The following is a 57671-nucleotide window of genomic DNA, read 5'->3' as shown; positions in this document are numbered from 1 at the left end:
AGGAGTATTCACTTCAAAGTTCACAACAATTGAACATCAAAGAAGGTGTTAACAGTGGAGATTGATCAATCACCAACAAAAGGGAACTTAATGAAAATCGAGAAAACCTTAGAACTATCTAGAAGTGGACATAGCCTCATGGATAGAAAGCGACTCATTCTTATGAATGAAATTGTCACTTTGGTTGAAAAAGCCAAGCAAGTTCAAGACGATTTAGTCGATGCTTATGAGGATGCCTATAATCAAATGGCTCTTGCACAAGAAGCTGTAGGGATATTTAACTTACAAGAAATTTCAGAATCGATTGAGGTGGATCGTCACATTCACATTAAAGTACGAAGTCTTATGGGTTCTGAAATCCCTGAAATTGACTACCGAGGGAAAAAGCAAGATACACTCCCTTACTCACTAACCGAGACATCCATTGAGGTGGACCGTACACGCTTAGCTTTTGAAAGAGTAAAAGGACTACAAATACAATTAGCTGAAATTGAAAATACAGCCTATCGTTTAGCCAGTAACATTCAAAAAACGCAAAAAAGAGTGAATGCATTAGAAAATGTGACCATTCCTCAACTCGAAGCGGCTCAAAAACAAATTAATAATGAGCTTGAAGAAAAAGAACGTGAAGAGTTTACCCGAATGAAGGCTGTAAAACGAGTACTCAGTGAGAAAGATCTTACTGAAAATGAACGGATGCAAGACCTTTCTAGTAATGAATAAAAAATAGCTTAGCTTTACGCTAAATCAGTTAGTTATATTAAAGGAAAGACTCAATATGAAACCCCTTATTTTGATGAAGGTTTCCTATTGGGTTTTTATTTAGAAGGTATTCTCTTCATATAAAAACTACCTTTTTTTATAAATCTTTGTTATAATGGGATTCGTTAAAACAAACTGTATAATAAAACTTAAAAATAATGACAGAAAAGAGTATTTTATAAAAAGATTGCAGAGAATAGATACATTAGCTGAAAGTATTTATATTCTTTAATAAGAGAAATTCACTTCTGTTGCTCGAAATAAATTTTTGCTAGATTTATTTATTTCGAATAGTTGGTTTCATCCCGGCTTGCACCGTTATGCAAACTTAAGTGCAAAGAAGGAGTCTATCCTTTTTTGAACTAGGGTGGTACCGCGTTTAACCTCGTCCCTTTTTTGGGATTGGGGTTATTTTTATTTTAGGAGGAAAAAAAATGGAGTTAAAAGAGAAGTTAGAAAAATTAGCAGAATCGTCAAAAGAAAAAATTAATCAGATGACGTCTGAAAAAGCTGTTGAAGAATTAAGAATCCAATTATTAGGGAAAAAAGGACAGCTAACCGAATTACTAAAAATGATGAAAGACTTGGATAAGAAGGAACGCCCGATTATTGGAAAATTAGCCAATGAAATTCGCGACGACTTATCGACTCGTATTTCGGATAAAAAAGAAGAGTTAGCCCACCTTGCTTTAGAAGAGAAATTACGGGAGGAAACAATTGATGTAACACTACCCGGCCGTAAATTTAAAAGGGGACAAACTCATCTTATTCACCAAATCATGGAAGAGATGGAAGATCTCTTTTTAGGGATGGGTTATAACATTGTGGGAGGAACAGAAATTGTTTCGGATTATCTCAACTTTGAGCGTGTGAATGTTCCACAAGATCATCCAGCACGCGATATGCAAGATTCTTTTTATATTAATGACCACTATTTATTAAGAACACAAACATCAGCAGTTCAACCTTTGGTAATTGAAGCCCATGATTTTTCAAAGGGCCCTTTAAAGGTGATTAGTCCTGGGAAAGTTTACCGTCGAGATTCAGACGATGCGACTCATTCTCATCAATTTCATCAAATTGAAGGAATTGTTGTAGATGAAAATATCACCATGTCTGATTTAATGGGAACTTTAGAAGTTATGTCCAAAAAAATATTTGGACCGGACCGAGAAGTCCGTTTCCGCCCAAGTTATTTCCCATTTACGGAACCATCCGTAGAAGTGGATGTTAGCTGCTTTAAATGTGGAGGAGCAGGCTGTAATGTGTGTAAGCAGAGTGGTTGGATTGAAGTATTAGGAGCAGGTATGATCCATCCAAATGTATTAGAAATGAGTCATGTTGATTCTAAAAAATATTCTGGCTTTGCGTTTGGTGTAGGACCGGACCGAATGGCGATGCTGAAATATGGTGTGGATGATATTCGTCATTTTTATTTAAATGATCAACGGTTCCTCAGTCAGTTTCGTGCGAAAGGAGAAGAAGCCTAATGTTAGTTTCTTTTAATTGGTTGAAAGAATATGTCGATTTATCAAATATTACCCCTGAAGAATTGGGCGAAAAATTTACTTTAGGAGGGCTGGAAGTTGAAACAATCCAGAAACTAGGTGAAGGTTTAGAGCATCTAGTCGTTGGAGAAGTTGAAACGTGTGAACCGCTTGAAGGCTCGGACCACTTAAATAAAACAACGGTAAATGTGGGCAACCAAGTTCTCCCTATTGTCTGTGGTGCACCAAATGTTGCTGCTGGACAAAAAGTTGTCGTCGCTAAAGTTGGCGCAATACTTCCAGGAAACTTTGAAATAAAAAAAGCAAAACTTATGGGGGAAGATTCTGAAGGAATGATTGTTTCTTTAGATGAATTAGGCTTTTCAGATTCAATTATTCCAAAAAAAGCTGAAGACGGTATTTATGTTTTAGAGCAAGATGCCAAAGTAGGTGCTGATGCTCGTCCATACCTTGGTTTAGATGACGCTATTATTGAATTTGACTTAACACCTAACCGAGCAGATGCACTGAGTATGCGGGGAGTCGCGTATGAAGTAGGAGCTTTATTGGACCAAGTTCCTAGTTTTGAAGAGGTTAATTTTCAAGAAAATGAGGCAGAAAAAGTAGAAGATTATGTTTCTGTTTCTGTAGAACATACGGAAGATACATTGGATTATCGTATGCGTATTGTTAAAGATGTAAAAATTAGCGAAAGTCCGTTATGGATGCAACATAAATTAATGCACGCGGGTATACGTCCAATTGATTTAATAGTAGATATTACGAACTATGTGATGCTTGAATTTGGACAACCTCTACATGCTTTTGATTATGACAAGTTAGATTCTAAAAAAATACATGTTCGTCGTGCTCACCCTGGAGAAGAGTTCGTGACTTTAGATGGCCGTGATCATGTATTAACACAAGAAAATTTGGTCATAACAAATGGGGAAAAAGCAGTTGCTTTAGCTGGAGTTATGGGAGGCGAAAACTCTCAAATTACGGAAGAAACAAAAACAATTGCGATTGAATCAGCTGTTTTTAATCCAGTATTAACCCGTCGAACAGCTAATCGCTTGAATTTACGAAGTGAATCAAGTAATCGTTTTGAAAAGGGAATCAATATTGCTACCGTCCAAGAAGCTGCTGATTTAGCCGCAAAATTAATGGTTGAACTAGGTGGAGGAACGATGGTTAGCGGAACGGCAGAATCTACTCATACAACAACCAAAGATGTGACGATTGCTACAACAACCCAACGAGTAAATGGTTTAATCGGAAGTGCGTTGACTGCTACTGAAATTTCAAAGATATTGGATCGTTTAGGATTTGAGCATAAGATTGATCAGGATCAATTAGATGTTTCTATTCCGCCACGACGTTGGGATATTGAAATTGCTGAAGATTTGATTGAAGAAATTGCTCGAATCTATGGCTATAATAATATACCCATCACACTTCCAGTGACTGAATCCACTCCAGGAGAATTAACGGATGAGCAAAAAACAACACGACTTATTCGAGAAATTTTAGAAGGAAATGGTCTACAAGAAGCTGTAAGTTATTCATTAACACTTCCAGAAAAAGCACGTCGGTATGCGATCACAAAAGGGGAACTTGTTCATTTACAAAATCCGATGAGTAAAGAACGCGTGAGCCTTAGACAAAATGTTATTAGTGGTTTATTAGATGATGCCACGTACAATATCACCCATCAAGTCTCAGACATTGCGCTTTATGAAATTGGACATGTTTTTTACCAAGAAGGCGAAGATGATATAGTGGAATATAGCAATGTTGCTGGATTACTAACCGGTGAAACCCAAAAAGATTGGTTCGGTAAAAAGACACCAATTGATTTTTATACTGTAAAAGGGTTAGTAGAAAACTTGTTATCTTCCTTTTCATTTAGTGAAGAGATCACTTACCGTTTAGCTACAGAACGTGAGGGAATGCATCCTGGTCGTACAGCAGATATTTATATAGCAGAGCAATTAATCGGTTATGTGGGACAACTCCATCCAACGATTGCTAAACAGAGTGATTTAGCGGATACTTTTGTTTTCGAATTATCGATTGATCAGCTAGTGAATGCTAAGAAAGAAGCGGTCGAATATACCGCGTTAAATCGTTATCCAGGTTCTTCCCGTGATATCGCATTGTTAGTGGAAGAAGATATTACGCATGCTGAATTAGAAGCTGTCATTTCTGAAAATGGTGGAAAATGGCTCCAACGAATCCAATTATTTGATTTATACGAAGGTGACCATATCGAAGCAGGTAAGAAATCAATGGCTTATTCGCTTTATTATGCGAATCCTAAGGCTACTCTAAAAGAAGAAGAAGTGAACAATGACTTTAAACGAGTTCAAGAAGCATTAATTGAGCAATTGAATGTAAAAATTCGTTAAATTTACTCTTCCTAATTCTATCGATTGTGAGTCACTGTCTTTTTTACTTGAGAAAGGGCAGTGACTCATTTTAATATTAAAGGGATGAAAAATCTTGTTATTTTTGTTAGGATAGATAAGTAAATAGTCTAGAGAGGTATGTGTAAATGACAACAGAAAAAAGAAGAGCCAAAGTTATGATTGATGATAAAGAGTATACGATTATAAGTAATAAGTCGACTGCACATATAAAACTAGTGGCTGAAACGATTAATAAGCAATTAATAGAGTTGGATGAACTTTCAAACAATCTCTCAAAAGAAGAGCAAGCAATTTTAGTTGCTGTAAATGCTATTTCTGATCAAATCGATTATCAGAATCAAATGATTCAACTTGAAGAAGAAATGAATGAGTTAAACAAAAATGAAAAACGTAGTTAAGTAGGGGAAAACAATATGATGACATTATTGATTTTATTTATATTATTTATTGGGGCTTATAGCGGGTACAAAAATGGGGTAATTTTACAATTGTTAAAAACAATTGGTTATGTAATTGCACTTATTTTTGCCTTTGATTATTATCGTCCCTTAAGTGAATATTTATTTTTATTAGTTCCTTATCCTACACCTTTTTTACCTGAAGGAAATCCATATTATTTTTATGATGAACGTTTTATATTAACGTTGAGTATGTCTTATTATTATTTGATTTCATTCTTGTTGATTTTTTTCATTGGGTGGTTGGTTGTCCGATTCTTGGCAAAGTTGATTTCATATACAGTGAATCAATTTGAAGCGCCCGAACCATTTAGTGGTATAGGTGGTTCAGTGCTTGGCGCAGTTGTAAATTATGTAGGAATTTTTTATATTCTCTTCTTTTTGTCACTGATTCCCTACGATGTTGTGCAAGAACAAATAGCAGATAGCTTTGTAGCGCGCACGATGCTTACTTCCACGCCCAAATTAACCAATAGCAATTATCAACGATTTATTGTTGAAACGTATGAGGAGGTTGAAGAGGAGCGTTCACCGCTTACGATTGAACCTTTTTTGAAAGAAGAGAACGAAGAAGGAAATGAAGAATAAAACAAAAGGTGTTGCAGCGGATGGAAAAAATGCTTTGCGACACCATTTTTTTGTAAAGATTACGGAGTGAAAAAATGAAACAAATAGACGAAAAATCAATGAAAACTCTCGAATACTATAAAATCATTGACCAATTAAGTGAGTTTACTGTTTCAGAACTAGGAAGAAAAAAAGCTAAAAAAATCCAACCATCTAAAACACGAACAGAAGTAGTGAACTTATTAGAGGAAACAGATGACGCTGTTAATTTATATCGTCTAAAGGGAGGCATTCCTTTAGGGACTTTTTATGATGTGCGTCCTCACTTAAAACGAATGGAAATTGGTGCTGTACTAGCGGGACAAGAAGTTATTCAAATTGGACAGTTGTTAAAAGGCGTTCGTGAAATTTTTGACTTCTTTCAAGATGTTGAAGAAGAAGAAATCAAGTTGAATCACCTGTATGCCATTAAGGATGAGATGATTGTTCTATCTAAGCTAGAACGTAAAATATTTGCTACCTTAACGGACAGTGGAGGAGTAGTGGATGATGCAAGTCCAAAATTAAAATCTATTCGAACCAGTATCCGTCAAACGGAAAGTGGAATTCGTGAGAAACTGAATAATATTGTTCGTGGTAGTCAAGCAAAATATCTGACAGATAATATTATTACTATGCGTAATGATCGCTATGTTATTCCTGCAAAAGCAGATAGTCGTAATGTTTTTGGCGGAGTCGTTCATGCACAAAGTTCCTCTGGACAGACACTCTATGTTGAACCGCAAAGTGTCCTTGATTTAAACAATCGACTTAAGCGACTTCAAAGTGAAGAAAAACACGAAATAGATCGTATTTTAATGGAATTAAGCCAGGAAATTGTGCCTTATTCTGCAGAAATTATTAACAACCTAAAGATCTTAACTAAACTGGATGTTCTGCAAGCAAAAGCACGATATGCGCGAGAAATGAAAGCAACCCGTCCCAAAGTGCATCCAGAAAATGATATTCAACTTTTTAGTGCCAGACATCCGCTTATTCCAGAAGAAGAAGTTGTTGCAAATGATATTCAACTAGGAGATCGCTATAAAACAGTCATTGTAACAGGTCCAAATACCGGAGGAAAAACGGTCATTTTAAAAACACTGGGTTTGCTCCAGTTGATGGGACAAACTGGTTTATATTTGCCGGTCGAAGAAGAAAGTTCAATTGGTGTCTTTCATCATATTTTATCGGATATTGGAGATGAACAATCGATTGAACAAAGTTTGTCTACCTTTTCTTCTCATCTAACAACCATTGTGTCTATATTTGAAGTACTTGATTCAAAGAGTTTAGTGCTTTTAGATGAGGTCGGTGCAGGTACAGACCCACAAGAAGGGGCAGCCTTAGCGATTTCGATATTAGATAAGATAGGTGCTATTGGAAGTTTTGCGATGGTGACTTCTCACTATCCAGAATTAAAACTTTATGGCTACAATCGTCCAGAAACCATGAATGCTAGTATGGAATTTGATATCGAAACCCTAAAACCAACCTACAAATTTAAAATGGGGATTCCTGGTCGAAGTAATGCCTTTGAGATTGCGAATCGACTAGGAATGAACCGAGAAGTCATTGAAAATTCAAGATCACTTATGAGTAGTGAAAGCCAAAACGTTGATCAAATGATTAGTGATTTAGATCAAAAACAAAAAGAGGCCGAACAAACCTCAATCGATTTACGTCGACGCCTAGTAGAAGCTGAAAAACTTCACAGAGAATTAGCTGAAGCTTACCAAACCTATGAACAAGAAAAGGAAAGCTTAAAGAAAAAAGCTCAAGAAGAGGCCAACGAACTTGTCGCAAACACGAAACGTAAAGCAGACAATATTATTGCAGACCTCCGTCAAAGACAATTAGAGTCAGAAAACGCACCCGCCGTTAAAGAACACGAATTTATTGATGCACAGACCCAGTTATCGAGTTTAAGACAAGAAGAAGCCAACTTACAACAAAATAAAGTCTTGCAACGCGAAAAAGAAAAGCAATCCTTAAAAGAAGGGCAGACAGTGACTGTACATTCTCTTGGACAAACGGGTACTTTAGTTGAAAAGATTGATGATGAATGGGTGGTTCAAATGGGTATGCTGAAAATGCGGTTACCTGAGGAAGACTTAGCTGTATCTGCTTCAGAAAATGAAAAAGAACCCACAAAATCCACATATTATGGGTCCACGAGTTCTGTACGACCTGAATTAGATTTAAGAGGAGAACGTGTCGATGCTGCCTTGGCTAAACTAGATCAATACATCGACCAAGCCTTGTTGGCTAATTATAAAAAAGTCACCATTATTCATGGGCATGGAACAGGTGCTGTTCGTTCTGCAGTACAAGATGCATTAAGCAAGTACCCACGAGTGAATAGCTACCAAACGGCTCCCGCCAATCAAGGAGGAACAGGAGCAACGATCGTGTCTTTTAAATAACTTTCGTCTGAAACAGATTGATGGTAATAATAAATATTTCGTGCTACACTATTTGTTGAGTAAAAAAACAATTTAACATATTCTTTTAGGGGGATTTATTATGATGAAAGAAGTTACAGACACAACTTTTGAACAAGAAACAGCTTCAGGTGTTTCAATTACAGATTTTTGGGCAGAATGGTGTGGACCATGTAAAATGCAATCACCTATTCTAGATGAAATGGCTGAAGATTCAGATGGTTCAGTCAACTATTATAAAATTGATGTGGATGCGAACCCTGAAACAGCTAGACAATTTGGAATTATGAGTATTCCTACTTTACTCGTTAAAAAAGATGGGGAAGTTGTCGATACACTAATTGGTTTACATTCAAGAGAACAAATCGAAGAAGTACTAAGCCAATACAATTAATTGAATAGCTATAAAAGACCATGTATGGATATCTTCATATATGGTCTTTCTTTTTGTGAAATGAAGAAATACGATGAAATATTCTTTAAGAGATAGCTAATTTTCAATGAAATTCATGCGAATATTTGTTTAAAAACGCTGGTTCGATTTCTATTTCACTCTATTTTTGGTAAAATAAGACTACATATTTTGATAGATTAGATTATAAAGTGATGGGGTGCAACATGAACAATCAACCAATAGGATTTATTGACTCTGGAGTTGGAGGACTCAGTGTCATTAAAGAAGTGATGAAAGTATTACCAAACGAACAGCTTTACTTCATTGGTGATACCGCAAGAAATCCTTATGGCTCTCGTCCTTTAAATGAAGTAAGGAATTTCAGCCGACAACTAGCCAATTTCTTACAAACAAAAAAGATAAAATTATTAGTCATTGCTTGTAATACTGCAACAGCCGCAGCACTAGATGTATTACAAAATGAATTAGATATTCCCGTGATTGGTGTCATTGAGCCAGGGAGTAAGAGTGCCGTAGAGTCAACGAAAAATAATACAATTGGTGTAATTGGTACAAAAGGCACCATCCATTCCGAAGAATACGAGAATAAAATTAAACAACTTAACCAATCTACTTTAATAAAAAGCGTAGCTTGTCAACCTTTTGTAAAAATTGTAGAAGAAGATAATTTAAATTCAAATGAAATCACTGAAGTCGTTGAAAACTCGTTAAAAGCCTTTAATCGAGTGGATATGGATACTCTTATTTTAGGATGTACTCATTTTCCATTGATAGAGTCTTATATTCGAGATTATTTTGGTGAGCAGGTCACCTTAATTAATCCTGGTGTTGAAACAGCTCTCCTCGTTCAGCAGACTTTAATTAAAGAAAATCTACTAAATGAAGAGGAGAGCCAACCAAAAGAACATATTTTTTATACCACAGGTTTAGCAGAAAAATTTGAAGAAATGGCAAAAAAATGGTTAGACAATAAAAATTTCCGGGTGGAACATTTGCCACTCAAGGAGCTAGTAAATAAATGAATAAAACAATTATTATTGCAACAAACAATATAGGAAAAGCAAAAGAATTTAAAAATTTATTTGATGCGTATGGTTATAAAGTTAAAACACTTCATGATTTTCCAGAAATTGGAGAAATACCAGAAACTGGAAATACATTCGCTGAAAATGCGCTACAAAAAGCTGCAGCTATTTCTGAAGAACTTAATACGATTGTCTTAGCGGATGATTCAGGACTTGAAGTCGAAGCGTTAAATGGAGAACCGGGCATTTATTCTGCACGTTATGCCGGTGAACATGGCAATGACCAAAAAAATAATGAAAAGCTGTTAAAAGAATTAGAAAATATTCCAAAAGAAGAACGAAAAGCCAACTTCCATTGTACGTTAGTATTGGTAGGACCTGACAGAGAACCTTTATTTGTAGAGGGAAATGTAGAAGGTTTTATTTTGTGTGCGCCTAAAGGAGACAATGGCTTTGGTTATGATCCTCTTTTTTATGTTCCAAACTTAGAAAAGTCAATGGGCGAATTAAGTAACGATGAAAAAAATAAAATCAGCCACCGCGCTAAAGCGATTGAGCAATTAGAAGAACATTTAGATGGATGGTTGTAAAGAGAAACTATCTACTGTAAAGGAGATTTTGTTTTGAAAATACTAGTTGTAAGTGACAATCACAGAGATGAAAGTAGTTTAGAGGAATTAATTCATCTATATAAAGATGAAGTCGATTATTGGTTCCATTGTGGAGATTCGGAGTTTAAATCTTCACATCATTTATGGAAAACGTTTAAATCGGTAAATGGAAATATGGATTATCGAAATGAATTTCCAGATTATCGCGTGGAAACCGTTGAAGGTGAAAAATTTATTGTTGTCCATGGGCATCAACATCAAGTGAAATTCTCGTTTGAACCTTTAACTGAATTAGCTAAAGAAAATAATGCACGTATTGTATTTTACGGACATACACACATTGCAAAAGTAGATAAAGAACAGGGTGTCTATTTTATAAATCCTGGAAGTATTACACAACCTAGAGGAGCACTTAGAGAAGGCTCTTATGCAATCTATGAAAAAAATAATGAGGATGAATATATAACTTTTTATGACTGGAATCATAATAAAATTGAAGACCTATTTCAAAAATTAAACTAAATTTTTAGGTATAGGTTTTGAAAGGGAGCAATACAATGATTAGTAAACGAATGGAAAAAATGTTGATTGAAGATATGGATTCGTTAGTCAAACCAGCAAATGAAGTGGCCGTAGTTGGGACGTCTAATACTTTAGATCACGCTTTATTATTAATGACAACTAATAAATATTCAGTAGTTCCCGTGATTGATGAAAAATCTAAAATAAAAGGTCTGATTTCAATGCCTGTTATTATAGAAGCTATAATGGATATTGAAGATGTTCGCTTTGATAAGCTAGGAGAAATAAAAGTAGAAGAAATTATGGATACAGATTTCCCCGTTGTAACCATGGATTTTGAATTGGAAGATATATTGAGAATGTTGGTACATACTGCCTTTATTTCGGTTGTTGATGACGACGAGGTCCTCATTGGAATTATTACTCGTCAAGAAATTTTAACGGGCACCAATCGAATTGTTCATAATTTTGAACGTGTTTATGATGTGAAAGACCGAGAAGCAGAAAGAGTATAGTCGAAGAGAAGATGAAAGAATCCAGCATACAATGATATGCTGGATTCTTTTAGAATTTATTATTGTAAATCGATATCTCCATATGGTAAATCAATGCCGGCATTAGATAATGTATAAACATAGCTTTCATAGAATTTAAACATTACATTATATTGTGCGCCGGGTTTTGTATACATAATGACACGCATTGTTAATTGATTTTTATCGTTAGAAACAAAGAGAATTTCTTTGGGAGGAACTGTAATTTCTGGAAAATCCGCGACTAATTGAGTATTCATATCTTTTACAACTTTTCGTACTTTATTTACATCGGTATCTGGAAAGAGACGAACATCCACCATGGCTCGCATATCTCCTTTTGAGCGATTGCTAATAATGGTAATTTCTCGGTTTGGAATATAATGCATGGTCCCATCAAAATCTTTGACTTGAACATTTCTCAAATCAATATTAATCACGGTTCCCGAGATATCATTAATTTCTACCTCATCCCCAATATTCAATTGTCTTCCGCTTAATATGGTAAAACCATTGACCAAATCAGAAACAAATCCTTGAGCTCCTAAAGATACAGCCAAACCAACAACTCCCGCACTAGCTAGTAAGGTACCTACAGGAAAGTTGAATATTTCTAAAACGGTATAGATCAAAAAGAAATAAAAAACCGTATGGTAAACATTTTTAACGACTCTATAAATCGTTTCATATCGATTAGATCCTTGATGTTCTTTTTTTATGAATCGTTTAAAGCCTTTTTCAATCGCCCATTTTGCGATAAGATTGACGACAAAGAAAACGAATAAAGTAAAAAGTAATCTTACAGAAATTAAAATTCCTTTTCTTACAATATCTTCCCAATCAAATGAAGCAATTAATTTTTCAATAAAGGTCTTATTTGGAACTTCATCTAATTCTTCTAAAGTACTTGCTACATACATCATCTACAACACTCCAATAGTTAACGTTTATAATTGAATCTCTTTATTCATTCTATCAATAATAATCTTTAAATGCAGTAATCTAATTTAGAATTTAAAAAGTTTTGAAATCCTTCTTTAAAGAAATGTTTTTTCACTTCTGATGCTGTATAATTTGCAAAACTCAATTATATAATGGTATGCTAACTGTAGAAATTAATTAAAAGAGAGAGTGATTAGTATGAATTTAACGGGTGGAGAAATTGCTGGATTAATTGCCGCAATCGCATTTGCAATTCTTGCTATTTCCTTAGCAGTAGTTATTTTCAAAGCTGGTAGTGTGATAGGAGAATTGAATACTACGATAGACGAAGTAAACAAAACGATCACCGTACTAACGAAGAATACGGATCATTTATTGATTGAAGTAGAGGGTTTATTGAATAAATCCAATACAACTTTAAATGACGTCAATGGTAAATTGAGTTTAACCGATCCATTGTTTAAAGCAGTAGGTGATTTAGGTTTATCTGTATCTGAACTGAATAATGCAACGAAAAACTTAACAACTCAGTTAAGTGGAAGCGCAAAAAAAGGTTCAACAATCGGTATTTCACGAAAAGTTGGAGAAAAAGTCTCTAGACTTTAAGAGTCATTTTGAAAGAGGAGTGTGCCAAGAATGATTGATAAAATTAGAAATGAAAGCCGAGCAGAAGGCTTTATAATGGGAGCGGTAGTTGGTGCTGCAGCTGCAGCTATTGCATCATTATTATTTGCACCTAAATCCGGAAAAGATCTTCGAAAAGATATTAGCGAAGGAACAAGTAAGACACTTGAACAAGCGGATGATTATTTAGATACGGCAAAGCAAAAAGGTTCGCAGATGGTAGATGATGTAGAAAAATCTGCTTCTGAATATTTCAACTTAGCTGGAGATAAAACCGATGATGTGGTCTCCAAAACAAAGAAATTATTCGAGAAAAAAGCAGACAAAGCAGAAAAAGCAGTTGAAGAAACTACAGATTCCTTAAAAGACAAATATAATGATAAAGGTCAAAAATATAACACTTATCAATATAGAAGCTAAGAAATAAAAGAACTTTGCTAAAAGAGATCGGAGTCAAAATGACTTCGGTCTTTTTTAATGATGACTTGTGCAAGTATTAACAAAGAATGCTTGACAACAAAAAACTATAGGAATAAAATATTTACATACTATAGAATAGAAAGAAGAGAAAATAAAATGGGTGAAGATATTAAAGGTAACAAAGTTGCTTTTGTCACAGGTGCAGGGCAAGGAATTGGAAGAGCGATTGCAGAAAGACTATCCTCTGATGGTTTTAAAGTTTCATGTGCAGATCTTAACTTAGAGACAGCTAAAGAAACAGCGGATAACATCCAAAAACAAGGTGGAGATGCGATTGCTATAAGCGTAGATGTTTCTGATCGAGATCAAGTCTTTTCCGCAGTTGAAGAGACCGTGGAAAAATTAGGAGAATTAGATGTAGTCGTTAACAATGCAGGTATCGGACCTTCTACACCAATTGAAAGCATCACACCTGAAATTTTCCATAAAGTTTTTGATATTAATGTTGGTGGAACACTTTGGGGAATTCAAGCAGCAGTAGCAGCATTTAAAAAACTTGGACATGGCGGTAAAATCATTAATGCTTCTTCTCAAGCTGGTCAAGTTGGTAATCCAGAACTTGCAGTATATGGTGGAAGCAAATTTGCTATTCGTGGAATTACTCAAACAGCTGCAAAAGATTTAGCTGATCTTGGTATTACAGTGAATGCTTTTTGCCCTGGAATTGTTAAAACACCGATGATGAATGGCATTGCTCAAGAAGTAGCTGATGAAGCAGGAGAATCGTTCGAATGGGGAATGAATCAATTTGCTAAAAATATCACTCTAAAACGTCTTTCTGTTCCAGAAGATGTAGCAGCTTGTGTTTCCTACCTAGCCGGATCAGATTCAGACTACATGACCGGCCAATCCTTAGTCATTGACGGCGGTATGGTGTTTAATTAAAATTTTCATTTAATCCTATTATTGAAAGCATCCTAAGAGAAGTTTAAAAAAACTCTTTTAGGGTGTTTTATTTTTTGTCTTTTTTTTGATAAAAGATATTTGGATTATCTCTAACTAAGAGGGTTCTCACGTTAAGATAAATGGATTGTCTTTAATCAAGAAGGCTCTCACGTCAAGATATCTGAAATAACTTTACGCTAGACGGATCTCCCTTCAAGTTAAGTGGATTATCTTTAACTGAGAGTGTTCTCACGTCAAGATATCTGGAATAACTTTACGCTAGATGGGTCTCACGTCAAGTTAAGTGGATTATCTTTAACTAAGAGTGTTCTCACGTTAAGATAAATGAATTGTCTTTAACCAAGAAGATTCTCGCGTCAAGTTATTTGAAATTAAAACTCAAAATAACAAGTTTGCTTTGCTTTAAGACAAGTTTACTTAACATCAAAATAGTGCTTCATTATACTTAATTTGAAAAGCGAAGTTTTATGGAAGAAGAGACCAGAAGAAAAGTAACTGAAATATTATTTGCAAGTTTTATAGGTGCGCTTGCTATATTAGCTGCGCCATTTTTATTTCATATTTTTAATTAGCTAATTCATTTTTTACGAACCTCTTACAATTAAGAAAGCTAATCCATAAATTAAAAAGCACTTCATTTTTCCCAGAGCTTACTCTGCATGATAAATGAAGTGCTTTTTATTCTTCGTTAATTTGAGAAACTAACGGAATGGATAATAAATATAGTAGACTTATTTAACTAATGTATACAATTCTTTATCCATGAGTGTAAATGGCTCGCAACCATCCTCAGTTACATATACACAATCTTCAACGCGAACCCCGACTTCGCCAGGAATATAAATTCCAGGCTCGATGGAGAAGCACATGCCGGGTTCTAATATCGTTTCATTGGAACCATGGATGCTTGGAAATTCATGGGCTGTTTTTCCGATTCCATGGCCTAAGCGATGATTAAAGTATTCACCATATCCTGCATCCTCAATGACTTTACGTGCAATTTGATCAAGATCACCTGCACGCATTCCAGGTTTCACCGCTTCTTGAGCCGTTCTTTGCGCTTCTAAGACGATTTCGTAAACTTCCTTTTCTTTTTCGTTCACTTCACCAAAAGCAATCGTTCGAGTAGCATCACTTGCGTAACCATTATAAATGACCCCTAAATCAAACAAGGCAAATTCATTTTGTTTCAATTTGCGATCGCCAGGATTTCCATGCGGATTCGCTGCATGATCACCAAAGAGGACGAGAGTAGAGAAACTCATTTCTGAAACGCCTCGTTTTTTCATCTCCATATCAATTATTGCGGCAACTTCTTGTTCGGTAATCCCTTCAACTAATGAATCAATTCCGATTTGTAAAGCTTCATCCGCTAATTCACCTGCAGCCATCATTTTATCAATTTCATTGGATGTTTTTACTACACGCATTTGGTCGATGATGGAGCCAATATCTTCAGAAGAGATTGTATGATCTGGTTGTTGAGTATCTAAGAATGCTTGGCTAAGTTTATTGTATCTTTCAACAGTCAATGTTGTTTCATCTATACAAAAGAAGTTAATTTCATTCACTAATTTAGAAGTTTCTTTTGCAATAATCTTCCAAGGATTTTCTTCATCATTGTAAGTATAAATATTTTCTACATTCGACTGACTCTTTGCTTCTTCTTTTTCTAAAGCAGGGACAAATAAAAAGTGATCTTTCTGAGTAACAATATAAGCTACGATTCGTTCATGCGGATTACTTTCAAAATTGGTAAAATAAGCTACCGCATTTGGATTATCTAAATAAACCACATCAATATTCTCTGAAATCATATAATCTTGTAAACTATTTAGTTGTTGCTTCATATTTTCGAACTCCTTCTCTTTTATATTATTCTTATTATAGTTCTAACTTACTAAAAATGAAAGATATTCATCATTTTATGAAAATTCGTACGATTATTTTCATAAAATAGATGAAAGCGATTAATTAAGATTGAAAATCTTTTCATACTTTGTTAAAGTAGAGTCTGTAAATATAATCTAAAAATTTAATAAGAAAAAGAAATGAGGACATGAGATGGCAAAACAAACTGTCACCATATATGATGTTGCTCGTGAAGCGGGCGTTTCTATGGCCACTGTATCCCGAGTCGTTAATGGAAATCCAAATGTAAAACCTTCAACAAGAAAAAAAGTAACAGATGTTATTGATCGATTAAATTATCGACCAAATGCTGTAGCTCGAGGATTAGCTAGTAAGAAAACAACAACCGTTGGGGTAATTATACCTGATGTAACGAATTTATACTTTTCTTCTTTAGCTCGAGGAATAGACGATATTGCATCAATGTATAATTACAATATCATTCAAGCAAACTCAGATGGGGATTCAAAAAAGGAAATAAAAGTGTTAAATACCATTTTAGCTCAACAAGTGGATGGTATAATCTTCATGGGGCATCAGTTAAGTGATGAAGTGGCCAAAGAAATTGATTTGACGGACACACCTGTCGTTTTAGCAGGAACGATTGATGAAACCAATGAACTTCCAAGCATAGTCATTGATTATAAAGAAGCGATTAAAGATTCGACTCAATTGCTTATTGATAATGGCCATGAAAATATTGCTTTACTTGGAATTGATAAGGAGTCTAAAAAGCAAAAAATAAGTGCAGAAGGTTATAAAGAAGCCATTGAAAATGCAGGCTTAAACTACAATGAGTCATTCATTATTCGAACATCAGCCGATTTAAATGTATTGGATGCTGCGGACTTAGTAAATCGTTTAACAGATTTAGGCGTTACAGCTGCAACAGTTGAAGATGATCGGATTGCAATTTCATTGTTGAATGAATTAATCGAACAGGGCATAAAAGTACCAGAAGATTTTGAAATTGTTACTTCAAACAATTCACCATTAGTTGATTTATCAAGACCAAAACTTACAACAGTAACACAACCGTTGTATGACTTGGGAGCTGTAGCGATGCGTTTATTAACAAAATTAATGAATAAAGAAGAGACAGATGAGCTACACATTACCTTACCTTATAAATTAACTGAAAATGGTACGACAAAATAAATAAAATGAATTTAAAAAGAGTAGCACAAATAAGTGTTGCTCTTTTTTTCTTTTGATCGTAATAGGAGAGGGGAAAGTTGAAATTTAAAACAATATATAATAAGGATAAAAAAAGAGGACACATTTTTAATCTGTGTCCTCTTTAATATTTGTTTATGTGTATGAATAGTAAGGTTTATTCATCATCTTCGGAATCTGAGTTATTTTCTTCAGAGTCTCCTTCGTCTTCTTTATCTTCTTTTTCTTCAGAATCATCCGCTTTATCGTCATCATCTGAGTTATTCTTCTCTTCTTTTTCCTTTTCTTTCTCTTCTTTTTTGTCGGTTTCTGACTCTTTCTTTTTTTCTTCTTTTTCTTTCTTTTTCTCGTCTTCTTTTTTGTCTTTTTCTTTTTTCTTCTCTTCTTTTTTATTGCTTTCTTTCTTTTGGCTATTGGAGTGGTTATTCCAAAAACTGTTTAATTCAGAAGATTTAGCACCAATAGAAAAGTCATACGTTGTAGTACCCGGTACATTGTCGCGATCAAAAATTTCAGTTTTTGTACTTCCAGATATTTGCACGGTACGATTATTTGGTAAAGAAACTTTTCCAGACTTCATTCCTGTAGAAGCAAGCACAGACTCACTGACGATGCTGTTATCATCTGGAGGATTCATACGGTCATTTACTTTTAAGAGATCTGGTTTTAAATTGTAAACTACATTCATAATATTCGACCAATTACGAATATTTCTTTGAGCAGGAGTTAGACCACCAAAGTTTTGAAGGCTTAGTTTTTGATTATCGTAACCCATCCAAGTGACTAAGGATACACCAGGAGTAACCCCTGCATACCACACATCGACTGTTTCGTTAGTTGTCCCGGTTTTAGAAGCTAAATCAGCGTTAAAATTCAAGTATTGTGAAGAAGCTCTCCCGGTTCCTTGTGTTGTAACATCTCTTAACATGTCATATAGTAAATAATTTGTTGTTTCCGACCAAACACGAGTTGGATTCGGTTCGTGTTCAAAGACAACTTCGCCTTCTCCATTTTCAATTTTTTCAATGACGTAAGGTTCGTTAAAGACTCCTTTATTTCCAATGGCAGCGTAGGCACCTGCTAATTCTGTTGCAGTAGGTCCTGAGTTAAAACCACCTAATGACGCTGATGGATAAGAGAAATCATCATCACTGATTGCTTCTGGTCCAATACCCATTGCACGAATATATTTTGCTGGGTTTATATTTTTCTCTAACATGCCTAAGTAAATCTTTGTATTAGGAATGTTTTGAGACATTTGCAACCAATATCTTGCATCGCGCCAATCATTGGTTGTCCGACCAACGTTACTTATACTATGCGTTCCTGATGTCCCATCTGGAACAATTAATTCAGTATCCGGAATGACAGTTGCCGGTGTAATAAAATGCTCAGCTAGAGCAGGGCCATAGGTCATTAAAGGTTTAATAACAGAACCTGAACTACGGCGTGAGTTAAAAGCAATATTAAATTCGGAATATTCATAGTCTCGACCACCAACAAAAGCGAGCACTTTCCCTGTTGTGTTTTCAGTAAGGGTTCCAGCTACTTGTGTCGGGTATTCGATGGTTTGTGTTTCGCCATCATCGTCTGTATAAGACATTGTTTGGGTCGAACCAAATTGATCTTGTGTTTCTGTTACACGTTGTTGAATGGCTCGGTGTAGAGTAGGGTCGAGCGTACTATAGATTTTATAGCCATTATTTCTCATTTCAAAGTCTGCTTTTTCAAAGTAATCCTCTTTAAGATCAGGATTATCCGCGAGTTGTTCATTTGTGATTCCATCTTCTTCAAGCATCAAATTGATAAGAATACTTCGTCCTTCACTTTCAACAAGATCATATTCATAAGAATGTGATGGGTTTTTCTCGTCCTCATCGGATTTTTTCAAAAAGTCAGCAACTATATCATAATCACGTGCTGCTTCATAATCTTCTTTATTAATATATCCTTCTTGAAACATACTATAAAGAACTTCATGTTGTCGATTAATTCCAGAAGATAAATCCTCTTTAATGTCACCTTGTTGAGTATAAGGGCTGTATGAAATAGGGCTTTGTGGAAGTCCGGCTAAATAGGCGGCTTGAGGTAAATTAACCTCTGACGCTGAAACTCCAAATAATCCCTGAGCGCCTTCTTCAACACCGGCAATATTTTGCCCTAGATTATTTCTTCCAAAAGGAGAAACATTCATATAAGCTTCTAAAATTTCTTCTTTGTCAAAATTATTTTCTAAATGTAGAGCGTATAAAATTTCGATAGCTTTACGTGAGTGAGTCACTTCGCTACTCAATATTTGTTGTTTAATCAACTGTTGGGTAAGAGTAGAACCTCCTGTGACCGATTGAGCACTTAATAATTCTTGAGCGGCGGCACGTACTAAAGCTTTAGGAACAATCCCTTTATGGATAGAAAAGTTTCTGTCTTCTGTAGCGATAATAGCATCGAGAACTAGAGGGGAAATATTTTCTAATTCAACAGGAGACCGAATTAAATCTGTACGTAAATCACTAATTTTCGAATTATCCACATAAAAGAGTGTGGATTTTCGATTGTAATCATTTATTTGTGTTTCCATTTCTACATGAGTGGGTTCTGAAATATCTTCAACTAAGGAAGCAAAATATCCAAGAGCCGCACCACCACCTAAAAATGCTACTACAATTAAAATCAAAACAATGAATCCAAAGAATGCTTTAAATACTCTATAAATAATATCAAAGTAGTCACTAAATTTCTTACCTAGTTTTTTCAATTTTTTATTATTGAAAAAATTATCTTTTTTATCTGAACTCATCAATGGCACCTCCAGATCAGATTTTTTATATCTTTATCACTATATAATTTATTTTTACCATAATGATTTTTAATTATAGCAAATAGTCATTTTTTTAGCAAAAATGGATGGACCATTGAATATTGGGTCTTAACAAATTTGAATAGGGGATTATTTATCTGGACTTAAAGATCTCATTCATCTCAAACGCATCGTCTTGAGGTTCATAACCTAATTGAACATGGGCTTCTTCATAAGAGAGACGAGGGAAGGAGTTTTTTGAAATGCCGTTTATGATTAGAAATGGTTCTTTAAGTTCTGCTTCTAAACAGCAATCGATCAAATGATTCATATCGCGTTTAGATAAAAACATGGCCATTCCATTTTTGTCTGCATCTTTAGCTAATTCCTCATCACTAGCTTTATAATCAGCAATACGAATACCAATCGATTCCATTCCATGAGTATACGCATAATACGAAGCCAAACCTTCTAGATAAACCTTAGAGACCCCATATAAATCGGCCGGTCGTACAGGATCTGTTGCTTTAACCTGAACATATTCAGGATAAGCATCCACGGCATGGATAGAACTTGCAAAAATGATTCTTTTTAACTTTTTAGATTTTTTAGCTTCTGCATATAAATTATGGGGCAATTTATAATTCAATTCCAATAGATCCCCATAAAATTCAGCTTCCGCATCAGCTTGTCCAGCTAGCTGAATGACATATTCAATATCATCTAAAAGACCGGTCCAATTTTTTTCATCGACTAAATCTTTCTTCTCAATATTTACTTGTTTTTTTAAATCATCAGGGAAATCAGAAAAGTCACGACCAACGACGGTTAACTCATGTTGATGGACCAGATGTTTTGTTAACTCCAAACCGATTGTCCCTGTAGCACCTGTTATAAGTATTTTAGCCATTAAAATGCCTCCTAATTTTGTAAAAGATTCACTTTTAACTAGCCTACTTATTAATACCTAAGAATGCAATTGTTATGCACAAAATAGAACATAGGCTGAGGTTTTATTCATAAAATTGTTAAATGAGAATGTTTAAGAAAAACAAGCGAAATATTACAAGAAAACCTATTTTTTGTAATGTGTATGATACACAGAGATAACATTCAAATGGTATTATACTTTCAGACCTACCGATTAATCGGTAAATATGAAATTGGTGGTACAATTTGGAGGTACTTTTGTGAAGAAAAAATTATTTATATCCTTATTATCAGCTACAGTATTAAGCACTTCACTAATGGGCGCTGCACCAGTTTTTGCAGACGAATTTGACACACAACTCGATGAAGCACAGCAAACTGCTGCACAAAATGAACAAGCAGCGAATGAATTAAATGAAATTATTAGTCAATTAACCAATGAAAAAAATAATACACAAGCCGCTTTAACTAGCTTAGAGAATGAAATTCAAAAAAAAGAGTCACTTTTAACAGAAGCTATGAATAATCTTGAATTATCAAAAACTGAAATGAATCAATTGCAAGAAGAAATTGAAAAATTAGAAGAAAATATAGCTCGTCGTGAAGACAAATTAGAAGAGCAAGCTCGAAAAATTCAAGTGAGTGGAAATTCAGTATCGTATCTTGAGTACATATTAGAATCTGAATCTTTGACAGATATCTTTGCACGAATTGATGTAGTAACTAATATTATTCAATCAAGTAATAATATGATGGAAGACCAAATCAAAGATAAAGAACAAGTGGACCAAAAAACAAAAGAAACAGAACAAAAAATCGTTCAACAAAATGCGATAGCAGGAGAGTTAGAACAAGCATCTGCTCAACTTGAAAGTCAAAAAGCTTCTCAAGAAGCTTTAGTTGTTCAATTAGAAATAGAACGTAGTACCGCTTCTGCAGATAAAGAAAGCTTAATCACAGAAAGAAATGAAGCATTAAAACGAGTAAATAATATTCAAAATGAACGAGAAATTGCTCGTGCTGCAGCCCAAGAAGCAGAAGAAGAGCGTGCTCGTCAAGAAGAAGTAACCGAGGAAGTAGTGGAAGAGACTACAACTACGGAAGTAGCAACTGCCTCTGTAGCACCTGCTTCATCGAACCGTGAAAGTTCAAACGGTGGTTCTACACCGAACAGTCAACCTGCTTCGGAAGAAACATCTACTAATACGAATAATGGTGGCGGAAATACTCAAGGCTCTACAACACCTACACAATCAGCACCAACACAGTCAACACCTAAGCCTGAGTCAAAACCTAAACCAAAACCTAAACCACAGCCAAAACCTGAAACGACACCTCCAGCAGCTTCTGGTAATGTTTTATCGATTGCTGGTAATTATGTGGGAATCCCTTATGTATGGGGTGGGAAAACGCCAAATGGTTTTGATTGTTCTGGTTTTACTAAATATGTCTTTGCACAATCAAATAAATCTATTCCGGCAGGATCTTCAGCACAATACGCTGGGGCAACAAAAGTTTCAAACCCACAACCCGGAGACCTAGTATTCTTTGGAAGAGGTTCCGTTTCACACGTTGGAATTTATGTAGGAAATGGTCGTTTCATAGGAGCACAAACCTCTACAGGAGTTGCTTATACGACTGTAAGTAGCTTTAGTAAATATGGTTCTCCTTTAATTGGATATGGCCGTTATTAATATTTAAATTTAAAAAAGTCTCCCTGTCTGTCAGGAAGACTTTTTCATTTGCAAAAATATAAATATAATCAAGAAGAAAGAGGATACCGAATTTAGACGGTATCCTCTTTCTTCATTTTTTACTAAAAAGTCAATTAAACATATTTTTCTGTAAGCTCTAAAAATTCATCAATATCTTCATGTGTACGATCAATCGCTTCTTGCCAGAAGTCTGATTTTCTTAAATCAACTTGTAAATGTTTTTGGGCAAGATCTTCTGTAGACATGCTAGCTGTATCTCTAAGTAGAGCAATGTATTCCTCTTCAAAAGAACCATCCGTTTCAAGTGCACGTGCATAAATCCCCAAACTAAAGAAGTAACCAAAAGTATAAGGAAAATTGTAGAAAGGAACCCCTGTATTATAAAAATGTAATTTAGCTGCCCAAAACATTGGATGATAAGTCTCTAAGGCATCTTTATAAGCTTCTTTTTGTGCGTCTAGCATAAGTTCAGAAAGTCGTTTTGCAGAGACAATTCCTTTTTGTCTTTCTTCGTGAAAGATTCTTTCAAAAAGATAACGAGCATGAATATTCATCATCATTGTAGCACTACGAGATATTTTTTCATCCAACAAACTAATTTTTTCAGCTTCCGAATTCGCATTTTCAATCGTTGCATCAGAAACAATAAGTTCAGCAAAGGTAGAGGCTGTTTCGGCAACGTTCATCGCATATTTTTGATTTAAGATAGGTAAGTCTCGCAAAACGGAACTATGGAAAGCATGACCCAATTCATGGGCTAGAGTAGAGACGTTATCGGAACTGCCTGAGAAGGTCATGAAAATTCGAGATTGTTTAGATTCAGGAAGATTTGCACAATAGCCTCCAGGTCTTTTTCCAGGACGATCTTCAGCTTCTATCCACTGTTCTTCGAACGCTTGCTCGGCTAATTGAGCCATTTTAGGACTAAATGATTCAAAGTTTTCCATAATAAAATCTGCAGCTTCTGTAAAGGTATATTCTTTTTCTTCAAAGTCTCCAACATTGACAGCAGCTGTTACGTCCAACCAACTTAATTTTTTTAAATCCAATAATTTAGCTTTACGCTCAAAATAATCAACGATTTTTCCTTTATTCGCCGAAATCGTATCCCACATAGCATTTAATGTGTCACTTTCCATTCGGTTATATTCTAAAGGAGGTTCCATATAATCTAAAATTTCATGAGCTTCGTATTTGCTTAAACGAAAACCAGCTAAATGGTTTAAGGTGTTGGCAAAAAGGTCGGCTTTCTCTGCCCAAGCATTTTCCCAAGATTCAAGCATTTCTGAACGTTTTTTGGAATCTTTTTCAGCATTCATTTTGTTTTCTGCTTGTCCGGCTGAATAGCTAGTTATTTCTCCTGCTTCTTCAAAAGGAACTTCAATGGCAGCTACCAACTCATTGTACATAGTTCCCCAGCCTTGAAAACCATCGACGGAAAGATTATTTAGTAATTCTTCTTCTTCCGTAGATAATAGTTTTTGAGCTTGTTCTCTTATTTCATTTAAGGGAAAGGCACTTTGCTTAAAAGTTTTTTGTTCTAGTAAATGTTTAAAAGCTTCATCTGAAATGTCTGTGATTTTCTTTTGAAAAACGACCAGACTGTTTGATAATTTTGTAGATAGTTGGGTTACGATATTTAAGTTTGTACGAGCAGCGGTGTCATTGACATCTGCTGATGATAAACCAGAAATAAAAGTTCGGGTCTCCCCAATTCCTTTTTCTAAAGTTTCGCGTTCAGATAAAATAATTTCTAATTGTTTATAATCTGGAGCATCCTCTTGACTATTCCAATCATTTACTAATCTATCAAATTTTTTTAATTTCTCTTGGAGATTTGAAATCTTTTCATGAAACGCTGGTGAATCGCTTCCTCCAGCGAAGACACTCTCCATATCCCACGTGTTTTTATAATTCATATAATGCTTCCTTTCTTTCATTTTCTTTTAATATTACTTATTCTAACGAAAAAAGATTTAAAATACGAATAATCTCAGTTAAAATAGAAAAGAAACTAAATGAAGTATAGGATGATTAAATGCAAAAGAAATTAACAACAAAAGATCATATTTATTTACTCTTACCCTTTTTCATTATGGGATTATTGTATTGGAGCTCTTCTATGACGGCCGAAACCCAAAGTTTGCAGCCTACATTGGAAGTTTTTATGGGAGGGAAACCTCTGGAAACCTTTCTAACTCGCTTTCAGTTTCAATATGGTGGAAAAGTAATTTCCATTCAGAATTTAGGTTATTTTTCTTTTATTGAATTTTTTATTCGAAAAGGCGCACATTTTTTTAGTTATTTTGCACTAGGATTTTTCTGGGTTTTAGGTTTAAAAAAGAGAATTCGAGAAGAGTGGCTGACGATTCTTCTATCAATATTGCTTTGTATCGGTTATGCTTCCTTTGATGAGTTACGCCAAAGTTTTAATCCAGGACGAACAGGATTAATGGTAGACGTTATTTTAGATACAGCTGGGGCGATCACAGGTGTTGGTATGGCATGGTTTTTAACCAAAAAGAAGATTATTCAATAAAGTTTCAAAGAATATTATTAAGATGTTCATTAAATTTATATATATATTATGAGTTATTCTTGTTAAAATGACTGAAAGAAAAATATAGGAGGGATACTATGGGACCAAAACATGATAAAATCAGACCGAGTATTCAATCAAAATTTCGTACGGAATTAATTTTGACACCAGATGCTATCCGAAGAGCCTCAGGAATTATTATTAACGGAAGGAGATATAAATCTTTCTTATTTTCGTCGGATGTAGCGACCATTATGTATACAGATGCAGATGCGGTTTTAGCCGTCTATCCTTATACACCGCATCCTTCAATTATAAAAGCATTGACATTAGTTTCGCCAGCACCCCTGGCTGCTGGAGTAGGGGGTGGGGTTACACAAGGACCTCGTTCTGGTGTTATTGCCCAATTTGCAGATGCCTATGGTTGTATGGCGGTTGTTTTAAATGCAGCAGCAGGAATAGACACAGTCAAAGCCGTAAATGACGCTATTGATATTCCAATTATTTATACAGTGATTTCTGATTATCAAGACCTCGATGAATATATAGAAGCTGGTGTATCTATTTTAAATATTAGTGGTGCAAAAGATACCACCAAAATTGTAAAACATGTTCGTGCATTGTATCCAGATATCCCAATTATCGCAACTGGCGGAAAAAAAGATGAACACATTATCGCAACGATTGAAGCCGGAGCAAATGCCATAACGTATACTCCTCCTACTACGCAGGCTGTATTCCAAAAAAATATGGATAATTATCGAAAAGACTTGTTAGCCGAACATGAGGAAGAACACCTCGAAGAATTTTAAGTGTATAAAATATCCTTAATGTTCACACCCTATTCAAAAAGTCGTTAAAGTCTGTTATAATAGTATTGTCTGTGAGGATAATTAGATTTAAGGGAAGTGAAAAGATGGCAGGACATTCAAAATGGAATAATATTAAAGAACGAAAAGGCGTACAAGATAAAAAACGTGGAAAAATATTCCAAAAACTTGTAAAAGAAATCTATCAAGCCGCTAAAGATGGTGGACCAGATCCAGAAACCAATTCAGCTTTGCGTTTAGCAATGGATAAAGCGAAAGCAAACAATATGCCAAATGACAACGTAGATCGTGCCATTAAGCGTGCAACAGATCCTAGCGAAAGTGCAAATTATCATGAAATTGTATATGAGGGATATGGCCCCAATGGCGTGGCTGTTTTAGTCGAAACATTAACAGATAATACTAACCGTACAAGTTCAACCGTCCGAGTAGCTTTTGATCGAAATGGTGGATCTCTTGGTGAAAAAGGTTCTGTTAATTATTTATTTAATCGTAAAGGTTATATTGCCATTGAACGTGAAAACTTAGATATTGATGAAGATACCATGTTATTAAGTGCATTAGAAGCTGGAGCAGAAGATCTAGAAACATCGGATGAAGTTTTTGAAATTTATACGGCAGGTTCTGATTTTGCGCAAGTAAGAGATGCCTTAGAAGTTGATTTCGAATTAGCTCAAGCAGAATTAACTATGGTACCTACTATGTTTGTTCCATTAGATGATGAATCAAAAGAAACCTTTTTAGGTCTCATTGATGCTTTAGAAGATAATGATGATGTAAATGATGTTTATCATAATGCAGAAATGTAAATGAAGCCTTACTAAATAAAATAAAAAAGCTGAAATCTGGGATCTTTCCAGGTTTCAGCTTTTTTAATAAACAATTCATTTTAGGTGCTCACGAATTTTATTCTATTTCATGAGCATCTTTTTATATTGAAAGAAGTAAAAAATTAAATCTATTTCAAAATTCTCCCTCAACGGTTTGAAAAACCTGTAAAAAAGGAAAAATACGGTCATTTTAAGAAAAAACGAAGAAAAATGAACTATTTTAAAATAATTTCGAGAAAATCGACTTTTTTGGCTAATTATATATATAGGCCCCTTTTTTAGTGAGCAAATAAATGAATGAGGTGGATAAGATGGTCATTGAAGAATTCACAAAATTTTTAATTCATAATGCAAGAGAATATGGAACTAGTGATATACATATTCTTCCAAACAAAAATATATATGGGATATATTTTCGATTAAATGGAAGAATGGAACGGCAATATTCTATAAGTATAGAAGAAGGAAATCGAATCGTCTCTTATTTTAAGTATTTAGCGAATTTAGATGTGGGAGAACGGAGGAGACCGCAGAGTGGCTCTTTATCTTATGAATTTTCAAAAAATGAATTTCAAGATTTAAGATTATCGACGATTGCTAATTTTCAAGGCCAAGAGTCGTTGGTCATTCGTTTATTAGAAATCCAAACAGAAATGGTTTTAGAAAAGAGCACCTTATTACCCCAAGAGTTGGAGATGATGCAACGACTTATTCAATACAAAAGTGGTTTGATTTTATTTTCTGGACCCGTCAACTCAGGAAAAACAACAACCATGTATGAACTTGTAAGGAATCGAATGAAACAATCGAAAATGCAGGTTATTTCTATAGAGGATCCCGTGGAAATTAAAGAGGATAATTTCTTACAAATTCAAGTGAATGAGAAAGCAGGAAACACCTATGAAAATTCATTGAAAGCAAGTTTGAGGCATCACCCAGATATCATTATCGTTGGTGAAATACGCGATGAAGAGACTGCGCGAATGGCGATACGTGGAGCTTTAACAGGACATTTGATTATTGCCAGCATTCATGCGAAAAATGCGGAAGGAGTTATAGCCCGTATGAATGAATTAGAGGTTTCTTTAGAAATGTTGCAGCAAACAATCCTCGCCATCGTCTTTCAAAAATTAGTGCCGATTTACTGTGGACTATGTGAAGATAATTGCCAAATTTATTGCACACACCATCCAATTAATAGTAAGAGAGCTGCTTTATATGACGTTTTAACGAGTGAAGAATTCCAAAGTCTGCGCATAGATAATGTTAAAGAATTTAAAGTTGAGCGTCCAAGAAGCTTTAATCAATTGTTAAGGAAGGTGTTAGTGTATGGATTTATTTCTGAAGAAACTTATTATCAGTATTACATCCCGTGAAAGGCCGAATGAGAAAGGCGTCTTTTTAAAGCGAATAGGGGCTTTACTTGAAGAGGGCTACTCGATGAAAGATGCACTTGTTTTTTTATCAAAGATTGAAAAAGATATATCTGGAAAATGGGTCGTCTCAATTCAAAAGGGGATGCTTTTAGGGAATTCATTTCATTCAGAATTAGAAAAGTTGGGTTTTCCAACAAAGGTTTGTGCACAGATATATTTTGCTTCCCATTATGGAGATTATGGACAAACGATTAATCGATGTGGCGAACAATTATTAAAAGAGTTGAATCAGAAAAAGAAATTAAAATCTCTATTAACGTATCCTTTACTATTACTTGCTTTTTTATTTGGAATGCTTTTAATGATGCGCTTTTTGATTTTACCTCATATGGAAGTATTATTTATAAGCTTTGATACAACAACAGAGATAGATTCAAATTGGATTGTCCAATTTATTTATTATTCGCCACAAATTATTCTGGGAAGTCTAGGATTATTAGCTTTAGGGGTTTTAGGACTTCATAACAAATTAAAGAAAGGAACGGTGATTGATGGGATTACATTCTTTATAAAACTGCCATTTTTAGGAAGCTATTTAAAAGATTATTGGACGGCTTTCTTTTTTCAAGAATGGGGTGAATTACTTAAAAATGGTTGTAGTTTTCAAGAAGCAATTCTGATTATGCAAAAGGAAGGAGCGTCACGATTATTGCAAGAAACAGGGAGTCTCTTATCGCAACAGATGCAGTTAGGGCAATCAATCAATGAAGCTTTAGCAAGTCTACCTTTCTTTCATGAAGAAGCGATTATGGTTATTACACATGGAGAAAGTTTAGGGAAATTAAGTACAGAAATGTTAGTTTATGCATCCTATTGTGAAAATGAATTAACAAATAAAATGGAAAAATTAATGAGTAAAATACAACCCGTCATTTTCTGCTTTATTGCGCTAATGATTATCGCAATCTATGCATCTTTAATGCTACCTATATTTTCATTAATGGAGGGAATTTAAATTGAGAAAAATAATTAAAAAACTGAAAAATGAATCCGGTTTTACTTTGTTAGAAATGTCTATTGTAATTATGATTATCGCTGCTTTACTCTTATTAATTATTCCAAATGTAAGCAAAGTAAATAAGACAACAGATGAAACAACGAGTAAAGCAGTCGTAAATACAGTGGAAACTCAGATAGAACTTTACAAAATGGAAAATCCGAGTACAGATCTTTCAGGGGATGCTTTATTGGAAGAATTAAAGAATAAACAATGGATAACTGAAAAACAGGTAGATGCTTACAAACGTTCACAGAAGATTGAGTAATGAATGGGAAAAAAATTAAAATAGAAGAGAAGGGTTTTACCTTACTAGAAACTTTACTAGTCTTAATGATTACTTCTTCTTTATTATTATTTTCAGTTTTATCAATTAAGAATGTAACAGAGACCATACAAATTGATTTATTTTTTCGTGAGCTAACTTCAAAAATTACCAACATGCAAACACATGCTATCTTGCATGATCAAACGACAGATATTCAATTTTATCCCCAAAATAACGTGATAAAATTTCGTGTAGTGGATGCCAATGCACAAAATGAATTCCTTAAAGAAACATGGGAACTAGATAATCCCTATTATCGTTTAAGCGGAACGTCGATAAAAGAATTTGCATTTAAAAAAGGGTCAGGAAATATTACAAAATCAGATCGAATTTATATTCATACTACAAAAGGAGAATATGAATTGGTTTATTTAATGGGAAGTGGTCGCTTTGAAATACGAGAAAGAAACTGAACAAGGATTTTTGTTACTAGAAAGCTTAGTTACCTTAGGAATGATCGCCTCAATCAGTCTAATGTTATACCCCATGATTGCCAGATGGATGATTCTTCGACAAGAAGCTAAGGATGAAGTAGAGTTAAACCGAATCTTTTATGAAACGTCGATCGATTGGAAAAGCACACAATCCATGGAAAGAAAACATAAAGGGTACACGATCGAATCAAAGGAAAATAAGTTATCCGTAGAAAAAGGAAATCAAAAGATTGAGGTCTATCTTAATGGCTATGAATTTGAAAAGTGAATCTGGCTTTACTTTGTTGGAAGCCATGGTTGCATTGATGATGACAGCTTCTATTTTATTGTTATTAATGGGTAGTCTCTTACAAGCAGATGCGATAAATCAAAAAATGGTTTCTGATGCGCAATTTTATGAAGAAACACAAGATTCTGTTGTAGGAGATCGGCAAATTGAGTGGCATCTATTTTTAAATCAATTAGAAAATTATTTACAAGGAAGCATAGATCCAGTCGTTGGGGAAAATTATTTAGAAGTTAAGGAAATGGACGAAGAGACGAATCGTTTAACTCCAGTGGTTTATAAACAGCCAGATAGTGGAAGTAAAAGAACTTTCCTTCAATATAAAAATAATGGAAAAATTCGGATGTTAACGGGGGTAGAGAAAGTAGACTTTTCAAGAGAAAACGGCTGGTTAACGTTAAATTTTAAATTTAGAAATAATCAATATTATACGGGCAGAATCTGGGTGGAAAGTTGGATAAAAGAAAAAGAAGAGATAGAAGAGATAGAAGATTAACGGACTTTAAATCAGAAAAAGGTTATTTATTAATCTCCACCTTATTCTTTTTAGTTTTCTCAGGACTCTTTTCCCATTCGATGATTAAGATTTCTGGCAATCAAATTATGCAACTGCGACAATTTTCGATAGCTTATAAAGCGAAAGGTGCTATGAATATGGGGGAAGAGTTATTAAAAACTTATCTCGAAGAAGAGAATGAGCCTCCTGAAAGAGGGCAAATTCGAACTTCGGTTGGTGATATTTTCATTAAAAAGAAATCTGAAGTTAGCTATCAATTGTTGCTTACATTGAATAATGGGGCTAATTTTTCAAGAGAAGTTAAAGTTCAACCGAAAAAAATAGAAGAACCGATTGAAGAAACTGAGATAGAGCCGAATGTGAAAGATGATAATCTAGAAGAAACGGAGAAAACGTTAGAGGAAAACAACAGGGAGATTAATGAATAAAAAATCATAAATAATTATACCAATGGTACTGAGGAGGTGAAAGTTCTTCTTCAGTACCATTTTTCAGTTTACATAATTTATGTCACCAAGGTATATTTCTGTTGTATAGTTTGCTATAATACAGAGTAGCTTAATGAATATTTAATGAAGTTATTGTTAGAAAGGTGAATATTATGAAACGAGTAGACAATGTAAGAGAAAAATTAGAAGAATTGGATTTAGATGCTTTATTAGTAACCAATATGTATAACGTCAGATACCTAGCAAATTTTACGGGGACGACAGGCTTAGTGGTTATCACAAAAGAAGAGGCATACTTTATAACAGATTTTAGATATACAGAACAAGCTGCAGCACAAGCTCAAGGTTTTGAAATTATCAAAAATGAAGGCCTTATTTATGAAGAGGTCGCAAAAATTGTTAAAAAAGATAATATTCAAAATTTAGGGTTTGAAGATACAAATATTACTTACGCTACATTTACTAAAATTAATGAAATTATTGACTGTGAATTAAAGCCAGTGACCGGCTTAGTTGAAAAACTACGTGAAGTAAAAACAGAAGATGAAATTGAAATTATTCAAGAAGCAGTAAATATTGCTGAAAAAGGTTTCGATTATATTTTAGGATTTGTAAAACCAGGAATTACAGAAATAGAAGTAGCTAATGAACTTGATTTTTATATGCGTAAACTTGGTGCAACAGAAGTTTCTTTTGATACAATCGTTGCAAGTGGTATTCGTTCTGCAATGCCTCATGGAGTGGCTAGTGATAAAATTATTGAAAATGGCGATATGGTAACGATTGATTTTGGTTGTTACTATAAAGGCTATGTTTCAGATATGACACGAACATTTGCAGTAGGGGATCCAGGTGAGCAATTAAAAGAAATATATGAAATTGTCTACCAAGCCAATAAAAAGGTAGCAGAAGTAGCTAAAGCGGGTATGACGGGAGCAGAGTTAGATGCAGTCGCTCGGGATTACATTACAGAGCATGGCTATGGAGAATCTTTCGGCCATACGACAGGACATGGGATTGGCTTAGAAATTCATGAAGGACCAGCAATTAGTTTCCGTAATGAAGAAGCACTTGTTGAAAATAATGTCATTACGAATGAACCGGGTATCTATATCCCAGGCCTTGGTGGAGTTCGAATAGAAGATGATTTAGTCATTACAAAAGATGGAAACTATAATTTGATGTCTTCTCCTAAAGAATTAACCATTATAGAGCCAAATATCTAAAGAGAAATAGTTTCTAGTTTATCATTTATCCTTTTAGTAAAAAGAAGAGATTCATGGTAAAATAAAAAACGAATAAATAATTGACGAAAGTGTGATTAAATGATTTCATCGAATGATTTTAAAAGAGGTCAAACGATTCTTTATAATGATAGTATCTGGCGTGTTGTAGAATTCCAACATGTGAAACCGGGTAAAGGACAAGCTTTTGTACGATCTAAATTAAAAAATCTACGTACAGGTGCTAACCAAGATGTTACCTTCCGTGCAGGTGAAAAAGTAGAGACGGCACATATTGATAAAAATACCATGCAATATTTATATGAGAATGATGGAATGCATATGTTTATGGATACAACTTCTTATGAACAAATTGAGATTCCAACTGCACAAATTGAAGATGAATTAAAATTCCTTAAAGATAATATGGTTGTTGATGTAATTACCTATGAAGGAGAAGTCATAGGGGTTCAATTACCAGCCAAAGTGAATTTAGAAGTAGTTGCTACAGAACCTGGTATTCGTGGAGATACGCAAAGTGGTGGCTCAAAGCCAGCAACACTAGAAACGGGCGCAGTAATTACGGTGCCATTGTTTGTAAATAAAGGAGACCTATTGGAAGTTAATACAGAGGACGGCACATATAGCTCACGAGTATAAATGAGTGTTAATGAAGGGGGATATACAATGATTGGGACTTCAAATAGAAATAATCCATTTGGAGAGATTAAAATATCTACTGAAGTTTTAGAAGTTATTGTTGGTTTTGCAACTCTAGAAGTAAACGGTGTTTATGGAATGAGAGCAAATTTAACAAGTGATTTAAAAACGATCTTTGGTCGAAGCGAACATACAAGAGGCGTCTCGCTTCAAGCAGATGAATTTGGTACATCGGTTGATGTTTATTGTTATTTTAATTATGGGGTAAACGTCCCTTACACGGCTCAAAAAATTCAAGAAAATGTTAAAGAGCAAGTATACCATATGACAGAAATCGAATTAGATGAAGTTCATGTTCATATTGTAGGGATTATTCCTGAAGAAACAACCGCAATTGATGTATTAACCACAAATGATTTAGAATTAGGAGAAGAAATCTAGTGATGACCGTAAGACGTACAATTCGAGTAAAAGCTTTTCAAGCTTTATTTCAATTAAATAATAATTTCCGGATGACTACTGATCAAGCCATTAAACATGCACTGACTTACTCTTTAAATAAAGGGGAAGAAAACATTGATGATTTAGAAGCAATTAAACAAATTCTTCCTGTCAAAGCCGTTGATGATCAAATGGCTGAAGAAAATCTAGCTTATTTAACCGACTTAGTGACGGGTGTCCGAGAAAATCAAAAGTTTTTAGATGAGCAACTTGAAAAACGATTAAAAAATTGGTCTATTCAACGTATTGAGATTACAAATCTACTTATTTTACGGCTTGCTGCTTACGAATTGTATTTTCACGAAGAGATTGATCCAAGAATTGTGATAAATGAAGCAATTGAGATCACCAAGTCATTTAATAATGATGATGCGAGTAAATTTGTTAATGGAGTGCTTCAAGGAATTTTAGATACAAAAGAAGTCTAACCATGGCTTCTTTTTTCTTTTTTTAGAAAAATTGATTGCATCAAGTATGTGGGAGAGGAGGAACATTGTGGAGAAACATTTAACCGTCTCACAATTAACTAAATATATTGCTAGAAAATTTGAATATGATCCTTATCTTGAGAGAGTTTACCTTAAGGGAGAAATTTCAAACTATAATCCTAGAAGAACAGGATTACATCAATACTTCAATTTAAAAGACGAACAATCGATTATATCGGTTGTATTGTTTGCTGGAGCAGCGCGCCGGATTAAATTTAATCCAGAAGATGGAATGAGTGTGATGGTTTCTGGGCGAGTATCGGTTTATGAACGAGGTGGTAATTATCAATTGATTATTGATTCCATGCAGCCTGACGGAATCGGAGCGTTATATTTAGCTTATGAACAAACTAAAGAAAAGTTGGAAAAAGAAGGCTTATTTCATGAATCATTAAAACAACCCATCCCTAAATATCCTAAGCGAATCGGAGTAGTGACGAGTCGAAGTGGAGCGGTCATTCAAGATATATTAACCACAGTTAAAAGACGTTTCCCGATTGCAGAAGTGATCCTGTTTCCAACGGTCGTTCAAGGTGAGCAATCTGCCGATTCAATTGTTGAAAATCTTGAACGAGCGGAAGCTAAGGGAAATATAGATCTTATTATTATTGGACGAGGTGGAGGATCGTTTGAAGATTTGTTTTCATTTAATGAAGAAAAGGTCATTCGAGCGATTTCTAATGCGCAAACACCTATAATTTCTTCAGTGGGTCATGAGACTGACACAACACTAACTGATTTAGTGGCTGACCTGCGAGCACCGACACCAACAGCGGCAGCTGAGCTAGCTGTTCCTGTCCTATCTGAAGAAATAATGAGACTTGAAGAGTATGAACAACGACTTGTGCGGGCTTTTAATGCCAAGTTACAATATCTAACGAGCCAATTAACGAAGGTCACAGATTCAGTCATTTTAAGACAACCGGCAAGGCTTTATGATGGATATTTACAAAATGTAGACCAGTTAGAGACAAAACTGCTTAGTGAAATGCAAATTTATTTAAAAGATTCCAAACAAACGGTTCAATTAATGGAACAACGGATAAAAAGCTTTCCTCTAAAAGCATTCGTTTATGAAAAGAAAACAGCCGTAGACTATGCTGCACAGAAATTGCAAGCAGCTTTAAGCCATTATTTGAAAGAAAAGAACTTTAGATTAATGCAAGCTATTCAAGGATTGGAACATCTCTCGCCTTTGAAAATTTTAGCAAGAGGTTATGCAGTAGTTGAATCCCAGGAAACAATCATTTATTCTGTAAATGATGTAGATAAAGGGGATTCAATAGATATCCAATTAACAGATGGGAAAGTTAAAGCTACCGTAGAAGATACGCTTGAAGAGAGGAGAAATTAAATGGCTGAAAAAGATAAAACATTTGATGAATCTTTAGTAGACCTTGAAAAAATTGTCAATCAATTAGAACAAGGCGATATTCCTTTAGAAAAAGCACTAGATAAATTTCAAGAAGGAATTACCTTAAGTCGGGAATTAAAGAAAACATTACAAGATGCTGAAAAAACATTAGCTAAAGTAGTGACTGAAGAAGGTAACGAAGAATTATTTGAAGAAGAATAGACAAATGAAAATGGAGAAATCATATGGAATTTAAAGCATTTACAGAAAAGTATTTAAATGATTTTAATACATATTTATTGAATCATATTGAAAATAAAAGTAATACTTCTTTAGAAGATGCAATGAATTATTCTCTAGATGCGAATGGAAAAAGATTACGTCCTCTTTTATTGCTAGCTGTTTTAGAATCATTTCATCTACCGATTAAAAGTGGGTATGAAGCAGCCGCTGCTTTGGAAATGGTGCACACTTATTCCTTAATTCATGATGATTTGCCAGCTATGGATAATGATGATTTAAGGCGAGGGAAACCTACCAATCATATCCAATTTAATGAGGCGACTGCAATTTTGGCTGGAGATGCTTTACTCACTCTTGCTTTTGAAGTGTTAACTAAAGGGAATTTAGCTTCAGAAATTAAACTTGCTTTAATTCAAAAGCTAGCTAAAACTTCCGGCTATGAGGGGATGGTCGGCGGCCAACAAGCAGATATTGATGGTGAAAAGAAACGACTGACCATAGAAGACATTGAAAGGATTCATTTTCGTAAAACAGGTGCTTTAATAGAAATGGCCACTGTTTCAGGAGGAATCATTGCCAAGAAATCAGAACCTATCTTAAAAAAATTAGCTAATTTAGCCAACGAAATTGGTATTGCCTATCAAATTCGAGATGATATTTTAGATGTGGTGGCTAGCGAAGAAGAATTAGGGAAGGGAGTAGCGACAGATGCTGCTCTTGAAAAAAGTACTTATCCTTCTTTGTTAGGAATAGAGGAATCTTTTTTGCGCTTAAATCAGCGATTAAAAAAAGCAGAACAGATTATTCTCTCTATTGCAGAAATGGATGAACCATTTCAAACAGATTTACTAATTAGTTTTGTTCATCAATTATCACTTGAGGAGTATAAATAAGTGAAGAAAAAAAGAGTGGATGAGTTACTTCTTGAACAACATTTAATAGAATCAATAGAAGAAGCTCAAGGATATATTTTAGCAGGTAAAGTATTTACTAAAAAAGAAGTAAAAATATTAACGGCGGGGGAAAAACTGTCTGTTGATACAGAGCTATATATTAAAGGGTTAGATAAGAAATATGTTAGCCGTGGCGGTCTTAAATTAGAAAAAGCCATTAATTCTTTTTATTTGGATTTAAGGAATAAAGTTATTTTAGATATTGGCGCTTCTACTGGAGGATTTACGGATGTTTCCCTAAAAAATGGGGCTAAACTTGTTTATGCTTTAGATGTTGGGACCAACCAATTAGCTTGGGAATTACGAAATCATGAACAGGTTGTGGTTATGGAACAAACGAATTTCCGTCATAGTGTTTTAGAAGACTTTCAGGATGGAGTACCTGATTTAGCGACAATTGATGTCTCGTTCATCTCTTTAGACCTTATTTTACCGCCTTTATCTTCTATTTTAAAAGCACATGGTGAGGTTGTAGCGTTAATCAAGCCTCAGTTTGAAGCTGAAAAAGAAGAAGTAGGTGTAGGCGGGATTATTCATGATCCTTTAGTTTATCGAAAAGTATTAGAATATATAATAGATATTGCTAAAGATTCGTCCTTTGCTTTACAAGATTTAACTATATCTCCCATTACAGGGTCAAAAGGGAATACAGAATTTTTAGCTTATTTTATAAAAGAAGGACCTGAACAATCGAACACTGACCGTTTGATTAATGATGTATTAAAAAACTTTGAAAAATAAAATATTCATAAATGATTAGAAAGAAAATAATTTAATTGTTAGGAGGGAAAACGTGTTACTTGAGTTGCATATTCATAATCTTGCAATTATTGAAGATATCTCTTTAAATTTTCATAATGGAATGACCGTACTGACTGGAGAAACGGGTGCTGGGAAATCGATTATTATTGATGCAGTGAGTTTGTTATCCGGAGGACGTGGTTCTGCTGATTTTGTGCGTCATGGGGTAAACAAATGTACATTGGAAGGTCATTTTACGATGCCTAAAAATAATGATTTAAACCATCTTCTTAAACAAGAAGAAATAGAGATCGATCCAGACATCTTAGTGATTCAACGAGAAATTTATCAAAATGGTCGAAGCATCTGCCGTGTCAATGGTTCTATTGTCACTATTGCTACACTTAAAAATATTGGTTCTTTTTTGATAGATATACATGGTCAGAATGAACATCAAGAACTAATGCAGCATGAAAACCATATTTATTTATTGGATCATTTTGGAAAAGAAAAAGTAACTCATCTTTTAAATGAGTATCAAATAGCCTATCAAAAATATAAAGAGACCTTGAAGCGATACAATGAGTGGCAAGCGAAAGAACAAGAAATCGCTCAAAAAATCGATATTTTACGTTTTCAAACCAATGAAATTGAAGAAGCGAGCTTAATGCCGGATGAAGAAGAAGAGTTAGAAGAGGAAGAAAGACGTCTCACCAATTTCCAAACGATTACTGAAGCTCTAACTTTGAGTTATCAAGCTTTACAAGAAGGAGAACCAAGTGCTCTAGAAATGCTTGGAATTGCGATGGATGAAATGAAAGATGTAGCTGATGTAGATCAGACATTAGAAGGTATTTCAGAAACGTTGTCTAATTCATTTTACCAATTACAAGAAGTGGCTAGTGAAATTTTTACGGAATTAGATCAACAAGAATATGATGAGAATCGTTTAAATGAAATAGCTAGTCGCTTAAATCTTATCCAGCAGCTAAAAAGAAAATATGGGAATTCTATTCCAGAAATTCTAGATTATTATGATCAATCAATGGAAGAATTGTCTTTAATTGAAGGTGGAGCACACTCCGTTACTGAATTAGCTGAACAATTAAAAGATTTAAAAGAGGAACTTTATTTAAAAGGAAAACAATTATCAAAGGAAAGAAGATCTGTTGCAAAAAAGCTTGAAGAAGCGATTCATGAACAATTAAAAGCTTTGTATATGGATAAGGTTGTTTTTGTTGTAGAATTTAAAAAGAAACTCGATGAATTATCTGTGGATTCTGCAAATAAAACAGGTCTTGATGCTATCGAGTTTTATATTTCTACCAATCCCGGTGAACCTCTTAAGCCTTTAACACGTATTGCCTCTGGTGGCGAGCTTTCGCGGATGATGTTAGCGATGAAAACAATCTTTGCTCAAGCTCAAGGAATTACCAGTATTATTTTTGATGAAATTGATACAGGAGTAAGTGGGCGAGTGGCACAAGCCATTGCAGAAAAAATTTATTCAATTTCTTTGTATTCACAAGTTCTATGTATTACACATCTACCACAAGTGGCTGCAATAGCGAATAACCATTTATATGTAAGAAAAGAAACACTTGATGATCGAACAACAACAGAAGCCAGTATTCTTTCCGAGAACGATCGCGTAGAAGAATTGGCCCGAATGTTATCCGGAAGTGAAACGACAAAAGCAGCTGTACAAGCTGCAGAAGAACTAAGAAAAAATGCTAAAAGCCTTTAAAATGACAAATAAAATAAGCTACTATCTGCTATTCATTCTAAATCATGCACAGATAAGTAGCCTATTCTCTTGTTTTTAAAGAAGACTGAAAACGACAGATAACACTGGAACTAACATTGCAATAACGACTAAGATGATTAGGGATTTTGCTAATTTATTTTGTTTGTTATTTTTAGACATATTTTTCACCTTTTCTATTCTATAAAATTGTAAGTGAGGAAGAAATTGATGTCAAGTAAGATGAGAAAATCTTTTTAAATAATCCATTATTTGTTATGATTAAAGAGAAAATAAAAGTGAAGGAGAGAATATTTTGAGTAAACAACAAATTGGCGTTATGGGTATGGCAGTTATGGGGAAAAACCTTGCATTAAATATTGAAAGTAGAGGTTATTCTGTCTCCATTTACAATAGAACCACTTCAAAAGCTGAGGCAGTGATTGAAGAACATCCCGATAAAAATTTACATTTAGAAACGACAGTAGAAGAATTTGTAAATTCCTTAGAAAAACCAAGAAGAATTATTTTAATGGTTCAAGCAGGACCTGGAACAGATGCAGTCATCCAACAAGTTTTACCTTTCTTAGATAAAGGGGATGTATTGATTGATGGAGGAAACACATTCTATCAAGATACCATGCGCCGGAATGAAGAACTTGAAGAATCAGGTGTTTATTTTATTGGAACCGGAGTATCTGGTGGAGAAGAAGGGGCTCTTTTAGGCCCATCCATTATGCCAGGAGGCCAAAAAGAAGCGTATAATTTAGTCGCTCCTATTTTAGAACAAATTGCTGCAAAAGCGCCCGCAGATGGTGAACCAACCGTTACCTATATTGGACCAAATGGCGCTGGACATTATGTAAAAATGGTTCACAACGGAATCGAATATGGTGATATGCAATTAATTGCTGAAACGTATCATATTATGCGTAACCTCCTAGATCTTTCCAATGATGAAATAGCTGCTATTTTCAAAGAATGGAATGAAGGGGAATTAGACAGTTTCTTAATTGAACTAACGGCTGATGCTTTAACGAAAAAAGATCCTGAAACAGGAAAGCATGTAGTTGATATCATTTTAGATCGTGCTGGAAATAAGGGAACAGGAAAATGGACTTCCCAAAGTGCACTTGATTTAGGAACACCTCTACCTCTTATTACAGAAGCAGTATTCGCTCGCTATATCTCCGCACTTAAAGATGAGCGTGTTGCGGCCAGTAAAGTCCTTTCTAAGCCAGAGAAAAAAGATTTAAACATCAATAAAGAAGAAGTGATTGAAGAATTACGTGAAGCTTTATACTTCAGCAAACTTATGAGCTATGCTCAAGGTTTCTCGCAAATGAGAATGGCTTCTAAAGAATATGATTGGAATTTACAGTATGGAGAAATTGCTAAAATTTGGCGTGCAGGTTGTATTATTCGTGCTCGTTTCTTGCAAAATATAACGAATGCTTATGACCGAGATCCAAACCTAGCAAACTTATTATTAGATGATTACTTTAATGATATTTCTAAAAAATATCAACAATCTGTTCGAGATATCGTCTCTTTATCAGTTCAAGCGGGTGTACCCATTCCTGCATTTTCTTCCGCAATTTCTTATTATGATTCTTATCGTTCTGAACGATTACCAGCTAATATCATTCAAGCGCAACGGGATTACTTTGGTGCGCACACTTATGAACGAGTGGATAAAGCAGGGACTTACCACTTTGATTGGTATGGGGAAAACGGTGAAGAAGACTGGAGTTAATAAACTCCTAATAAAATAAAAAGAATAAAAGAATAAGATTTATAGGCTCTATAATTTATGGTGTTGATGGATCAATTTTGATTCATTGGCACCTTTTTTTATTTTTTAAATGAAAAAAGGGCCAGGAACCCCTATAATTAAGTTATCAGACAAAACATAGGAGGATTCACATGACCCATACATATATTATACGAAAAACATTAGGAATTAAAGATAAAAACATTACTTTTGAAAAGAAACTAACCGAAGAGAAAATTAAAGGACAAAACCATTTGGTTTATTTTGGGAAGCTAACTTACAAGCCTAAAGGATGTGTAAAATGTGGAGTAGTCAATCATTCAACGGAGGACATCGTTAAAAATGGAACGAAAACATCTACAATCAAACTGACGAATATCAATTTCAAACCTGTTTTATTAAAACTCAAAAAGCAACGATTTTTGTGTCGACATTGTGGGGAAACGTTTATAGCTGAAACAAACTTGGTGAACCGTAACTGTTATATTTCAAACATTATTAAGTCAACTATTTCAATGGAATTAGCTGAAACACAAGCGATGTCTCTTATTGGAAAACATCTAAATGTCTCTTCTCATACAGTATTAAGACAATTGAAAACCATAGATGGATACTCAAAAACTGATTACTCCAACTTGCCTGAACATCTTTCTCTAGATGAATTTAAATCGGTTAAAAATGTGAGTGGAGCAATGAGTTTACTCTTTATTGATGCCAGAACACATAAACCCGTTGATATCGTTGAAAATAGACAACAAGGCTATTTAACTGACTATTTTATGCGTTATTCTTTAAAGGCCAGGTTTCAGGTAAAAACTGTCACAATAGATATGTATTCTCCTTATCTTCAAGTTATTAAGGATTGTTTTCCTCAAGCAGAAATAATTATTGATCGGTTTCATATCGTTCAATTATTGAATCGAGCTTTAAATCAAATACGAATTGAAGAAATGAAAAAAAATCGGTACATTCGACCACGTGACTATCGAAAATTAAAACAACAATGGAAATTAGTTTTAAAAAATGAACCCGACTTGAATTATGAGGACTTTTTTACCCATCGTCTTTATGAAGGGATGGTTAGTGAATATATCATGGTTGAGTACTTATTAAGTATTAGTCCAAGACTTAGAAAAAGCTATGAAATCGTCAATCAATTAAAATGGGCTCTGAAAAACCGGCGGTTTGATCGTTTTCAAGCAATACTTAATGAAGCAAAAGGAAACACGTATCCTCAAAAAATACGAACAGCTTTAACTACATTAGAAAAGTACATAGAAGCCATTGAAAGAGCCTTTATTTATAATTTATCCAATGGACCCATTGAAGGAATGAATAATAAAATTAAAAATATCAAACGATCAGGTTATGGGTATAGGAATTTCAGAAATTTGAAACAACGTATTCTAATCAGCTTTAACTTACTCAATCCTTTGAAACCAGCCAAACCACTGTATTTTGAAGAAATGAAAGCCAGTTAATAGTAATTATTTTATTTAAAAGATTGTTTGGAGTTATTCACTCTGTATAAATAACCACTTATATAAGTATTATGCGTCTTCTGAAGTATGAGTTCGTTAGGATCTTCTATTCATTGCCTAGGCAATGAATAGAAGATCCTAACGAGACACTACGACTACACTTGATAAAAGAATGACACTCCAATGGAGTAAATCGAAAAAATCATAAACTTAATTATAAAAAAAGAGAATACAGTTAAGATACTGTACTCTCAAAATTACCTCATCAACACTATTTGACATAGAACCGATTTATATTAAATGTTGAGTGCTTCTTATAATGATCAAGAAGCACTCACATTTTTTGTGTGAAAATATAGGAACTATAAGGGTTATTCAACGAATGAAAAATGAAATTCTGATGAAAGATAGTTCACTGTAAACATAAAAGTATGCTATGATATGAATAGAAAAATGAGTATTAGATGAAAATAGGAGTTTTTATTATTAAAATAATTGATGGAGGCTATCAGATGAAAAAAATTTTAATCATCGAAGATGAAAAAAACTTAGCTCGTTTTGTAGAGTTAGAGTTAAATCATGAAGGAATTGAGACCGAAGTCTATCTAGATGGGCGTTCAGGTTTAGAAGCAGCCGTGGATGAATCAAAGAAATGGGATTTAATTCTTTTAGATTTAATGTTGCCTGAATTAAATGGGATAGATGTTGCTCGTCGAATTCGCCAAGTAAGTAATGTTCCAATTATGATGATGACCGCCCGTGATTCAGTGATTGACCGTGTTTCAGGGTTTGATCATGGAGCAGATGATTACATTACAAAACCATTTGCTATAGAAGAGCTGCTTGCTCGTATTCGTGCATTAGGACGTCGTATTAATATTGAAAATGAAAAAAATAAAGTAAAACAATCAACTTTAGAATATCGTGACTTAATTATTGAAAAAGAAAATCGAGTAGTTCGTCGAGACAATGTAATTATTGAGCTGACAAAACGTGAATACGAATTGTTAGTAGAACTTATGAGTAATTTAAACGTAGTATTATCTCGTGAAGTTCTTCTTGATCGTGTTTGGGAATATGAAAAAGAAGCGGAAACAAATATTGTAGATGTATACATTCGTTATTTACGTAATAAATTAGATAAGCCAGGTGAAGATAGTTATATCCAAACTGTTCGAGGAATGGGGTATGTGATGCGCACATGATTAGATTATTCAATCGAAAGAAGAGTGGAAAGAAAGATACAGGCTCAACTGTCCGTGTTCGTTGGACATTTTTAACGATGGGTGTTATTTTTCTAACATTTTCGATTTTTTCTTACATTTTATTAAATAGTTTTCAGCGTGTAATGTTAGATAATGAGACAGACGAAATGCGTAACCTGTCGGAAGAACTTCTTACACGTTTCAGCAATCATTATTATCCTTTAACTGAAGAAGCAACCACGTCAATGTTGGATGAGCCTGAGATAGAAACTGGACCAATTCCTGCACCACAGTTTCGAATAGAAAAAAGAGAAGAGTTTGCACCACCAGTTTCTTTAACAAAGGGTGGAATTATTGTAAAAGTTTTTGACCCGGATGAAGATTTAGTTTATCAAACAGACACTAAAAGTTTTCGTTTTCTTCCCAGTAAGGAAGAAAGGGTAACTGAAATTTCAGGACCTTATGGAAAAGCTCTATCCTTAGTCGTTCCGGTGCACTCGACTTATAATGATCGTTTACTTGGATATATCCAAGTCGTCCAGACCCTTAAAGGTTACCATGAAATGACCAATGATCTTCGACAATCCATTATTATTATTGGTTTAATTGCCTTAATTTTTAGTTCTGTAATTGGTGGATTATTGATTAATTCTTTTGTCAAACCCATCACGAACTTAACGACAGCTATGGAATCCATTCAAAAGAATTTAAATTCCGATGTTCGGCTGAATGAAGGAGACAAAAATAATGAGTTCTCTAAATTGGCTCGTACGTATAATGACATGGTTGATCTTATGCAAAAAAACATCACAAACCAAAGAGAGTTCGTCGAAGATGTATCGCATGAGTTACGGACACCGGTTGCTATTGTTGAGGGACATCTAAAGATGTTAGATCGATGGGGGAAAGAAGATCCACAAATTTTAGAAGAATCGATCGACGCCTCTTTAACAGAAACCAAACGAATGAAAACACTAGTCAAAGAAATGTTAGATCTTTCTAGAACAAAAGAAATAGATGTTTATTACAAAAATGAACGAACTAATATTATTGAGCTTTTAAAACAATTAGTTACCAATTTTAAAATGTTGTATCCTGACTTCCAATTTATTGTGGACGATGATGTCAAAGAAGATCTTTTCGTAAATATGTATAGAAATCATTTAGAACAAGTTTTTGTAAATATCTTAGACAACGCTGTTAAATATTCAATGGACAGAAAAGAAGTCCATGTTTCCATCAGTTCCTCTGGAGAACAGGTAGACATTGCTATTCAAGATTATGGCTCTGGGATATCTGAAGAAGATTTAAGTAAAATATTCAATCGTTTTTACCGTGTAGATAAAGCTAGAAGTAGAGAAAAAGGTGGAACAGGTCTTGGATTGCCGATTGTTAAAGAGTTAATCGAAAGTTATGGTGGACAAGTTCACGTAAATAGTCAACTGGATTATGGAACGATATTCCGTATTCAATTACCGGTTATTGAGCCAGAAAGTTTACCAGAAACTTAAACAATAATAAAAACTTCTCTTATATCTTCCTGTTTGTAGGGAGGATATCAAGAGAAGTTTTTTTATAATAAAACCACGTATGTTTTTATATATACGTGGCGACATTTTTTACCTGTTTTTATTTTCGATTTCTTTGTTGCTTTCCAGCGTTGCGGTTTCGGTTGCGATTTTTGTTCTGTTTTTGAATGGAAGGGGAAGAATCAATCTCCTCAGTTGGTGTAACATTACGACGAGCTTTTCGTTTACGTTCCACTTTTTGAACAGGACCCATTTTTTCGCGAACGGCTGCTTCAATTTTGGGTTTGTAATAATATTGATTGAACATTTGTTGACCAATGGTAAATACTCCAGATACTAGCCAATAAAGACCAATACCTGCAGGTCCAGATACAGCAAACATAAACATCATAACTGGTGTAATATACATGGTAGTGCCCGCAGTACCTTGTTGTTCTTCAGGCATTGATTTGATCATCATTCGTGACTGTAAAAGATAGATGATTCCCGTAATAACACCAAGAATAATGCTTTTTTCTCCTAATCCTATTCCTAGAAATGATGCATTTGCAATTTCATTAGAACGTCTTAAGACTTGAAACATCGCTACGAATATAGGCATTTGTAAAAGTAGTGGTAAACATCCTGAAGAAAGTTGACCGCCGATATTAATATCATTTTCACGATAGATTTCCATCATTTCCATATTCAGCGCTTGTTGTTCTGCAGGATCATCTGTTGCCTTAAGTTCTGCTTGAATTTCTTGCGTAACCGGTTGGACAGCGGACATTTTTATTTGTGATTCGATCGTGCCTTTTTGCTGTCTTAAGGTTAAAGGTAAAAGGATCAAACGGAATAGCAGCGTAAAAACGATAATGGCTAAGCCGTAACTCCCTAAAAATTCACCTAGAAAATTTAAAAGTTGTCCTAGCGGAATAATTAAGTAGTTGAAGACAATTTCTGATAAAAATCCTTGAGGGTCACCAGTTTCTTGATCAAATCTCATGCAACCTGAAAGAAAAAGTACTGCACTTAAAAGAGTACCTGTTAGCATGTACTTTTTTATTTTAGTATTTAGTTTACGAGTGTTCACAGTTTTCATTCCAATCTAAAAAAATCTAATACAGTTATAATACATGAATACTCGTTACATTTCAATGGCGTTCACCAAAACCTTCATAGTCAGGAATTGAGTCATCATACTCTACAACGACTTGATCAACAGAAGCACTTGGAGAAGGTCCTTTTGCTAGTTCCTCGATAAATTGCTTTATTTGTTGATCACTACCTAATGCTTCAATATATACAGAACCGTCACTTTCATTTCGAACGATACCACTCACTTTTAATTGGTCGGCTAGGTGTTTAGTTGTATAACGAAAGCCAACTCCCTGTACTACTCCATATACTTGAGCTTTGATTTTAATAGGATCTTTATTTTCTGGCTTTTCATTTTGATAGGTAATTTCACTTGGTTCTTTATCTTCTTGTCTTGAATTAAAAAAATCTCTAAAAATAGAACTCATGGCTTGCACCCCTTTATAGTTTTATTCTTGATATTCATTTTAACTGGTATATGATTAAAACGTCAATCAATACTAATTATCTAAAGGAGCTAAAGATTGCCTGAGAATATTATTTTAAGTAAAAATATGAGAACATTCGTGCTATACTAAAAGAGTAGATTTAAAGAGATTGAGGAGTTAATTATGAGTAAAAAACGTAAACGTGGGCGAAAAAAGAAAAAAGGGTATTCTATTGAAATACTTGGAATTATTATTGTGTTTATAAGTATTTTGGCCATAGGAGAATTTGGCTTTGTGGGAAACTTTTTTGCAAATGTTATTCGAATATTTGTGGGCGATACCTTTCAATTGTTAGCCGTTCTTGTCGGCTTATTAGGTTTATACTATTTATTTGTGGGTACCAATCCAAAGTTCAATTCCCATCGTTTGAGGGGAAGCATTCTTTTATTCGTTGCATTATTAGTAGGCCTTCATCAAAGAGTATTTGCACCGATTATGGATGCAGATGTTAATATTGTCCAAGCCACTTGGCGAAACTTAATGGATTTATTTAGTCAAACCACCAATCCCAAAGATATTGGTGGAGGAATGATTGGCGCATGTTTATATGCAGTTAGTTATTTCTTGTTTGCCAATATTGGCACCTATATCTTTCTTTTATTACTTGTTTTTTTTGGAGTTATGAGTATTGGCCAATTTTCTTATCAAAACCTATTCTCAAAAATGGGTGATGGATTTAAAGTAATGTTCAATGGCTTAAAGAAAGCATTTATTAAAGTTAAAACTACCTTGCAAAAGAATATTCAATTTGAAACGAATGAAAAAGATCAAAAATCAAAGAAAAGCTCAAAAACAAAGAAAACTGCTTCTGTTTCTAATGAAGAAAAAACGCATGAGCAAGAAGTTAAAAAGAGATCTGCTCCTGTTCCAATTGAAGGAATGAAACAAACTTCATTACCTATAGGAGATATTTTACCAACTGAAAATGAAACTGAAAATAAAACGGGAATAGAAAATGATGAACCTGAAGAAGAAAATGGAAATTTAGATATAAACTTTGTTTCTGACGAAGAGAATGAAGATTATAAATTACCACCATATTCATTGTTAGATCATCATGCTTCACCTGATCAATCCAATGAATATACAATTATCGAGCAAAATATTAAAAAACTTGAAGAAACCTTTGAAAGCTTTGGCGTAGAAGCGACAGTCGTTAAGGCTAATTTAGGACCAGCAGTTACTAAATATGAAATTCAACCTGCTACAGGAGTTAAAGTGAGTCGTATTGTGGGATTATCTGATGATATTGCTTTAGCACTGGCTGCTAAAGATGTACGGATAGAGGCACCGATTCCTGGAAAAGCGTTAATTGGTATAGAAGTTCCGAATTCAGAGATAAATATTGTTTATTATAACGAAGTAATGTCTGAATTAAATCAAACAGGAGCTGATCATCCCCTTGATGTTCCTCTTGGAAAAGATATAGGTGGGAATACAGCTATTGCTAATCTATCCAAAATGCCTCACCTTCTTGTAGCTGGAGCAACAGGATCTGGGAAATCTGTAGCTATTAATGTTATTATTTCTAGTTTGTTAATGCGAACTAGACCTCATGAAGTAAAGTTAATGTTAATTGATCCTAAGATGGTGGAATTAAATACGTACAATGGTGTTCCACATCTTTTAACACCAGTTGTAACCAAACCTAAAAAAGCAGCGAGAGCGTTACAGAATGTAGTAGAAGAGATGGAAAAGCGTTATGAATTATTTGCCATGAGTGGTACTAGAAATATTGAATCTTATAATGAACAGGTGCAATTAATGAAAGAATCTGGAGATGAGAATGTTCCAGCCAAACTTCCTTACATTGTAGTAGTTGTTGATGAATTAGCTGACTTAATGATGGTTGCTGCTAAAGAAGTAGAAGATTCGATTATTCGTTTAGCGCAAATGGCTCGAGCAGCTGGAATTCATATGATTTTAGCGACTCAAAGACCTAGTGTCGACGTCATCACCGGCTTAATTAAAGCAAATGTTCCTTCTCGAGTAGCATTTGCCACTTCAAGTGGTACAGATTCACGAACGATTCTTGATCAAAACGGCGCAGAAAAATTATTAGGACGAGGAGATATGCTGTTTTTACCAATGGGTGCCAATAAAACCGTACGAGTCCAAGGGGCTTATATTTCTGATTCAGAAGTTCAAGCCATTACAGATTATGTTAAAAACCAACAAGATCCGAATTACGTAGAAGAAATGATTCCTACTGACGAACCAAAAGTTGGTAATGGACAAAGCGACGATGAGAAGTATGATGAAGCTCTTGAAATTGTTAGAGAACTTGAAACAGCAAGTATCTCTTTATTGCAACGAAGATTACGGATTGGGTATAACAGAGCAGCAAATATTATGGATGACTTACAAGCAAACGGAATCGTAAGTGAACAAGATGGTGCGAAACCTAGAGATGTACTTATAGACAGTGTTGAAGAAGAGGAAGAAATTATGAATCACGAAGATACTCAAACAGAATAGTCACAACCAAACAATAAAGCGAACACTTAAGATAGTTGTTCGCTTTTATTCTGTTTCTATAAGTATTCCTTTTATTTTATTCGACTATGTACCGCTTACATCGTAAAACTCATAATAATAACGTTTACATAAATAAGATTCTTCTTTATTTTTAAATACAACAATGGTATGATGTAGATGAATAAAGTAATAGATAAAATTTGCATAGGATAAATTCTATGTAAAAAATGGAGGAGTTTTTATATGGCAAATTGGAAAAAATTAGCTATGTTTGGAACATCTGCTTTACTCTTAGCAGCTTGTGGTAATGGTGGTGGTACTGACGAGGGTACTGATAATGGTGCAGCACCGGAAGAAGGCGGAGATGAAGATCAGTTCACTATTGCTATGGTAACTGATACAGGTGGGGTAGATGACCGTTCATTTAACCAATCTGCTTGGGAAGGTATGCAAGAATGGGCTGAGGAAAATGATTTAGCAGATGATACCGTTCGTTATTATCAATCTGATACTGAAAGTGACTATGTACCAAATTTAAACAACGCTACAAATGACGACCATGATGTCATCTATGGAATTGGTTTCTTATTAGAAGACCCAATCGCAACAATTGCTGAACAAAATCCAGATCGTATGTATGGAATCGTAGATAGTGCGGTTGATATGGATAATGTTGTTTCATTAAACTTTAATGACCATGAAAACTCATTCCTAGCTGGAATGGCAGCAGCTTTAACAACTGAAACAAATAAAGTAGGATTTATTGGAGGAATTGAAGGTCCAATTATCGACCGTTTCCAAACAGGTTTTACTGAAGGTGTTGCTTACATTGACGACTCTATTGACGTAGATATCCAATATGCGAACAGTTTTAGTGATACTGCAGCAGGACAACAAATTGCCGCAGCTATGTACTCAAACGGTGCAGATGTAATTTTCCATGCTTCTGGAGCTGTAGGTAATGGGGTATTCCAAGAAGCCCGTAACCGAATGGAAGATGGTTCAGATACGGATCTTTGGGTAATTGGTGTTGATCTTGACCAAGAAGCCGAAGGAGAATGGGCCGATGGAAATGTAACCTTAGCTTCAACAGTTAAAAAAGTTGGCCAAGCAATTAAATTATCAGCAAATGCGGCAAAAGAGGGCGACTTCCAAGGTGGAGAAAATATTTCTTATGGATTCGCTGAAGATGGAATCGACTTCACCCGTGGATTTATTGAAGACGATGCTTGGGAACAAATCGAAGAAGCTCGCGAAGAAATTACAAATGGGGACCGAGAAGTAAAAGAATTTACTTATACTGAAGTTGAAGATGCTGAATAATTAATTATTAATACATGGAAAAATTTTTATTAAGCGCCAGTCATCTAGAGTGACTGGCGCCTTTTTAAACAAAGTAATTCTCTAATTACCTTGCATTTTAAAGCGATGTTGTTAATAATTACAATATAAATTGCATAAGAAATGAAAAAATAAGTTTATTCGAAAAAGAGAATGTATATAAAGGAGGAATTCGTTTGGCTACATCTGATGTTGTCGTTGAAATGCGAAATATTGTAAAGCAATTTGGCGAATTTAAAGCAAATGATGATATAAATCTTGAAGTCCGTAAAGGAGAAGTTCATGCACTATTAGGAGAGAACGGTGCTGGAAAATCTACTTTAATGAATGTTTTAACAGGTTTGTTAGAGCCTACTAAAGGAGAAATAAGAATTAATGGTGAACCGACTGTGATTGATTCACCTGATAAAGCAGATAGCTTAGGAATTGGAATGGTTCATCAACATTTCATGTTAATTGATAAATTTTCAGTTGCTGAAAATATCATGCTTGGAAATGAAGAACATAAAATGGGTGTTATTGATGCAGATACCACAGCTAAAGGAATTTTAGAATTATCTGAAAGATATGGATTAAAAGTAGACCCATATGCTAAAGTTGAAAATATTAGTGTAGGACAACAACAGCGTGTAGAAATATTAAAAGCATTATATGGTGGAGCAGATATTTTAATTTTAGATGAGCCTACAGCGGTATTAACACCTCAAGAAATTGACGAATTAATGAATATTATCCGAGCACTTGCGGATGAAGGAAAAGCAATCATTTTAATTACTCATAAATTAGATGAGATTAAGCAAGCGGCAGACCGATGTACTGTTATTCGTCGAGGCAAAGGAATTGGAACGGTGGATGTTGCCGATACCTCTCAACAAGAGTTAGCAGATATGATGGTTGGAAGATCTGTTAGTTTTACAGTAGAAAAAGGACCTGCACATCCAAAAGAAGTTATTTTGTCTGTAGATCATTTAGTTGTTCAAGATGTTCGAGGTTTAAATGCCGTAAATGATCTGAGTTTTCAAGTACGACAAGGTGAGATTCTTGGAATTGCTGGTGTAGATGGGAATGGACAATCAGAATTAATTCAAGCCATTACTGGGCTTAGAAATGTTGAAGAAGGTTCAGTAAAAATTAATGGAAAAGATGTTACGAATCGAACACCACGTAAAATTACTGAATCAGGATTAAGTCATATACCAGAAGATCGACAAAAATTTGGCCTTGTTTTAGATCTGAATCTAGAAGAAAATTTAGCACTGCAATCTTATTATCACAAACCATTAAGCGACAACGGAATATTAAAATATGATGCTTTTGCTAATAATGCAGAAAGATTAATTGAGGAATATGATGTACGTACTCAATCACAAAAAGATCCTGCTCGTTCACTTTCAGGAGGGAATCAGCAGAAATTGATTATCGCACGAGAAGTAGACCGAGATCCTGATCTATTGATTGCTGCTCAACCTATACGTGGTTTGGATGTTGGAGCGATAGAATTTATTCATAAGCGTTTAATCGAACAACGCGATAATAATAAAGCCGTATTATTAATGAGCTTTGAATTAGATGAAATAATGGATGTCTCAGATCGTATAGCTGTGATGTATGGAGGAAAAATCGTTGATATCGTGGATGCAGAGAAAACTTCAGAGACTGAACTTGGCTTATTAATGGCAGGAGTTAGTAGAGAAGAAATTGAAAGACAAAAGAAGGAAAAGCAATTAGAGGAGGTTGGAAACAATGGTTGAAGTAAAAACGGATAGTTTACTAAAGAAATTATCAGTACCTCTTCTAGCTGTATTGTTTGGTTTCTTAGTTGGGGCCATTGTGATGTTGGTGTTTGGATATAATCCAATTGATGCTTATTCACATATGATAATAGATGTTTTTGCAAACCCCTATTCAATCGGAGAAGCTTTAACACAAGCTACTTTACTTGTATTCACAGGGCTTGCTTTTGATATTGCAAATAAAGCTGGTTTCTTTAATATTGGGCTTTCGGGTCAATTTTTAATTGGATGGCTAAGTACAATTATTTTTGCTCTCCAATTTCCAGATTTACCAAGAATCGCTCTTGTTCCATTATCCTTAATAGCTGGAACGCTCGGAGGAGCTTTATATGCAGGAATTGCAGGTTTCTTAAGAGCTTATTTTGGAACAAGTGAAGTAATTGTAACCATTATGTTAAACCATACCATTTTACAAATTTCTAACTACTTAACAAACTTTGTTATTGGGACAAGTAGCCGTACAGAAAAGGTTAGTGAAAATGCAAGTTTATCCCTTGAATGGTTAACAGAGGTAACGAACTACTCCAGACTAAATATTGGATTTTTTATTGCAATAGTTGCTGTAGTGGTATACTGGTTTTTCATGAAATATACAACTACTGGATTTGAAATTAAAGCAGTTGGTTTAAATCCAGATGCTTCGAGATATGCAGGGATGAGCGATAAGAAAAATATTATATTATCGATGTTAATTAGTGGAGGCCTTGCAGGATTAGGCGGAGCTATTAATGGATTAGGAACTTTTGGAAACCTATTTGTATTAGGAGCTTTACCTAATGAAGGATTTAACGGAATTGCTGTAGCGTTATTAGGATTAGGAAATCCAATCGGTATTGTCCTTTCTGCATTTTTATTTGGTGTTTTAAATACAGGAGCTTCTTTTATGTCCTCTCGTGCAGGAGTACCAGATGAAATGGCAGTTATTGTAACAGCTTCAATTGTATTCTTCGTAGGGGCTTATTACCTAGTGGAATGGATTTTTGAAAAAATTGGTTACAGAAGAGCACAAGGTCCACATAGTACAGAAACTGAAGGAGGGACAGAACAATGAGTGTGATAGGAATTTTACAACTACTGGTTACTAGTTCTTTAATGTATTCAGCTCCTTTAATTTTTACGGCTATAGCCGGTGCTTTCTCCGAGCGCAGTGGGGTTGTAAATATCGGATTAGAAGGAATTATGGTGATGGGAGCTTTTTCATCAGCCATATTTAATATTATGTTTTTTGATACCTTTGGGAACTCCACTCCTTGGATTGCTATGGTATTTGGAGGAATTGTTGGATTGCTATTTTCGCTTCTTCATGCAATAGCTACAATTAATTTGCGTGCAGATCATGTCGTTTCTGGTACTGCACTTAACTTGTTAGCTCCTGGTTTGTCTGTATTTCTAGTCAGGGTAATCTATGGAAGAGCTCAAACAGGACCTCTAAAACGTTCATTTGGAATTACCTCTTTTCCAATCTTAAAGGATATTCCTGTGATTGGTAAGATTTTCTTTACGAGTGTGACCCCATTAGGGTATCTTGGAATTCTGACGGGTATACTTGGCTGGTTTGTCCTTTTCAAAACGCCATTTGGTTTACGACTGCGAGCAGTAGGAGAACATCCAGTTGCAGCAGAATCTGTGGGGATTAATGTCTACATGTATAAATATGCAGGTGTATTAATTTCAGGATTTTTAGGTGGAGTTGGAGGAGCTATTCAAGCTCAAGCTATTGTAAATGAATTTGGAGTATTAACAGTAAGTGGACAAGGTTTTATGGCTATGGCGGCCATGATCTTTGGTAAATGGAATCCAATCGGTGTTACTTTTGCCGCTATTTTCTTTGGTTTTGCACAAAGTTTATCTCGTGTAGGTCACTACATACCCATTATCCAAAATGTTCCAACTATTTATTTACAAATTTTACCTTATGTATTAACCATTATTATTTTGGTTGCTTTCTTAGGTAAATCTGAATCACCAAAAGCATTAGGAAAACCATATATTAAAAGTAAATAACATGATAAAGATTAAAAAAAGAGACTCGTATTCAATAGATGTTTAAAGAATACAAGTCTCTTTTTTGATGGTTATTTTTTCTCGACAATATATAAATAAGGTGGGAAATTTGCTTGATTTATATATTGATACATTAAGACATTATATCTTTTTTGAGGTAATTGAGAGACTAAAGAGTCCACGGCTTCTTTCTCTTCTAATCCGCCTTCATGACCAGAATAAACCATAATGGAAAGAACTCCTTGTCTTCGAAGATAGTTTAATGATTTTTTAATGGCTGTAAGAGTTGTTTTAGGTTTAGTGGTAATCGATTTATCACCTTTAGGTAAATAACCTAAATTAAATGTTACAGCACTAATTTTTTCGTCTTCTTCTAGGTATTGATCGATATTCTCGTGACCATCATTAATTAATTCAACTTGTGGTCTTTGTCCAGTTAGGAGTAATTTATCTCCCGTAGCTTTAATCGCTTCGTTTTGGATATCGAAACCATACACTTTTCCAAGAGGTCCAACAAGTTGAGCCAGTAACAATGTATCATTTCCATTTCCAACGGTTGCATCTATCACATGATCACCTGAAATAATAGTATCTTTGAGTACTTCGTGTGAAAACTTTAAGGGTTGTTGTAACATTAACTTGCCTTCTTTCTTAAAATAAATGCTTTTTATCTATTGAGAGCTAATATATTTAGCAGAGAGTGGAACATGCGTTTATTAATATTATTACATTTTAATGACAAATAGTAAAAAAAATTAAAATTAGAACATTTCACAAGCTATTCCAAGTATAATATATGAATAAAGAAATTATTTTATTTTATATCGAAAATTTAAGTAAAGGATGGGGAATATGGAAGCTGACCACAAAAGTAAAGATTTAAACAAGTTTACTCAGAAAAGAAAACATAGCTACATACCACTATCTGCTAGTATTATTGCTAGTGTTTTATTGGCAATGAATCCTAATTATAAAGTTCTTGCTGAAGATAATGAAGAAAACGACGATTTGTTAAAAATAAAAGCTTTACATGAAGATTATCATTCTCTATTAAAGAATGCAACAGAGTCCGAGACTGAAACACAGGAAGAAAATGAAGAAGAAGCCTCTGAAGACGAAGCAGTCGATTTGATTTCAGACAATGAAGAGATTCAAATGATTAAGACTAATTTATTATTAGCCATTGAAAAAGTTGAAAGCTCAGAATATGCAAATCAACTTCAAGCCGACAATTTAACAGTAGAGAAATTAGACCTGATTTTTGAGTCTCTAATTACAGACTTGATTAATCAAGAAGAAGCTGAAGCTGCAAAAAATGTTGACGATGACCTCGAAGATTCTACAGATTTAGAGGAACCTGAACAAGAAGAAACAGAAGATACCGAAGAAGACTCTACAGATTTAGAAGATACCGAAGATTCCGAAGAAGAAGCCTCTGAAGATTCTACAGAATTAGAGGAACCTGAACAAGAAGAAACAGAAGATGCAGAAGAAAATTCTACAGATTTAGAAGATACCGAAGATTCCGAAGAAGAAGCCTCTGAAGATTCAACAGATTTAGAGGAACCTGAACAAGAAGAAACAGAAGATACCGAAGAAGACTCTACAGATTTAGAAGATACCGAAGATTCCGAAGAAGAAGCCTCTGAAGATTCTACAGAATTAGAGGAACCTGAACAAGAAGAAACAGAAGGTACTGAAGAAGATTCTACAGATTTAGAAGAACCTGACCAAGAAGAAACAGAAGATACCGAAGATTCCGCAGAAGAAGACTCTGAAGATTCTACAGAACTAGAGGAACTTGAACAAGAAGAAACAGAAAATACTGAAGAAGTAGAACAAAAAGAGGCAGAAAAAGCTGAAGAAAAAGAGAAAAAAGAAGCTCAAAAACAAGAAAAACCTGTAAAAAAAGCTGCTGCAACACCTAAAGTGGCTTCTCTTGCAAAAACGAGCACGAGTCAAGAAACAATATCTTATACTGTTAAAACAGGCGATACTTTAAATAAAATTGCCAAAAAATTTGGTGTTAGTGTATCATCACTAGTTTCATTAAATAATATAAAAAATCAAAACAAAATAAATGTTGGCCAAACCTTATTAATTAAAGGTTCTAAAGATGATTTAGGAGATATCGGTAAAAACTTAACAAATTCAGAATTTATTAACATTATCGGAGAACATGCGAGCAAAATCGCTAAAGATAATAATTTATATGCTTCCGTCATGGTGGCTCAAGCTGCACTTGAATCTGGATTTGGTGGTAGTTCTTTATCCTCAGCTCCAAACTACAATCTATTTGGAATTAAGGGCTCTTATAATGGCCAATCCGTAACCATGAAAACATGGGAAAATATTAATGGGCAAAATGTCACAGTAAATGCGAAATTCAAAAAATACCCAAGTTACTTAGAATCCTTACTTGATAATGCCTATCTTTTAAGAAATGGAACATCATGGGATCCAAAATATTATTCAGGCACTTGGTTAGAAAATGCTAAAAATTATAAGGAAGCTACAGCATGGTTAGAAGGGCGATATGCAACAGATCCTGCTTATGCCAGCAAATTAAATAATTTAATTGCCACTTATAATTTAACTCGTTTTGACTCAGAACTTGTTGGAGGAGCGACTCCACCAACTGATGAAGATAAAAACGAAAAACCTTCAACGGGCGATAAAGATGTAACCCCATCTACAGGATCAACTTATACTGTAAAAAGTGGTGATACATTAACACATATCGCAGCAAAATATAAAACAAGTGTGTCAGAACTTAAGAAATTAAATAACTTAAAGTCTGATCTAATCTATGTCGGTCAAAAGTTAAAGGTGACAGGAAGTAGCTCTTCCTCAAAACCAGAAACTAAACCAACGACACCTGCCCCATCTACAGGATCAACCTATACTGTAAAAAGTGGCGATACTCTATCACATATTGCAGTAAAATATAAAACCAGTGTATCAGAACTTAAAAAGCTGAATAACTTAAAATCTGATTTGATCTATATTGGCCAAAAATTAAAGGTGACAGGAAGTAGCTCTTCTTCAAAACCAGAAACTAAACCAACGACACCTGCCCCATCTACAGGATCTACTTATACTGTAAAAAGTGGTGATACATTATCAGGTATTTCAGTAAAATATAAAATGAGTGTGTCCGAACTTAAGAAGT

At 34.5% G+C, this 57671-nt stretch carries 54 protein-coding genes (1 of these 54 running past the window's edge); 46 read left to right on the top strand and 8 right to left on the bottom strand.

What is annotated here, in order from left to right:
• The 12 genes from BUB96_RS02565 to cbpB form a co-directional block, all read left to right on the top strand.
• Positions 1 to 65: the final stretch of a V-type ATP synthase subunit B gene (locus BUB96_RS02565; RefSeq protein ID WP_073295903.1), read on the top strand. 1372 nt of this gene lie to the left of the window's left edge; 65 of the gene's 1437 nt are visible here — the last part of the coding sequence; the start codon falls outside the window, past its left edge; its stop codon occupies positions 63 to 65.
• Positions 55 to 723: a V-type ATP synthase subunit D gene (locus tag BUB96_RS02560; protein WP_073295900.1), complete on the top strand. Its 669-nt coding sequence runs from the start codon at positions 55 to 57 to the stop codon at positions 721 to 723. Before BUB96_RS02565 ends, BUB96_RS02560 begins: the two co-directional genes overlap by 11 nt.
• Before the next feature lie 473 nt (positions 724 to 1196).
• Entirely contained in the window at positions 1197 to 2252 is a 1056-nt protein-coding gene (gene pheS, locus BUB96_RS02555) for a phenylalanine--tRNA ligase subunit alpha (RefSeq protein ID WP_073295896.1), read from the top strand.
• Positions 2252 to 4660, top strand: a complete 2409-nt coding sequence (gene pheT, locus BUB96_RS02550; protein ID WP_073295893.1) for a phenylalanine--tRNA ligase subunit beta — start codon at positions 2252 to 2254, stop codon at positions 4658 to 4660. Before pheS ends, pheT begins: the two co-directional genes overlap by 1 nt.
• Before the next feature lie 146 nt (positions 4661 to 4806).
• Complete coding sequence (zapA, locus tag BUB96_RS02545) at positions 4807 to 5079, top strand: cell division protein ZapA (protein WP_073295889.1); 273 nt, start codon at positions 4807 to 4809, stop codon at positions 5077 to 5079.
• 15 nt (positions 5080 to 5094) lie between these two features.
• Complete coding sequence (locus BUB96_RS02540; RefSeq protein WP_073295887.1) at positions 5095 to 5727, top strand: CvpA family protein; 633 nt, start codon at positions 5095 to 5097, stop codon at positions 5725 to 5727.
• A gap of 83 nt (positions 5728 to 5810) precedes the next feature.
• Positions 5811 to 8171: an endonuclease MutS2 gene (locus BUB96_RS02535; protein WP_073296002.1), complete on the top strand. Its 2361-nt coding sequence runs from the start codon at positions 5811 to 5813 to the stop codon at positions 8169 to 8171.
• 100 nt (positions 8172 to 8271) lie between these two features.
• Entirely contained in the window at positions 8272 to 8583 is a 312-nt protein-coding gene (trxA, locus tag BUB96_RS02530; protein ID WP_073295884.1) for a thioredoxin, read from the top strand.
• Positions 8584 to 8807: 224 nt separating this feature from the next.
• Positions 8808 to 9626, top strand: a complete 819-nt coding sequence (gene racE, locus BUB96_RS02525; RefSeq protein WP_073295881.1) for a glutamate racemase — start codon at positions 8808 to 8810, stop codon at positions 9624 to 9626.
• Positions 9623 to 10219: an XTP/dITP diphosphatase gene (locus BUB96_RS02520; protein WP_073295878.1), complete on the top strand. Its 597-nt coding sequence runs from the start codon at positions 9623 to 9625 to the stop codon at positions 10217 to 10219. Before racE ends, BUB96_RS02520 begins: the two co-directional genes overlap by 4 nt.
• Positions 10220 to 10252: 33 nt before the next feature.
• Positions 10253 to 10762, top strand: coding sequence for a metallophosphoesterase (locus tag BUB96_RS02515; RefSeq protein ID WP_073295875.1), 510 nt, complete (start codon positions 10253 to 10255; stop codon positions 10760 to 10762).
• Between the two features lie 35 nt (positions 10763 to 10797).
• Positions 10798 to 11277, top strand: coding sequence for a cyclic-di-AMP-binding protein CbpB (gene cbpB, locus BUB96_RS02510; RefSeq protein ID WP_073295872.1), 480 nt, complete (start codon positions 10798 to 10800; stop codon positions 11275 to 11277).
• Between the two features lie 59 nt (positions 11278 to 11336).
• On the opposite strand, the gene BUB96_RS02505 is transcribed toward cbpB, so the two are convergent.
• The gene (locus tag BUB96_RS02505) at positions 11337 to 12218 is read right to left on the bottom strand and encodes a mechanosensitive ion channel family protein (RefSeq protein WP_073295867.1); all 882 of its coding nucleotides are present in this window, start codon (positions 12216 to 12218) and stop codon (positions 11337 to 11339) included.
• Between the two features lie 217 nt (positions 12219 to 12435).
• Between BUB96_RS02505 and BUB96_RS02500 the strand changes: the two genes are divergently transcribed.
• The 3 genes from BUB96_RS02500 (at position 12436) to BUB96_RS02490 (ending at position 14226) form a co-directional block, all read left to right on the top strand.
• Positions 12436 to 12843, top strand: coding sequence for a DUF948 domain-containing protein (locus tag BUB96_RS02500; RefSeq protein WP_073295864.1), 408 nt, complete (start codon positions 12436 to 12438; stop codon positions 12841 to 12843).
• A gap of 30 nt (positions 12844 to 12873) precedes the next feature.
• Positions 12874 to 13281: a YtxH domain-containing protein gene (locus BUB96_RS02495; RefSeq protein WP_073295860.1), complete on the top strand. Its 408-nt coding sequence runs from the start codon at positions 12874 to 12876 to the stop codon at positions 13279 to 13281.
• Between the two features lie 156 nt (positions 13282 to 13437).
• Entirely contained in the window at positions 13438 to 14226 is a 789-nt protein-coding gene (locus BUB96_RS02490; protein ID WP_073295855.1) for a (S)-acetoin forming diacetyl reductase, read from the top strand.
• Between the two features lie 752 nt (positions 14227 to 14978).
• Here the strand turns inward: BUB96_RS02490 and BUB96_RS02485 are convergent.
• Entirely contained in the window at positions 14979 to 16097 is a 1119-nt protein-coding gene (locus BUB96_RS02485; RefSeq protein WP_073295851.1) for an aminopeptidase P family protein, read from the bottom strand.
• Positions 16098 to 16311: 214 nt separating this feature from the next.
• Between BUB96_RS02485 and ccpA the strand changes: the two genes are divergently transcribed.
• Positions 16312 to 17316, top strand: a complete 1005-nt coding sequence (ccpA, locus tag BUB96_RS02480) for a catabolite control protein A (protein ID WP_073295848.1) — start codon at positions 16312 to 16314, stop codon at positions 17314 to 17316.
• Positions 17317 to 17491: 175 nt separating this feature from the next.
• Here ccpA and BUB96_RS10390 read toward each other — a convergent pair whose 3' ends face one another.
• Together BUB96_RS10390 and BUB96_RS02460 are read right to left on the bottom strand one after the other, a co-directional pair.
• Positions 17492 to 20131 carry a transglycosylase domain-containing protein gene (locus BUB96_RS10390; RefSeq protein WP_084136730.1) on the bottom strand — a complete coding sequence of 880 codons (2640 nt, stop codon included), beginning with the start codon at positions 20129 to 20131 and terminating at the stop codon, positions 17492 to 17494.
• Between the two features lie 154 nt (positions 20132 to 20285).
• On the bottom strand, positions 20286 to 21041 hold the full coding sequence (locus BUB96_RS02460; RefSeq protein WP_073295842.1) for an NAD-dependent epimerase/dehydratase family protein: 756 nt from the start codon (positions 21039 to 21041) through the stop codon (positions 20286 to 20288).
• Between the two features lie 280 nt (positions 21042 to 21321).
• Between BUB96_RS02460 and BUB96_RS02455 the strand changes: the two genes are divergently transcribed.
• Entirely contained in the window at positions 21322 to 22755 is a 1434-nt protein-coding gene (locus BUB96_RS02455) for a C40 family peptidase (protein WP_073295838.1), read from the top strand.
• A gap of 134 nt (positions 22756 to 22889) precedes the next feature.
• Here the strand turns inward: BUB96_RS02455 and BUB96_RS02450 are convergent, their stop codons facing one another.
• Entirely contained in the window at positions 22890 to 24695 is a 1806-nt protein-coding gene (locus BUB96_RS02450) for a M3 family oligoendopeptidase (protein ID WP_073295835.1), read from the bottom strand.
• A gap of 119 nt (positions 24696 to 24814) precedes the next feature.
• On the opposite strand from BUB96_RS02450, the gene BUB96_RS02445 reads away from it, so the two are divergent.
• The 23 genes from BUB96_RS02445 to BUB96_RS02335 all read left to right on the top strand — a co-directional run bounded on the left by BUB96_RS02445 (position 24815) and on the right by BUB96_RS02335 (position 45300).
• On the top strand, positions 24815 to 25315 hold the full coding sequence (locus BUB96_RS02445) for a VanZ family protein (protein WP_073295832.1): 501 nt from the start codon (positions 24815 to 24817) through the stop codon (positions 25313 to 25315).
• Positions 25316 to 25413: 98 nt separating this feature from the next.
• Positions 25414 to 26127 carry a hydrolase gene (locus BUB96_RS02440; protein WP_073295829.1) on the top strand — a complete coding sequence of 238 codons (714 nt, stop codon included), beginning with the start codon at positions 25414 to 25416 and terminating at the stop codon, positions 26125 to 26127.
• A 104-nt stretch (positions 26128 to 26231) separates the two neighbouring features.
• On the top strand, positions 26232 to 26954 hold the full coding sequence (locus BUB96_RS02435) for a YebC/PmpR family DNA-binding transcriptional regulator (RefSeq protein ID WP_073295826.1): 723 nt from the start codon (positions 26232 to 26234) through the stop codon (positions 26952 to 26954).
• 314 nt (positions 26955 to 27268) lie between these two features.
• Positions 27269 to 28351: a competence type IV pilus ATPase ComGA gene (gene comGA / locus BUB96_RS02430; RefSeq protein WP_234945779.1), complete on the top strand. Its 1083-nt coding sequence runs from the start codon at positions 27269 to 27271 to the stop codon at positions 28349 to 28351.
• Positions 28305 to 29366, top strand: coding sequence for a competence type IV pilus assembly protein ComGB (comGB, locus tag BUB96_RS02425; protein ID WP_073295820.1), 1062 nt, complete (start codon positions 28305 to 28307; stop codon positions 29364 to 29366). Before comGA ends, comGB begins: the two co-directional genes overlap by 47 nt.
• Before the next feature lies 1 nt (position 29367).
• Positions 29368 to 29676: a competence type IV pilus major pilin ComGC gene (gene comGC / locus BUB96_RS02420; RefSeq protein ID WP_234945778.1), complete on the top strand. Its 309-nt coding sequence runs from the start codon at positions 29368 to 29370 to the stop codon at positions 29674 to 29676.
• Entirely contained in the window at positions 29676 to 30149 is a 474-nt protein-coding gene (comGD, locus tag BUB96_RS02415; protein WP_073295817.1) for a competence type IV pilus minor pilin ComGD, read from the top strand. The genes comGC and comGD overlap by 1 nt, the downstream gene beginning before the upstream one ends.
• On the top strand, positions 30127 to 30438 hold the full coding sequence (locus tag BUB96_RS02410) for a hypothetical protein (RefSeq protein ID WP_073295814.1): 312 nt from the start codon (positions 30127 to 30129) through the stop codon (positions 30436 to 30438). Before comGD ends, BUB96_RS02410 begins: the two co-directional genes overlap by 23 nt.
• Positions 30416 to 30952, top strand: coding sequence for a competence type IV pilus minor pilin ComGF (locus BUB96_RS02405; RefSeq protein WP_073295811.1), 537 nt, complete (start codon positions 30416 to 30418; stop codon positions 30950 to 30952). The genes BUB96_RS02410 and BUB96_RS02405 overlap by 23 nt, the downstream gene beginning before the upstream one ends.
• Complete coding sequence (locus tag BUB96_RS02400; protein WP_073295808.1) at positions 30910 to 31401, top strand: hypothetical protein; 492 nt, start codon at positions 30910 to 30912, stop codon at positions 31399 to 31401. The genes BUB96_RS02405 and BUB96_RS02400 overlap by 43 nt, the downstream gene beginning before the upstream one ends.
• 170 nt (positions 31402 to 31571) lie before the next feature.
• Positions 31572 to 32648, top strand: a complete 1077-nt coding sequence (locus tag BUB96_RS02395; RefSeq protein ID WP_327020641.1) for an aminopeptidase P family protein — start codon at positions 31572 to 31574, stop codon at positions 32646 to 32648.
• 99 nt (positions 32649 to 32747) lie between these two features.
• Entirely contained in the window at positions 32748 to 33305 is a 558-nt protein-coding gene (efp, locus tag BUB96_RS02390; RefSeq protein ID WP_073295801.1) for an elongation factor P, read from the top strand.
• A 27-nt stretch (positions 33306 to 33332) separates the two neighbouring features.
• Positions 33333 to 33746, top strand: a complete 414-nt coding sequence (locus tag BUB96_RS02385; RefSeq protein WP_073295798.1) for an Asp23/Gls24 family envelope stress response protein — start codon at positions 33333 to 33335, stop codon at positions 33744 to 33746.
• 2 nt (positions 33747 to 33748) lie between these two features.
• Positions 33749 to 34234, top strand: a complete 486-nt coding sequence (gene nusB / locus BUB96_RS02380; RefSeq protein ID WP_073295794.1) for a transcription antitermination factor NusB — start codon at positions 33749 to 33751, stop codon at positions 34232 to 34234.
• Between the two features lie 64 nt (positions 34235 to 34298).
• Positions 34299 to 35648, top strand: a complete 1350-nt coding sequence (gene xseA, locus BUB96_RS02375; RefSeq protein WP_073295997.1) for an exodeoxyribonuclease VII large subunit — start codon at positions 34299 to 34301, stop codon at positions 35646 to 35648.
• A complete protein-coding gene (locus tag BUB96_RS02370) occupies positions 35649 to 35870 on the top strand; it encodes an exodeoxyribonuclease VII small subunit (protein WP_073295790.1) in 222 nt (73 codons plus the stop codon).
• 23 nt (positions 35871 to 35893) lie between these two features.
• A complete protein-coding gene (locus BUB96_RS02365) occupies positions 35894 to 36784 on the top strand; it encodes a polyprenyl synthetase family protein (protein WP_073295787.1) in 891 nt (296 codons plus the stop codon).
• Positions 36785 to 37585: a TlyA family RNA methyltransferase gene (locus tag BUB96_RS02360; RefSeq protein WP_073295784.1), complete on the top strand. Its 801-nt coding sequence runs from the start codon at positions 36785 to 36787 to the stop codon at positions 37583 to 37585.
• A 52-nt stretch (positions 37586 to 37637) separates the two neighbouring features.
• Positions 37638 to 39332 (top strand): DNA repair protein RecN, encoded by a 1695-nt coding sequence (gene recN, locus BUB96_RS02355; RefSeq protein WP_073295781.1) that lies wholly within the window; start codon positions 37638 to 37640, stop codon positions 39330 to 39332.
• 313 nt (positions 39333 to 39645) lie between these two features.
• A complete protein-coding gene (gndA, locus tag BUB96_RS02350; RefSeq protein WP_073295778.1) occupies positions 39646 to 41085 on the top strand; it encodes an NADP-dependent phosphogluconate dehydrogenase in 1440 nt (479 codons plus the stop codon).
• Between the two features lie 170 nt (positions 41086 to 41255).
• The gene (locus BUB96_RS02345) at positions 41256 to 42584 is read left to right on the top strand and encodes an ISL3 family transposase (protein WP_073295774.1); all 1329 of its coding nucleotides are present in this window, start codon (positions 41256 to 41258) and stop codon (positions 42582 to 42584) included.
• 512 nt (positions 42585 to 43096) lie between these two features.
• On the top strand, positions 43097 to 43789 hold the full coding sequence (locus tag BUB96_RS02340) for a response regulator transcription factor (protein ID WP_073295771.1): 693 nt from the start codon (positions 43097 to 43099) through the stop codon (positions 43787 to 43789).
• Positions 43786 to 45300, top strand: a complete 1515-nt coding sequence (locus BUB96_RS02335) for a HAMP domain-containing sensor histidine kinase (RefSeq protein ID WP_084136724.1) — start codon at positions 43786 to 43788, stop codon at positions 45298 to 45300. Before BUB96_RS02340 ends, BUB96_RS02335 begins: the two co-directional genes overlap by 4 nt.
• A gap of 118 nt (positions 45301 to 45418) precedes the next feature.
• Here the strand turns inward: BUB96_RS02335 and yidC are convergent, their stop codons facing one another.
• Both yidC and BUB96_RS02325 read right to left on the bottom strand, forming a co-directional pair.
• Positions 45419 to 46390 (bottom strand): membrane protein insertase YidC, encoded by a 972-nt coding sequence (gene yidC / locus BUB96_RS02330; RefSeq protein WP_159431718.1) that lies wholly within the window; start codon positions 46388 to 46390, stop codon positions 45419 to 45421.
• A gap of 61 nt (positions 46391 to 46451) precedes the next feature.
• Positions 46452 to 46823 carry an acylphosphatase gene (locus BUB96_RS02325; RefSeq protein ID WP_084136703.1) on the bottom strand — a complete coding sequence of 124 codons (372 nt, stop codon included), beginning with the start codon at positions 46821 to 46823 and terminating at the stop codon, positions 46452 to 46454.
• A gap of 183 nt (positions 46824 to 47006) precedes the next feature.
• Here BUB96_RS02325 and BUB96_RS02320 point away from each other — a divergent pair, with 183 nt between their 5' ends.
• The 5 genes from BUB96_RS02320 (at position 47007) to BUB96_RS02300 (ending at position 54499) form a co-directional block, all read left to right on the top strand.
• Positions 47007 to 49361: a DNA translocase FtsK gene (locus tag BUB96_RS02320; RefSeq protein WP_073295764.1), complete on the top strand. Its 2355-nt coding sequence runs from the start codon at positions 47007 to 47009 to the stop codon at positions 49359 to 49361.
• 243 nt (positions 49362 to 49604) lie between these two features.
• Positions 49605 to 50684 carry a BMP family lipoprotein gene (locus BUB96_RS02315; RefSeq protein WP_073295762.1) on the top strand — a complete coding sequence of 360 codons (1080 nt, stop codon included), beginning with the start codon at positions 49605 to 49607 and terminating at the stop codon, positions 50682 to 50684.
• Positions 50685 to 50878: 194 nt separating this feature from the next.
• Positions 50879 to 52453 (top strand): ABC transporter ATP-binding protein, encoded by a 1575-nt coding sequence (locus BUB96_RS02310; RefSeq protein ID WP_143274260.1) that lies wholly within the window; start codon positions 50879 to 50881, stop codon positions 52451 to 52453.
• A complete protein-coding gene (locus tag BUB96_RS02305; protein ID WP_073295758.1) occupies positions 52446 to 53546 on the top strand; it encodes an ABC transporter permease in 1101 nt (366 codons plus the stop codon). The genes BUB96_RS02310 and BUB96_RS02305 overlap by 8 nt, the downstream gene beginning before the upstream one ends.
• The gene (locus tag BUB96_RS02300; RefSeq protein WP_073295754.1) at positions 53543 to 54499 is read left to right on the top strand and encodes an ABC transporter permease; all 957 of its coding nucleotides are present in this window, start codon (positions 53543 to 53545) and stop codon (positions 54497 to 54499) included. The genes BUB96_RS02305 and BUB96_RS02300 overlap by 4 nt, the downstream gene beginning before the upstream one ends.
• A 71-nt stretch (positions 54500 to 54570) precedes the next feature.
• Here the strand turns inward: BUB96_RS02300 and BUB96_RS02295 are convergent, their stop codons facing one another.
• Entirely contained in the window at positions 54571 to 55134 is a 564-nt protein-coding gene (locus BUB96_RS02295) for a tRNA 5-(aminomethyl)-2-thiouridylate-methyltransferase MnmM (RefSeq protein ID WP_073295751.1), read from the bottom strand.
• A gap of 217 nt (positions 55135 to 55351) precedes the next feature.
• Here BUB96_RS02295 and BUB96_RS10650 point away from each other — a divergent pair.
• A partial coding sequence (locus BUB96_RS10650; protein ID WP_143274259.1) for a muramidase family protein occupies positions 55352 to 57671 on the top strand: 2320 nt, incomplete at its 3' end.

Source organism: Atopostipes suicloacalis DSM 15692 (genome assembly GCF_900129085.1).
Taxonomy (GTDB): domain Bacteria; phylum Bacillota; class Bacilli; order Lactobacillales; family Carnobacteriaceae_A; genus Atopostipes; species Atopostipes suicloacalis.
The sequence above is the reverse complement of the archived record's forward strand: the minus strand, read 5'-3'. Positions and strand labels throughout refer to the sequence as shown.

Coding starts and splice junctions, on each gene's coding strand:
- pheS (WP_073295896.1), top strand. CDS start 1,197: ATGGAGTTAAAAGAGAAGTTAGAAAAATTAGCAGAATCGTCAAAAGAA.
- pheT (WP_073295893.1), top strand. CDS start 2,252: ATGTTAGTTTCTTTTAATTGGTTGAAAGAATATGTCGATTTATCAAAT.
- zapA (WP_073295889.1), top strand. CDS start 4,807: ATGACAACAGAAAAAAGAAGAGCCAAAGTTATGATTGATGATAAAGAG.
- BUB96_RS02540 (WP_073295887.1), top strand. CDS start 5,095: ATGATGACATTATTGATTTTATTTATATTATTTATTGGGGCTTATAGC.
- trxA (WP_073295884.1), top strand. CDS start 8,272: ATGATGAAAGAAGTTACAGACACAACTTTTGAACAAGAAACAGCTTCA.
- racE (WP_073295881.1), top strand. CDS start 8,808: ATGAACAATCAACCAATAGGATTTATTGACTCTGGAGTTGGAGGACTC.
- BUB96_RS02520 (WP_073295878.1), top strand. CDS start 9,623: ATGAATAAAACAATTATTATTGCAACAAACAATATAGGAAAAGCAAAA.
- cbpB (WP_073295872.1), top strand. CDS start 10,798: ATGATTAGTAAACGAATGGAAAAAATGTTGATTGAAGATATGGATTCG.
- BUB96_RS02505 (WP_073295867.1), bottom strand. CDS start 12,218: ATGATGTATGTAGCAAGTACTTTAGAAGAATTAGATGAAGTTCCAAAT.
- BUB96_RS02500 (WP_073295864.1), top strand. CDS start 12,436: ATGAATTTAACGGGTGGAGAAATTGCTGGATTAATTGCCGCAATCGCA.
- BUB96_RS02495 (WP_073295860.1), top strand. CDS start 12,874: ATGATTGATAAAATTAGAAATGAAAGCCGAGCAGAAGGCTTTATAATG.
- BUB96_RS02490 (WP_073295855.1), top strand. CDS start 13,438: ATGGGTGAAGATATTAAAGGTAACAAAGTTGCTTTTGTCACAGGTGCA.
- BUB96_RS02485 (WP_073295851.1), bottom strand. CDS start 16,097: ATGAAGCAACAACTAAATAGTTTACAAGATTATATGATTTCAGAGAAT.
- ccpA (WP_073295848.1), top strand. CDS start 16,312: ATGGCAAAACAAACTGTCACCATATATGATGTTGCTCGTGAAGCGGGC.
- BUB96_RS10390 (WP_084136730.1), bottom strand. CDS start 20,131: ATGAGTTCAGATAAAAAAGATAATTTTTTCAATAATAAAAAATTGAAA.
- BUB96_RS02460 (WP_073295842.1), bottom strand. CDS start 21,041: ATGGCTAAAATACTTATAACAGGTGCTACAGGGACAATCGGTTTGGAG.
- BUB96_RS02450 (WP_073295835.1), bottom strand. CDS start 24,695: ATGAATTATAAAAACACGTGGGATATGGAGAGTGTCTTCGCTGGAGGA.
- BUB96_RS02445 (WP_073295832.1), top strand. CDS start 24,815: ATGCAAAAGAAATTAACAACAAAAGATCATATTTATTTACTCTTACCC.
- BUB96_RS02440 (WP_073295829.1), top strand. CDS start 25,414: ATGGGACCAAAACATGATAAAATCAGACCGAGTATTCAATCAAAATTT.
- BUB96_RS02435 (WP_073295826.1), top strand. CDS start 26,232: ATGGCAGGACATTCAAAATGGAATAATATTAAAGAACGAAAAGGCGTA.
- comGA (WP_234945779.1), top strand. CDS start 27,269: ATGAATGAGGTGGATAAGATGGTCATTGAAGAATTCACAAAATTTTTA.
- comGB (WP_073295820.1), top strand. CDS start 28,305: ATGGATTTATTTCTGAAGAAACTTATTATCAGTATTACATCCCGTGAA.
- comGD (WP_073295817.1), top strand. CDS start 29,676: ATGAATGGGAAAAAAATTAAAATAGAAGAGAAGGGTTTTACCTTACTA.
- BUB96_RS02405 (WP_073295811.1), top strand. CDS start 30,416: ATGGCTATGAATTTGAAAAGTGAATCTGGCTTTACTTTGTTGGAAGCC.
- efp (WP_073295801.1), top strand. CDS start 32,748: ATGATTTCATCGAATGATTTTAAAAGAGGTCAAACGATTCTTTATAAT.
- BUB96_RS02385 (WP_073295798.1), top strand. CDS start 33,333: ATGATTGGGACTTCAAATAGAAATAATCCATTTGGAGAGATTAAAATA.
- nusB (WP_073295794.1), top strand. CDS start 33,749: ATGACCGTAAGACGTACAATTCGAGTAAAAGCTTTTCAAGCTTTATTT.
- BUB96_RS02370 (WP_073295790.1), top strand. CDS start 35,649: ATGGCTGAAAAAGATAAAACATTTGATGAATCTTTAGTAGACCTTGAA.
- BUB96_RS02365 (WP_073295787.1), top strand. CDS start 35,894: ATGGAATTTAAAGCATTTACAGAAAAGTATTTAAATGATTTTAATACA.
- BUB96_RS02345 (WP_073295774.1), top strand. CDS start 41,256: ATGACCCATACATATATTATACGAAAAACATTAGGAATTAAAGATAAA.
- BUB96_RS02340 (WP_073295771.1), top strand. CDS start 43,097: ATGAAAAAAATTTTAATCATCGAAGATGAAAAAAACTTAGCTCGTTTT.
- BUB96_RS02335 (WP_084136724.1), top strand. CDS start 43,786: ATGATTAGATTATTCAATCGAAAGAAGAGTGGAAAGAAAGATACAGGC.
- BUB96_RS02325 (WP_084136703.1), bottom strand. CDS start 46,823: ATGAGTTCTATTTTTAGAGATTTTTTTAATTCAAGACAAGAAGATAAA.
- BUB96_RS02320 (WP_073295764.1), top strand. CDS start 47,007: ATGAGTAAAAAACGTAAACGTGGGCGAAAAAAGAAAAAAGGGTATTCT.
- BUB96_RS02315 (WP_073295762.1), top strand. CDS start 49,605: ATGGCAAATTGGAAAAAATTAGCTATGTTTGGAACATCTGCTTTACTC.
- BUB96_RS02305 (WP_073295758.1), top strand. CDS start 52,446: ATGGTTGAAGTAAAAACGGATAGTTTACTAAAGAAATTATCAGTACCT.
- BUB96_RS02300 (WP_073295754.1), top strand. CDS start 53,543: ATGAGTGTGATAGGAATTTTACAACTACTGGTTACTAGTTCTTTAATG.
- BUB96_RS02295 (WP_073295751.1), bottom strand. CDS start 55,134: ATGTTACAACAACCCTTAAAGTTTTCACACGAAGTACTCAAAGATACT.